Genomic DNA, 55574 nt, shown 5'->3' with positions numbered 1-55574 from the left:
AGCTTCGAATAGCGAAGGGACGGGCCGAAGCCGGAGAGCAGCACACCTGCCGCTGCCGTAGCACTCTCATCAGGCAGGTCGGCCGCATCGCCCGCGCCGTTGAGCGCGTAGATCACGCCCTCCCAAACGGTGCAGGCAGCGATCTCCTCGCCGGTCACATCGCCCTCCGGGCAATTGTACATGACCATGCCATTCGAGCGGGCGGGATCGCCCGGCATGACGATTCCATCCAGCACGGTGCGGCTTGAAAGGACCTTCAGCTTGAAATGGTGGCTTGTCGCCGCCGCGTCGGAGCCGGTGGGTTCGAAGGTCAGTTCATAGCCACCATCGCGATCCCCGTAGATCGCACGGTCCTGCCGGCACTCCGCCGCGAAGGCGGAGGTTGCGGCAGACAGGCTGGCAACGATGAGGACGACGCGCATTGCTCAGTGCGCCTTTTCCGTCGCGAGCTTGATGCCCAGCGCGATGAAGACGAGGCCGCTGGTGCGGTCGATCCACTGGCTGGCGCGCGAGAACGCAGCACGCATGCGCGGCGTCGTCATGAAGAGCGAGACGCCGACGAACCAGGCGATCAGGCAGGTTGCCATGACGAGGCCATAGCCGAACTTCACGGCAATCGGCGTATGCGCACTGACGACGGTGGAGAAGATCGACAGGAAGAAGAACACGGCCTTGGGATTGAGCGCATTGGCAAGGAAGCCGAGACCGAAGGCGCGTAACGCCGACTGGTCGCTCTTTTGTCCCTCGCGCCCCTCCACCGCCTCGAGCGAAAGATCGGCCTTTCCGGCGCGCAACGCCTTGATGCCGATATAGATCAAATAGGCCACGCCGCACCACTTCACGATGTTGAAGAGGTAGATCGACTGGGAAATGATCAGCCCGAGCCCGAGGATCGTATAGGTGACGTGGAACATCAGCGACGCGCCGACGCCGAAGGAGGTGATGATCGCCGCCCGGCGCCCGTGCACCAGCGACTGGCGCATGACCATGGCGAGATCGGCCCCCGGCGAAACGATCGCGAAGGAGAAGATGGCCATCAGCGAGGCGAGTTCGAGAAGATAGCTGCTCATCGTTCTCGTCCTCCTAGACGATGATGACGACCGCCATCACCGCCAAGCCCACCAGCGAGGCAAGCCAGACCAGCGAGCGGATATAGGGAATGCCCGTCAGATAGAGCGGGATATAGACAAGCCGGGCGACGAACCACAGCCATGCGCCGATGAGACCCCAGCCCGATGGGTCGCCCGCGATCGCAAGTGCCAAAGCGAGCGCGACAAAACCGGGATAGGTCTCGCGGAAATTCGCGGACGCGCGCGCGGCGCGTCCGGCGAGGATGCCTTGCGGTTCGCGTGCACCGTCACGCGGACCGGCATTCCACTCGGAGCCGAGTTCCTTCGTGGCGAACATGCCCTGCAGGAGGATATGGAAGACGAGCAGCGCCACGCTCAGGACGATGAGCACGAGGATGGGGTAAGCCGCCGTCGCTGCCGTCTCCATGAAACCCTCCTTAGAGATCGAGAACCAGACGCTCCGGATCTTCCAGGCTGTCCTTGACACGCACGAGGAAGGTCACGGCTTCCTTGCCGTCGACGATGCGGTGGTCATAGGACAGCGCGAGATACATCATCGGGCGGATGACGATCTGGCCACCGACGACGACCGGGCGCTCCTGGATCTTGTGCATGCCGAGGATACCCGACTGCGGCGCGTTCAGGATCGGCGAGGACATCAGCGAGCCGTAGACGCCGCCGTTGGAGATGGTGAACGTGCCGCCCTGCATGTCGGCCATGGACAGCGCGCCGTCACGCGCGGCCTTGCCGAGACGGCCGATTTCCTTCTCGATGGCGGCAATACCCATCTGGTCGGCATCGCGTACGACCGGCACCACCAGACCCTTGTCCGTGCCGACGGCGACGCCGACATGGCAATAGTTCTTGTAGATGATGTCGGTGCCGTCGATCTCGGCGTTGACGGCCGGCAGTTCCTTCAGCGCGTGCGTCACGGCCTTGGTGAAGAAGCCCATGAAGCCGAGCTTCACGCCGTGCTTCTTCTCGAAGAGATCCTTGTAACGGTTGCGCAGGTCCATCACGGCCGACATGTCCACCTCATTGTAGGTGGTCAGCATGGCTGCGGTGTTCTGGGCGTCCTTGAGGCGCTTGGCGATGGTCTGGCGCAGGCGCGTCATCTTCACGCGCTCTTCGCGCGGCGCATCGGCTTCGGAAGAGGCCGGACGGGCAGCAACCTTGGCAGGCTCGGCGGAAGCCGCCGACGATGCCGTGATACCCTTTGCAACGGCTGCAAGCACGTCGCCCTTCAGCACCTGACCGCGCTTGCCCGAACCGTCGACCTGATCGGCCGAAAGGTTGTTTTCGGCAAGCAGCTTGGCGGCGGCAGGAGCAGCCGGCATGGCGGACGCGCCGCCGGCAGCGGGCTTGGCTTCGGCGACCGGAGCGGCAGCAGGAGCCTTCTCGACCTTTTCGGCGGCGGCAGGAGCAGCCGCACCGGCGGAAGCACCTTCGGAGATCTGGCCGAGCAGGCCGCCCGGCTCGACGGTTTCGCCGGCGTTGGCGGTGATTTCGCCGAGCACGCCGGAGGCGGGTGCAGGCACTTCGATCGTCACCTTGTCGGTTTCGAGCTCACAGAGCGGCTCGTCGGCCTTGACGACATCGCCCACCTTCTTGAACCAGGTGCCGACGGTCGCTTCGCTGACAGATTCGCCCAGAGTGGGGACGCGGATTTCGGTAGCCATGACTGTGTTCCGTTCGTGATTCTTTTCGTGGTTACTGGATAGCCGGGCGGATCAACCGCCCAGCGCGTCCTCGAGGAATGCGGCAAGCTGTGCCAGGTGCTTCGACATGAGACCCGTCGCCGGCGATGCGGCGGCCGGACGGCCGGTGTAGCGCACGCGCTGATACTTGGCGTCGATATGGGCGAGCACCCATTCGAGATACGGATCGATAAACGCCCAGGCACCCATGTTCTTGGGCTCTTCCTGGCACCAGACCATCTCGGCATTGCGGAAGCGCGATAGTTCGTTGATCAGCGCCTTGGCAGGGAACGGATAAAGCTGTTCCAGACGCAGCAGGTAGACATCGTCGATGCCGCGCTTCTCGCGCTCTTCCAAGAGGTCGTAATAGACCTTGCCCGAGCACATCACGACACGGCGGATCTTGGCATCCTTCTGGAGCTTGATCGGGCCGTCCTTGATTACCTCGGCGTCGTCCCACAGCAGGCGGTGGAAAGAGGTTTCCCCGGCCATTTCCGACAGCGAGGACACGGCCCGCTTGTGGCGCAGCAGCGACTTCGGCGTCATCATGATGAGCGGCTTGCGGAAGTCGCGCTTCACCTGGCGGCGCAGGATATGGAAATAGTTCGCCGGCGTCGTGACGTTGGCGACCTGCATGTTGTCTTCCGCACAAAGCTGCAGGAAGCGCTCCAGACGGGCAGAGGAATGCTCCGGTCCCTGGCCCTCATAGCCATGCGGCAGAAGGCAGACGAGACCCGACATGCGAAGCCACTTGCGTTCGCCCGAGGAGACGAACTGGTCGAAGATCACCTGCGCGCCGTTGGCGAAGTCGCCGAACTGGGCTTCCCAGAGGGTCAGAGCGTTCGGACGGGCCAGCGAATAGCCATATTCGAAGCCGAGCACCGCTTCTTCCGAAAGCATCGAGTTGATGACCTCGTAGCGCGCCTGCGTGGGCGAGAGGTTGGAGAGCGGGATGTAGCGGTCTTCGGTTTCCTGATCGTAGAGAACCGAGTGACGCTGCGAGAACGTGCCGCGTTCGCAATCCTGACCGGAAAGGCGGATCTTGGTGCCTTCCACGCACAGCGTGCCGAAGGCGAGCGCTTCGCCCATCGCCCAATCGATGCCCTCGCCCGTCTCGACCATCTGCATGCGGTTGTCCATGAACCGCTGGATGGTCTTGTGGGCCTTGAAGCCTTCCGGGGTCGTCGCGATCTTGCGGCCGATTTCCTTGAGCTGCTTCATCGGCACCGAGGTCTTGCCGCGGCGCTGTTCGTCCTGGTTGTCGGCCGAGCGCAGGCCCGACCATGCACCGTCGAGCCAGTCGGCCTTGTTCGGCTTGTAGGACTGGCCGGCCTCGAACTCCTGTTCGAGATTGGCGCGCCAATCGGCCTTCATCTTCTCGAATTCGCCTTCGGAGATGACGCCCTCGGCGATGAGGCGCGCGCCGTAGAGGCTGACCACCGTCTTGTGGGCGCGGATCGCCTTGTACATCTTCGGCTGCGTGAACGCAGGCTCGTCGCCTTCGTTATGGCCGAAGCGGCGGTAGCAGAAGATATCCAGCACGACCGGCTTGTGGAACTTCATGCGGAATTCGGTCGCAACCTTGGCGGCGTAGGTCACCGCTTCCGGATCGTCACCGTTCACGTGGAAGATCGGCGCCTCGATCATCTTGGCCACATCCGACGGATAGGGCGAAGAGCGCGAGAAGGCCGGGTTCGTGGTGAAGCCGATCTGGTTGTTGATGATGACGTGGACCGTGCCGGCGACGCGGTGGCCGCGCAGGCCGGACAGGCCGAGGATTTCGGCCACGACGCCCTGGCCCGCAAAGGCCGCATCGCCGTGCAGCAGCAGCGGCATCACCTTGGCGCGCTCACGCAGCGGGATGATATCGCCTTCGAAGACCGTCGCCATCTGGTCCTGCTTGGCGCGGGCCTTGCCCATCACGACAGGGTTGACGATCTCCAGATGCGAGGGGTTGGCCGTCAGCGACAGGTGCACCTTGTTGCCGTCGAACTCGCGGTCCGAAGAGGCGCCGAGGTGGTACTTCACGTCACCGGAGCCTTCGACGTCGTCAGGCGCGTAGGAGCCGCCCTTGAACTCGTGGAACACGGCGCGGTGGGGCTTGGCCATCACGTTGGTGAGAACGTTCAGGCGGCCGCGATGGGCCATGCCAAGCACGATTTCCTTCAGGCCCATCTGGCCGCCGCGCTTGATGATCTGTTCCAGCGCCGGGATGAGCGCTTCGCCGCCGTCGAGGCCGAAGCGCTTGGTGCCCTTGTACTTGACATCGATGAACTGCTCGAAACCTTCCGCCTCGATCAACTTCTGCAGGATCGCCTTCTTGCCTTCGACGGTGAAGTCGACGCCCTTGTCGGGGCCTTCGATGCGCTCCTGAATCCAGCCCTTCTCTTCCGGGTTGGAGATATGCATGAATTCGACGCCGATCGTCGAGCAGTAGGTGCGCTCGAGGATTTCGACCATTTCGCGCACGGTGGCGTATTCCAGGCCGAGCACGTTGTCGATGAAGATCTTGCGGTCGAGATCCTTCTCCTCGAACCCGTAGTTCGAAGGCGAAAGCTCGTGATAGTCCTCGACCGGCGCGGCGATGGCGAGCGGGTCGAGCTTGGCATGCAGGTGGCCGCGGGCGCGGTAGGCGCGGATCATCATGATGGCGCGCACGCTGTCGCGCGTCGCCTGGTTGACGTCGGCCTGATTGACGGCCGCGCCCGTCTGGGCGGCGGCGGCTTCAGCCTTTGCCTGCACCTTCTTTTCCAGGACCTTCTCGACAACGCCCCAGTTGCCGTCGAGTGCGGAGACGAGTTCGCCATTGGCGGCGATCGGCCAGTTGGCGCGCTTCCACGACGCACCCTTGGCGGCCTTCACGACATCGGAGGGCTGGTCTTCCAAGGCCTTGAAGAAGGCCTGCCATTCCTCGCCGACGGAGGCGGGGTTCGCCTCGTACTGGGCATAGAGCTGCTCGATATAGGCCGCGTTTGCTCCGTCGAGGAAGGAGGTGGCCAGGAATTGTTCGTTGGCGTCTTGCCGTGCCATGGTCTTTCGCGGGCGCCGCGCCCGCCTCCCGAACGATCGTGTTGACCGGGCCTGCCCGGTTTGCCGCCCGTCGCCCGGCTTTTGGCCGGTGACGGGTGAGATGGGTCGGCCGGCGTCTTTCGCCGGCCCACCCGCTTTCGTTTGTCAGCCCTTCAGGACTTCCACCAGCGTCTTGCCGAGACGCGCCGGCGACGGCGAAACGCGAATGCCTGCCGCTTCCATGGCGGCGATCTTGGATTCCGCATCGCCCTTCCCGCCGGAAACGACTGCGCCGGCATGGCCCATGGTGCGGCCCTTCGGCGCCGTGCGGCCCGCGATGAAGCCGGCCATCGGCTTCTTGCGGCCCTTCTTGGCTTCGTCGATGAGGAACTGTGCCGCATCTTCTTCGGCCGAACCGCCGATTTCGCCGATCATGATGATGGAGGTCGTGGCTTCGTCGGCCAGGAACATCTCCAAGACGTCGATGAACTCGGTGCCCTTGACCGGGTCGCCGCCGATGCCGACGGCCGTGGTCTGGCCAAGGCCTTCGTTGGAGGTCTGGAACACTGCTTCATAGGTAAGCGTGCCGGAGCGCGAAACAATACCGACGGAACCCTTGCGGAAGATCGAGCCCGGCATGATGCCGATCTTGCATTCTTCCGGCGTCAGGATGCCGGGGCAGTTCGGGCCGAGCAGGCGGGACTTGGAGCGGTCGAGGCGAGCCTTGACGCGCACCATGTCGGCGACCGGGATGCCCTCGGTGATGCAGGTGATGAACGGGATTTCCGCTTCGATCGCCTCGATGATCGCGTCCGCGGCACCTGCCGGCGGAACGTAGATCACGGACGCATCCGCGCCGGTCTTTTCCTTGGCTTCGGCGACGGAGGCGAAGATCGGCAGGCTTTCGCCCTTGGAGCCGGTCCAGGTTTCGCCGCCCTTCTTCGGGTGGATGCCGCCGACCATCTGCGTACCGTAATAGGCGAGCGCCTGTTCGGTGTGGAAGGTGCCGGTCTTGCCGGTCAGGCCCTGAACGAGGACCTTGGTGTTCTTGTTGACGAGAATCGACATGAGGTCTGGTCCTTCCGTTAGCCGTTGATCGCGGCGACGATCTTCTTGGCGGCGTCGTCCAGATCGTCGGCGGCGGTGATCGCCAAGCCGGATTCGTTCAGGATCTTCTTGCCAAGCTCGACATTCGTGCCTTCGAGGCGAACGACCAGCGGGACCTTGAGGCCGACTTCCTGCACGGCAGCGACCACGCCCTCGGCGATGACGTCACACTTCATGATGCCGCCGAAGATGTTGACGAGGATGCCCTCGACCTTCGGGTCGGCGGTGATGATCTTGAAGGCAGCTGCCACCTTCTCCTTGCCGGCGCCGCCGCCGACGTCGCAGAAGTTCGCCGGCTCTTTGCCGTAGAGCTTGATGATGTCCATCGTCGCCATGGCGAGACCGGCACCATTGACCATGCAGCCGATATTGCCGTCGAGCGCCACATAGGCGAGATCCCACTTGGAGGCCTCGATTTCCTTGGCGTCCTCTTCGGTCTCATCGCGCAGCGCCTTGATGTCCTCGTGGCGGAACAGTGCGTTGCCGTCGAAGGAGACCTTGGCGTCGAGAACGCGCACGCGGCCGTTCTTCATGACGATCAGCGGGTTGATCTCCAGCAGGCTCATGTCCTTTTCGACAAAGGCCTTGTAGAGGATCGGGAACAGCTTCTCGCCGTCGGCCTTGGCTTCGCCTTCGAGCTTGAGGGCCGATGTCAGCTTCGCCAGATCGTCGGCGGTGACGCCGGCTTCCGGGTTGATCGCGACGGTGACGATCTTCTCCGGCGTGTCATGCGCGACGGCCTCGATGTCCATGCCGCCTTCTGTCGAGACGACGAAGGCGACTTCGCCAACGGAGCGGTCGACGAGCAGCGAAAGATAGAGTTCGCGGTCGATATCCGCGCCGTCCTCGATATAGAGGCGGTTCACCTGCTTGCCGGCCGGGCCGGTCTGGGCGGTGACGAGCGTGTTGCCGAGCATTTCCTTGGCATGGGCCTTGGCCTCCTCTATCGAGAAGGCGAGGCGCACACCACCCTTGGCGTCGGGGCCGAGTTCTTTGAACTTGCCCTTGCCGCGACCGCCGGCATGGATCTGGCTCTTGACCACGTAGAGCGGGCCGGGCAGCGACTTTGCAGCCGCCTCGGCCTCGTCGGCGGAGAAGATCGCCACGCCTTCGGCGACCGGCGCGCCATAGCTCTTCAGAAGAGCCTTGGCCTGATATTCATGAATGTTCATGGTGAAATCCTGTCTGGAGCATGTCCAGCAAAATGCCTTTGCCGGACATGCGTGAACAAAAGAACCGGAATTACTTCAGCGCGGGCGCGATGTTGATGCAGGCTTCGCAAAGGCCTGCGACGGCCGCGACCGACTTTTCGAAGGCTTCCTGCTCGGCCTTGTTGAACTCGACCTCGATGATGCGCTCGACGCCGCCTTCACCGATCACGGTGGGAACGCCGACGTACATGTCCTTCACGCCGTACTGGCCCGACAGGTAAGCCGCGCAGGGCAGAACGCGCTTCTTATCCTTCAGGTAGGACTCGGCCATTTCGATGGCGGATGCGGCCGGGGCATAATAGGCCGAACCGGTCTTGAGCAGGCCGACGATCTCGGCGCCGCCGTCACGGGTGCGCTGGATGATTTCTTCCAGGCGCTCCTTGGTGACCCAGCCCATCTTGACGAGGTCGGTCAGCGGAATGCCGGCAACGGTGGAGTAACGGGCGAGCGGCACCATCGTGTCGCCGTGGCCGCCGAGAACGAAGGCGGTGACGTCCTGGACGGAAACCTTGAATTCCTCGGAGAGGAACAGCCGGAAGCGGGCCGAGTCCAGCACGCCGGCCATGCCGACGACCTTGTTCTTCGGCAGGCCGGAGAACTTCTGCAGCGCCCAGACCATCGCATCGAGCGGGTTGGTGATGCAGATGACGAAAGCATCGGGGGCATATTTCTTGATGCCGGCGCCGACCTGTTCCATGACCTTGAGGTTGATGCCAAGCAGGTCGTCACGGCTCATGCCGGGCTTGCGGGCAACGCCTGCGGTGACGATGCAGACATCGGCACCCTCGATCGCGGCGTAGTCGCTGGCACCCGTCAGCGAGGCGTTGAAGCCTTCGACCGGCGAGGACTGGGCGATATCGAGGCCCTTGCCCTGCGGGACACCGTCGGCAATGTCGAAGAGGACGATGTCGCCCAGCTCCTTCAGGCCAGCGAGATGCGCCAGCGTGCCACCGATCATGCCTGAACCAATAAGTGCGATCTTCTTGCGGGCCATGAAAGCTTCCTTTGCTCCGATCAACAGGCCCCGGAATGTCGCAACCGCAGGACCCTTCGGCGCAAGGGCTTACGCTTCCTAGGTTAAAAATTCAATACATACTTTTGGATCGAAGTATTTCAATCGGTTAGATGCATATTTTCTTACGTAAACGTAAGAATTTCTGTCATGCTTTCGTCACGCCCGTACTGTATCTGGCGTTGTGGTCTGCCAGATACTCGGTGCTGCGGATCTCGATGAGGCGCGAAACCGTGCGATCGAATTCGAAGCCCTCGGTGCCTTTGCGGGTCACCAGAAGGTTCTCGGGCGCAGCGGCAGCGGACGCGAAAAGACGCGCGCGATGATCGTAGATCGTGTCCACGAGATTGATGAAGCGCTTGGTCTCGTTGCGCTTTTCCGCGCCGAGCAGAGGTATGTTGTCAACGAACAGCGTATCGTAGTGCGCAAGGATCTCGAGATAATCGGCGGCACCCAGTGGCCTGGCGCACAGATCGGCAAAGGAAAAGCGGGCAACACGCCCGGCCGCCTGCGGCACGGCGATGGTTCGCCCACGAAACGACAGGGTCGCCGGAGCAACGATCGTGCCGGCCGTCTCGCGACGCCAGGCGGCATCCATCGCGCCATCCGCCTCACTGCCCAGCGGATGGCGGAAGACGGGCAGGCCGCTGTCCTTTTCCATGCGATAGTCCGTCACGGAATCGAGCGGCACGATCTCGACATACTGCTTGAGAAGATCAACGAAGGGCAGGAAGAGATCGCGGTTCAGGCCCTCGCGATAGAGGTTGTCCGGCTCGACATTCGACGTCGCGACAAGAATGCAACCACGCTGGAAAAGCTCACCGAAGAGCCGCGACAGGATCATCGCATCCGCAATGTCGGTCACGGAGAATTCATCGAAGCAGAGCAGGCGCGCTTCCTCGATAAGGCTGGCGGCCACTGGCGGCACCGGGTCAGCCTGCTTGGTCTCGCCCGCCTTCAGCTTCTGCCGATGCTTGTGGATGCGGTCATGCACATCCGCCATGAATTCGTGGAAATGCGCCCGCCGCTTGCGTTTCAGCGGCGCAAGCTCGAAGAACATATCCATCAGCATGGTCTTGCCGCGGCCGACGCCGCCATGGATGTAGAGTCCCTTGGGGGCCGCGACGCTTTCGGGCTTGCGGGAGGCGAAGAGCCAACCGAGCGCGCTCGACTTGCGCGCCGGGCGCTGGACGTGGAGTTCGCTGAGCAATCTGTCGAAACGCAGCGACATCGCCTGCTGCGCCACATCCGGCTTCAGCGTTCCGCTGTCCACAAGGGCCTTCAGCCTGCCTGAAACGCCATGGTCCGGATGTGTCGAAACACTGTCCCAGTGCTTGCCCATGGGCGATGCTTATCCGCGTCTGAGGTCGGAAAAAGGAAGGGATCAGCGCGAAAGGCTAACCGGCTGGCCCGAATTGGTCGATCCGTCGAAGCGGGTATCGGCCGTCTTGTAGAGACGCGCGATGGGGTTGCCTTCGCGGTCCTTGAGAACGACCTGCTTGCCGGCGACTTCCCAGGAACCCATTGCCGTCAGCTCGCCTGCACAACCGCGCGTGCCGCCGCGCGACCCGCCACCGAGATTGGTGAGCGTCAGGAACATGTCGCAGGAGGACGGGCCGTTCGCCACCCGCCAGTTGCCGACCATGGATTCCTTTTTGACGTCGAGCGCGCTCGCTGCCGCGGCCGCGTTGCCAGTGCCGGTCGCCATGGCCGTATCGGTCGTGGGCTGAGCCGGGAACTGCGTGGTGCTCGTGGTCGGATCGGGCAGCTGGCTGGACGACACGCTACCGACAGGCTGGCCCTGGAGAGGTGTAATGTTCGGCTGCGTATTCACGCTGTCCATCGGCGCGGTCCGCTGGCACCCCGCAAGAGCAAGCGCCATCATCAGTCCGCCAGCCACATGATGAATCCGCATTTCGATACTCCCGATATCTGCCCGATACTGCTGCCATGCAGCAATTTCCGCCGAATTAACGTGAATCGCCCGCACGAATCAAGACGAAACGGCCCGAACGGTCAGGCCGCCTCGTCACATTTCGTGAACGCTGCTTATGTAGGTCAGAGACGGCGCTCGACCAGCATCTTTTTGATCTCGCCGATTGCCTTGGCCGGATTAAGGCCTTTCGGGCACGCCTGAGCACAATTCATGATCGTGTGGCAGCGGTAAAGACGGAAGGGATCTTCCAGATTATCGAGGCGCTCGCCGGTGGCTTCGTCGCGGCTGTCGATCAGCCAGCGGTAGGCCTGGAGCAGCACGGCCGGCCCGAGATAACGGTCGCCGTTCCACCAGTAGCTCGGACAGGATGTCGAGCAGCAGGCGCACAGGATGCACTCGTAGAGCCCGTCCAGCTTGAGGCGATCGTCATGGCTCTGCTTCCACTCCTTGGCCGGCGTCGGCGACACCGTCTTCAGCCAGGGCTCGATCGAGCGATGCTGGGCGTAGAAGTTGGTGAGGTCAGGGATGAGATCCTTGACCACAGGCATATGCGGCAGCGGATAGACCTTCACCGCGCCCTTCACCTCGTCCATGCCCTTGGTGCAGGCGAGCGTGTTGGTGCCGTCGATGTTCATGGCGCAGGAGCCGCAGATGCCTTCACGGCACGAGCGGCGCAGCGTCAGCGTCGGGTCGATCTTGTTCTTGATGTAGAGCAGCGCGTCCAGCACCATGGGACCGCAATCGTCGACATCGATGTAATAGGTGTCGATCGACGGGTTCTTGCCGTCGTCAGGGTTCCAGCGATAGACGCGCAGCTCGCGCGTGTTGGAGGCGCCGGCCGGCTTGGGCCAGACCTTGCCTTCGCTGATCTGCGAGTTTTTCGGGAGAGCGAGTTCAACCATGTCCTGTTCTCCTCGATATCAGTAGACGCGCGCCTTGGGCGCGATCTTCTGGGGATCGATCCCGTCGGCGATGAGGTCGGTGTGCACGGGGCGATAGTCGAGCTTCACATCGCCCGCCTCGTTGACCCATGCGAGCGTGTGCTTGCGCCAGTTGACGTCGTCGCGGCCGCCGAACGGACCGTCGACATAGTCCTCGCGGGCATGCGAACCGCGGCTTTCCTTGCGGGCCTCGGCGCCGTAGACCGTCGTGATGGCGTTGGCCATCAGGTTTTCCAGCTCCAGCGTTTCGACGAGGTCGGAATTCCAGATCATCGAACGGTCGGTGACCTTGATATCAGGCAGTTCCTTCCAGATTTCAGTGATGCGCTTGCAGCCGCTTTCCAGCGATTCCTGCGTGCGGAACACGGCGGCGTCTTCCTGCATGGTGCGCTGCATCTTGTCGCGCAGCACCGCCGTGGGCGTACCGCCATTGGCGTTGCGCAGCCGGTCGAAGCGATGCATGATCCTGTCGCAAGCAGCAATGTCGAGCCCCGGGACGGCCTCGTTGCGATCGATGACCTCGCCGGCGCGGATGGCGGCGGCGCGGCCGAAGACCACGAGGTCGATCAGCGAGTTGGAGCCGAGGCGGTTTGCACCGTGCACCGAAGCGCAGCCGGCTTCGCCCACCGCCATCAGGCCCGGCGCGATGCGCTCCGGGTTCTGGCTGTCGGCATTGAGCACTTCGCCCCAGTAGTTCGTGGGAATGCCGCCCATATTGTAGTGCACGGTCGGCAGGACCGGGATCGGCTCGCGCGTCACGTCGACGCCGGCGAAAATCTTCGCGCTCTCGGAAATGCCCGGCAGGCGCTCGTGCAGGACGGCCGGATCAAGATGGTCGAGATGAAGGAAGATGTGGTCCTTGTTCTTGCCGACGCCGCGGCCTTCGCGGATTTCCATCGTCATGCAGCGCGAAACGACGTCGCGCGAGGCGAGGTCCTTCGCGGACGGCGCATAGCGCTCCATGAAGCGTTCGCCTTCGGAGTTGACGAGATAGCCGCCCTCGCCGCGCGCACCTTCGGTGATGAGGCAGCCCGCGCCGTAGATGCCGGTCGGGTGGAACTGCACGAACTCCATGTCCTGTAGCGGCAGGCCGGCGCGCGCGATCATGCCGCCGCCGTCGCCCGTGCAGGTATGTGCCGAGGTGGCGGAGAAGTAGGCACGGCCGTAACCGCCCGTCGCCAGAACCACCATCTTGGCGGCGAAGCGATGGATCGTGCCGTCATCGAGGTTCCACGCGACGACGCCGGTGCAGCGGCCATCGGCCGACATGATCAGATCGAGCGCGAAATACTCGATGAAGAATTCGGCGTTGTTACGCAGCGACTGGCCGTACAGGGTGTGCAGGATGGCGTGGCCGGTACGGTCGGCGGCGGCACAGGTGCGCTGCACCGGCGGACCTTCGCCGTAGTTTTGCATGTGGCCGCCGAACGGGCGCTGGTAGATCTTGCCTTCGGCGTTGCGCGAGAAGGGCACGCCGTAATGCTCGAGCTCATAGACCGCCTTCGGCGCTTCCATGGCGAGATACTGCATGGCATCGACGTCACCGAGCCAGTCGGAGCCCTTGACGGTGTCGTAAAGGTGCCACTGCCAGCAATCGGGCGTCATATTGACGAGCGAGGCGGCAATGCCGCCCTGGGCGGCGACCGTGTGCGAACGCGTCGGGAAGACCTTGGTGATGCAGGCGGTCTTGAGACCCTGCTCGGCCATGCCGAGCGTGGCGCGTAGGCCGGCGCCGCCGGCCCCGACGACGATCACGTCGAAGGAGTGGTCCACATAGGTATAGGCCTTGCCGTTGGCCGCCGGGGAGGGGATCGCTGCCATGATGGATTATCCTGCGAAGGCGATTTTGAGGACGGCGAAAAGACAGAGCCCGCCGACCAGGATCGCGAAGAAGGTGTTGAGCATGAGAAGACCGATCTTGATGCCTTCCGCATGCACGTAGTCCTCGATGATGACCTGCATGCCAAGCTTCATGTGGATGAGGCCGGAGATCACGACGAGGCCCATGAGGACGGCGACGAGCGGGTTCGACAGCGCTGCCGTCACCTCTGCATAGGAGGCGCCGTTATAGCAGATGAGGAAGCCGACGAAGAACAACAGCAGCGGGACGTTGGCGACGGCCGTGAGACGCTGGCGCCAGAAGTGCTCCGTGCCGTCCTTTGCCGATCCGAGGCCGCGAACCTTGCCGAGGGGCGTGCGCATATCCATGGGGCTCTCCTCAGCGTGCCAGATAGCCGACGACCCAGATCAGCACCGTCAGGGCGACGGAGGCGATCGGGGTTGCGATGGCGAGTTTGGTATTGAAGTGCTTTTCGTAGCCGCGGCCCATGTCCCACATGAAATGGCGGAGCCCGCCGAGCATGTGGTGGACAAGCGCCCAGGTGTAGCTGAAGAGTACGAGGCGGCCGATCAGCGTGCCGAAGAACCAGTTGACCCAGTTGAAATAGGCCTCGCCCGAAGCGGCGGCGATCAGCCACCAGGCAACGAGTACCGTGCCGAAGTAAAGTGCCGCACCTGTGATGCGGTGCACGATGGACATGACCATCGTCGGGATCGGCTTGTAGACTTGGAGATGCGGCGAGAGCGGCCGGCTTCGAGTGACATTCGCCATCTGAACCTCACGGAACCCCGGAGAGCCATAAACTGGACAAATTTTCTCCGGAATTGCAGTATGTTGTGCACAATGCAGTGATTGCGACGTTTAATCACCGGAAAGCGGAACCACAAGCCTCATTGCAGTGCAAAATGAATTTAATCGATTAGAGATCGCCCGAGCGTCCGCCCCGTTTTGGTACATCCCGGCGCCGTTAACGATAACCGCAAATTCCTCAAGCGTGTCAGTGACTTTCAGCGCCTTGCGGTCCATTCTGCCTGTTAACGATTTGTTAACCACGCCACGGAAGGCAGGACAGAATGACTCTGTTATCGGCACTCCGCGCGACGAAAGTCTTCGTGCTTGCGGCCGCGCTCGTGACAGGCGGCATGACGGCCGCTCATGCCGGAGATGGCCTGCGCCATCGCCATCATCCCAATCATGGCGGCTTGCGGACGATTTCGCGGCTCGATACCGATGCCAGCCGCGGCGGCGTCAGCACCCAGCTGCGCTACCAGCGCCACAGGATCCGGCATGCCGATCCCGATTTCTATTCCGGCGGGATCGTCGCCTACCGTGATGGCGGCAGCGGCCTCTATTTCTATGTCGAGGACGACGGCGGCTATCGCTGGTCAGCCCGGCCGGCGGAGCGTCGCGCAAGCGGGCCGAAGATCATAACGCTGAGCCCTGATCGCAACGATTGTGCCTGGGAAGCGGGCGTCTGCGTTATCCGGCCAGGCCGGTGAAACGCCACACAGTGGTCTTCTTGACCTCGCTGTCCTCAAGCGCCCGCGTCACCGGCACGGTATAGGTGGCAAGCGCTTCCATGCGATCGCGCGGACAATAGGCGCGACCGGGATCGCCGACCAGCACCGTGGCGCCGCGCGCGGCAAGCGCGGTGAACCAGGGTATGAGCGCGTCGGCGAAGGCCCGGTCGTAAAACACGTCGCCGGCAAGAACGACGTCCCAGCCTTCGTCGCGTCCAAGCATGTCCTCGCTCGTGCTGTCGAGCGAAACGTCGTTCAGCGCCGCGTTCAGGCGGATCGCCGTTCCGCTCCAGGGATCGATATCCGCCGCCAGCACAGAGGCAGCGCCCGAAAGCAGCGCTGCGATGCCGACGAGGCCGGAGCCGCTGGCGAAATCCAGCACCGATTTGCCTGCTACCAGCGCCGGGTGATCCAGCACATGGCGCGCAAGCCCCTGACCGCCCGCCCAGGCAAAGGCCCAGAAGGGCGGCGGCAGGCCGATCTCCTCCAGCTCCGCCTCGGTCTTCAGCCACAGGTCATGCGCCTCCGAGGCGAGCCGAAGCTTCACCTCCGGCACGTGCGGCGGCGCCAGCACGTCCGTGTTGTCGACGATGAAGACCTGCGGGTCCGTCCTCACGGGCGGGTCAGCGCGGCGGGTTGTCGAGACCGCCCATGCGGCAGACCTCGATCCACTCCTCCTCCGTGACCGGCTGCACCGAAAGGCGCATGGAGGTAACGAGCGCCATCTTGGCAAGCTTCGGGTTGGCCTTCACATCCTTCAGCGAGACAGGCTTCGGCATGTCGCAAACCGCCCGGATGTCGACGCAGTCCCAGCGCGGATCGTCGCCCGCCGTGGAATCGGGATGCGACAGGGCGCAGACTTCGGTGATGCCGACGACTTCCAGGCCCTCGTTGGAGTGGTAGAAGAAGCCCTTGTCGCCGATCTTCATGGCCCGCATGTTGTTGCGTGCCAGGTAGTTGCGCACGCCGTCCCACTCCTCGCCTTCCTCGCCTTTCGACTTCAGCTTGTCCCAGGAGAACTTGAAGGGTTCGGATTTGTAGAGCCAGTACGCCATGGTTCTCAGGCCTCCGGGTTGTTGAAGACCCAGTTCCAGGCCTTCACCTCGACGGATGCGAACAGGCCGGCCTTGGCATAGGGATCGTTGGCGGCGATTTCCCGTGCGGCCTCGATCGTCTCTGCCTTGACCACGACGAGGCTGCCGGCGGGCTTGCCGTCGTCGCCAAGAAAAGGGCCGGCAAAGGCGAGCGTGCCCTCCGCGTTGAGCGTGTTCAGGTAGGCGACGTGTTCGGGACGCGTGTCGAGGCGCACCTGCAGTGCGCCGGGCTTGTCCTGGCAAACGAATGCAAAATGCATGGACGATCCTTCTCTGGCTCCTGGCCGTTCTGTCATTCCTGGGTGATGGGGCGCGTCATGAGCTGCCCGATGGCCGTCTTCACATCGAGCGTACCCTCGATGATGCGCGCCACCGCATCGGTGATCGGCATGTCGATACCCTTTTTGGCAGCGACGCCGGATGCGACGGAAGCGGCGAACGCCCCTTCGACGAGGTCGCCCGACCAGCCGGCGGCCGTGCCCTCGCGCCCGAGCGCGATGCCGAAGCGCAGGTTACGCGACTGGTGGCTGGTGCCGGTCAGCACGAGATCGCCCAGACCGGACAGGCCCATGACCGTCACGCCCTCGCCGCCATGGCCTTCGACAAAGCGCGACAGTTCCGCAAGCCCACGTGAAATGAGCGCCGCACGGGCTGAATCGCCAAGCTGCGCGCCCTCGATGATGCCACAGGCAATCGCCAGCACGTTCTTGAGTGCGCCGCCGAGCTGCACACCGATCCGGTCCGTCGACGGATAGAGCCTGAAGGTCGGCCCGGACAAGGCCTGCGCCAGCGTCGCACCGATCTCGATCGTCCGCGCAGCGATCACCATCGCCGTCGGCAGGCCCTTGGCGATATCAGCCGCAAAGCCGGGGCCGGACAGCACCGCGATCTCGCGACCCGGCAGTTCCTCTTCCAGCACGTCCGTCAGGAGGCGTCCCGTGCCCTTTTCCATGCCCTTGGCACAGATAACGACCGCCGTACCCGGCGCGAGCAGCGGCGCAAGCAAGCGCGCGGCTTCGCGCTGCGCCTGCGAGGGCATGGCGAAGAGCACGATGCCGGCCCCACGCACCGCCTCGATATCGGCGCTGTATGTCAGCGCATGCGGCAGGTCGATGCCCGGCAGCGCCTTTTCGTGACGGCGGGAAAGCCGCATCGTCTCGACAATATCGGCAGCGCGGCCGATGAGAACAACGTCTCCTCCGCTTGCCGCAGCAACGCTTGCAAGCGCGGTCCCGAAGGCGCCCGCGCCAACCACGGCAATCCTGCGCGAGACACTCATGCCTTGGCTCCCCGCTTGCCGGACCCCAGAACCGTCGCCGCCGCCTTGTCGAGCGGCCAGCGCGAGCGGGGCGCCACAGAAAGATCGTCCGCCGAAAGCCCCACGGCCATGCGCTCCAGTCCCGCCCAGGCGATCATTGCGGCATTGTCCGTGCAGAGCGCCATCGGCGGCGCGATGAACCGGAAGCGGTTCTTGTCACACAGCGCCTGAAGCGTCGCACGCAGCTCCGCATTGGCTGCAACACCGCCCGCAACGACGAGCGCCGGTTTCGCGACATCAGGGTAGAGCGTACGGAATCGTTCCAGCCCGCGGCCGATGCGATCCTTCAACGTGCGCGACACGGCGCGCTGGAAGGAGGCGCAGATATCAGCGATATCCTGCTCGGTAACAGGCTCGATCGACTGCGCGGCCTGCCGCACCGCCGTCTTCAACCCGGAGAAGGAGAAATCGAGCCGCGCTTCGCCGACGAGCGGGCGTGGGAAGGTGAAACGTTCGGCATTGCCGCTCTTCGCCATCCGCTCCACCGCCGGGCCGCCGGGATAGGGCAGGCCGAGCAGCTTGGCCGTCTTGTCGAAGGCCTCGCCGAGCGCGTCGTCGATGGTTGTGCCCCAGCGCTCGTAATCATCGACGCCGCGCACCAGCACAAGCTGGGTATGGCCGCCAGACACCAGCAGCATAAGATAGGGAAATGCGACGCCATCCGTCAGTCGGGCCGTCAGCGCATGGCCTTCGAGATGGTTGACGGCATAGAGCGGCTTGCCGGTCGCCCGCGCAATGGCCTTGCCGGTCATCAGCCCGACGATCAGGCCGCCGATCAGCCCCGGGCCGCTGGTCGCGGCAATGGCATCGACATCGGCAAGCGTGCGCCCGGACCGCAGGAGCGCCTCGGAAATCAGGCTGTCCAGCGCCTCGACATGGGCGCGCGCTGCAATCTCGGGCACCACACCGCCATAGGCGCTGTGCTCTTCAAGCTGGCTCAGCACCACCTCGCCCAGGATCTCGCCATGCCCGTCCGCCGCACGCGTGACGACGGCCGCGGCGGTCTCGTCGCAGCTCGTTTCAATGCCGAGAATGGTCAGTTGGGACGACATGAAGCACTTGGATTGATTGCGATGGGCGGTAAAGCCGTTTACGAGACATCCCGGTAACAATGGATCAATGCGGATGCAAACAAAACCTTTCCGGATCGGTACGCGCGGCAGCCCGCTGGCGCTCGCCCAGGCCCACGAAACCCGTTCGCGCCTGATGGCGGCCCATGGCTTGGCCGAGGACATGTTCGAGATCGTCGTGCTCTCCACGAAGGGCGACCGCATCACCGACCGCTCCCTGGCGCTGATTGGCGGCAAGGGCCTGTTCACCGAGGAGATCGAGGCGCAGCTGTCTTCCGGCGAGCTCGATTTCGCCGTGCACTCTTCCAAGGACATGCCGACGAAGCTGCCGGAAGGTCTGCATCTCTCCGCCTTCCTGCCGCGTGAGGACATCCGCGACGCCTTCATCGGCCGCACTGCAAAGCGCCTGCTCGACCTGCCTCAGGGCGCAACCGTCGGTTCGGCCTCGCTGCGCCGGCAGGCGCTGATCCGGCGCCTGCGCCCCGATCTCAACGTCATAGTCTTCCGTGGCCAGGTCGATACCCGCCTCGGCAAGCTCGCCGCCGGCGAGGCCGATGCCACGCTGCTCGCCTTTGCCGGCCTGAAGCGTCTTGGCAAGACGGACGTGCCGACCGAACTGCTCGATCCGGTTGCCTTCCCGCCGGCGCCGGCGCAGGGCGCGATCTGTATCGAAAGCCGCATCGGCGACGATCGCATCAGCGGTCTGCTTTCCGCCATAGACGACCGTGCGACCCACGCCGCCGTCGCCTGTGAGCGCGGCTTTCTCGCCACGCTCGACGGCTCCTGTCGTACGCCCATCGCCGGTTACGCGACCGTCGAGGGCGATCACATCCGGTTCCGCGGCATGATCCTGACGCCGGATGGCAGCCGTTTCCACGAAATCGAGACGAGCGGCCCGGCCAGCGACGCCGGCACGCTCGGCGCCGATGCCGGCGAGGCGATCCGCGCGAAGGCGGGAGCCGATTTCTTCGACAGCTGGGTCTGACCATGCGCGTGCTCGTGCTTCGCCCCGAGCCGGCCGCGGACCGCACCGCCCGAACCCTCGTCGCGCGTGGTCACGAGGCCGTACTGTTGCCGTTGTCGAAAGCCGAACACGACGTCGCGGCTGTCAGGGCGGCACTCGCGACCCCGCATACCGCCATCGCCGTGACCAGCGCCGAAATCGCACGCCTGTTTTCGACGATCGACCATGACCTTACCCCGCATCTGTCGACGTGCGTCTTCGCCGTCGGACAGGCCTCCGCCGATGCGATGAAGGCCGTCGGCTTCCATGAGGTTCACGCAGCCGGCGGTGACGGCGCCGCCTTGGCCGACAGCATCATCGCGCATTATCGCGCGGCCGGTGTGCCGGAGCACCCCATCCTCTATCTCGCCGGCAACCCGCGCGCGCCCGGCTTCGAAAACAGGCTGCACGAAGCGGGCATCCCGATCCGAGCGGTAGAAAGTTACCGCATGGCGGCGCTCATCCACCCGCCGGCCGTGATCACGACCGCGCTGCTGGAGCCGGTCCCCGATGCCGTACTTCTCTACTCGCCGGAAAGTGCGCGCGCCTTCTTCCGCCTCGCCCCGCTCGAGGAAAAGCCGGCTCGGTTTGCGGCACTACGCGTCCTCTGCATGAGCCCGAATGTCGCGTCCATGGTGCCCGAACGCTTTGCCGCGCAGGCGGAAACCGCAGCCGCGCCCGATGAGGCGAGCCTGCTCGCACTGCTCTGACGGCAGAACGCAGCGGATGAATTTGCCGGCAGGGTCTTTCCCTCCCCGCCATCCCTGTCTACCTTTAGTGCAGTGCACATGAATGCAAGGAGGTCGGCCATGGAACCGGAAAACCCGTCCCGTCGCAAGAAGAGCGGCGACGAACCCGTGACGATCGATCTCGAAGCCGTACCCGCAAACGGCGACGAGACCCGGCAGGCTGCTGAAGAACCCGTGGCGGAAGACACGGCGCCGGCAACGGAAACGGCCTCTGACGCGACCGCAGAACAGGAAGAACCGAAGGACGAGCCGGTCGAGCCCGCCCGCCCGACCTATGAGGAGCCCGTGCGCGTCGAGACGCCGCCGCCTCCGCAGCGCGGCAATGCCGGCACGCTGGCCGCCGGCATTCTCGGCGGCCTCATCGCCCTCCTCGGCGCCGGCAGCCTGCAATATGGCGGCTACCTCCCCGCCCCCGGCCCCGAACGCGCCGGCGACGATGCCGCCCTTTCGAGCCTGGCGAACGAGGTCGAGGCGCTGAAGGCCCGGTTGGCGGAAACCCCGTCGGCCGCCCCGGTCGATCTCCAGCCGCTCGAAACACGCATTGCGGCCCTGGAAAAATCCACCGCTGACGGTGGCGGCGCATCCGGCGAGACCCCGGAAAGCGTAACGAAGCTCGAAGGCGATGTGACGCGACTGAACAGCGAGCTTGCCAGCCTGCGTGACCAGATTACCCGCACCAGCGAGGCGGTGGGCACCACCGAAAGCCAGCTAACCGAACGCATCGCCGCCGCCGAACAGAAGCTCGATGCGCCGCGCAGCGATATCGAAATGGCCAAGGCCGTGGCGGCGAGTGCGCTCAAGACCGCCATCGATCGCGGCGGCCCCTATCTCGCCGAGCTGGAGGCCTTCGCCAGCGTCGCACCGGACGATCCGTCCATCGCGGGCCTGCGCGCGCATGCGGCCGTGGGCGTTGCGTCGCGCGCCGACCTCGCGACGGACTTCCAGAAGACGGCTGACACCATTCTCGACGCCGTGCACCAGCCGGACGGCGAGCAGGGTATCATGAGCCGCCTGATGGCGAGCGCCGCCTCGGCCATCCGCGTTCGCCCGGTCGGCAGCATCGAGGGTGACAGCCCAGAGGCCGTCGTGGCCCGCATCGAAAACAAGCTGCAGAACGGCGATTTCAAGGGCGCGCAGATTGAATGGCAGACACTGCCGGAAAAAGGCCAGGCTGCGGGCGCGGATTACAAGCGCAAGCTGGACGAGCGTGTCACGGTCGAGGAGCTGATCGGCAGCGTCGTCTCCGGCGCGCTCAACGCCACGGCGAAACAGGGCTGACGGGAGAAGCTTCATGATCCGCATACTCGTTTTCGCTCTCTTCGTCCTCGCGCTTGCCGCCGGTTTCGCCTGGCTCGCCGATCGTCCGGGCGAACTGTCCATCATCTGGCAGGGCCAGCGCGCCGATATGAGCCTGATGGTGGCGGCGACGCTTGTCGTCTCTTTGATCGCGGCCGTGATGTTCTGCTGGTGGCTGGTGCGGGTCGTCTGGACCTCGCCGCACTCCATCCAGCGCTACTTCCGTGCCCGCAAGCGCGACCGCGGCTACCAGGCGCTGTCGACCGGCCTGATCGCGGCCGGCACCGGCGATGCCGCCGGTGCCCGCAAGATGCTGTCGCGCACCAGGGGCCTGCTCAGTGCCGACCAGGAACCGCTCATCCACCTGCTCGAAGCGCAGGCCGCGATGATCGAGGGCCGCTACGACGACGCGCGCAAGAAGTTCGAACTCATGGCCGATGACCCGGAAACGCGTGAACTCGGCCTGCGCGGTCTCTATCTCGAAGCGCGCCGGCTTGGCGCCAACGAGGCGGCGCGGCAATATGCCGAACGTGCCGCCGAGAAGGCGCCGCAGCTGCCCTGGGCGACGGAGGCGGCGCTGGAATATCGCTCGGAAGCGGGCGATTGGGACGAGGCACTGAAATTGCTTGGCGATGGCCGCTCCGGCTCGGCGGAGGACAAGAAGACCTTCACCCGCCGCAAGGCCGTGCTGCTCACCGCACGCGCGGCCGACAAGCTCGACGCCGACCCGAAGGGCGCGCGCGAGGATGCCCATCAGGCGTTGAAGCTGGACGAGACCTTCGTTCCCGCCGGGCTCATCGAGGCGAAGGCCTATCTGCGCGAAGACAACCTGCGCAAGGCGGCCAGCATCCTCGAAAAGCTCTGGAAGGCGACGGCGCATGCGGATGTCGCCAAGCTCTACGTCCGCGCCCGCAGCGGCGATTCTGCCACCGACCGCCTGAAGCGGGCCGAAAAGCTGGAGGCGCTGCGGCCGAACAATGCCGAGGCGCTCTATGTCGTGGCCGAGGCAGCGCTGGAGACGCGCAATTTCGCGCTGGCCCGCGCAAAGGCCGAAGCTTCGGCCCGCCTTTCGCCACGCGAAAGCGCCTTCCTGCTTCTGGCCGATATCGAGGATGCCGAAACCGGCGATCAGGGCCGTATCCGTCACTGGATGAACCAGGCGCTCAAAGCACCGCGTGATCCGGCCTGGACCGCCGACGGCATCACATCGCCGGAATGGCGCGCCGTCTCCCCCGTCACGGGCCGCCTCGATGCCTTCGAATGGAAGACCCCCGTCAGCGAGCTGCAGGCGCCCGTCGAAGACGGTGCCGCCAACTCCGTCGAGGAAGCGATCCGCACCCTTCCTCCGCTCGCGATCGAGACCAAACCCGTCGCGGTCGTCGAGAATGTCGTCACCGTCGCCAAGGTCGAGCCGGAGAAACCGGCCGCAGTGGCCGAAACAGCAGTCGAGCCCGTCGCGTTGAAAAGCACCAAGTCCGAAGCCGTCCCTGAAAAGGCAAAGCCGGCACCGGTCGAACCAGAGGAACGCCCGTTCTATGGCCTGCCGGACGATCCGGGCGTCAAGGAAGGCGCGCTCAAGCGTGACGGCACGAGCGGCTTCAGGCTGTTCTAGAAGGCGAAAGTCTGCCCGTGCGGACAGCAGGACATAACAACAGAATGGGCGCCTGCCGCTGAAAGCGGACAGGGCCCTGCGACAACGGGGCTGATACCATATGTTCGAACGCCTGCAGCAATTCCTTGCGAGCCTTTCCGGCGGCGAGAACAAACCTGCCTTTGCCGCCGACGATCCGAGGGTCGCCGTCATGGCGCTCTGCATTCAGGTCATGGAAGCGGACGGCAAGGTGCTCGAGGTCGAAAAGCAGACCCTGCGCGCGCGCTTCAAAGACTATTACGGCATGGATGAGAAGGAGCTGGACGCCCTCTTCGCAGCCGGCACGAACGCCGAAAGCGAAGCCATCGATTTCTTCCACTTCACCTCGGAACTGAAACGCCAGCTCTCCGAAGACCAGCGTATCGGCCTGATCGGGCTGCTGTGGGAGATCGTCTATGCCGACGGCGAGCGCAATGAGATGGAGGACCACGCTATCTGGCGCATCGCCGATCTGCTCGGCGTGTCCGGCCGCGAGCGCATCATGAAGCGGCAGGAAGTGGCCCAGCGCACCGGCGCGCATGCCGTGCACGAGGAGACTGGCGAAACCTGAACCATGCCCGACCTGTCCAATTTCCCGCCGCGCAAGCGCCCGGTTCTCGTGGTGCTGCACCAGGAGAGATCGAGCCCCGGCCGCGTCGGGCAGATCCTGGAGAGCATGGGCCATGCGCTCGATATACGCCGCCCTGTGCTGGGAGATCCGCTGCCGCAAACGCTTGCCCGACACGCCGGCGCGGTTGTCTTTGGCGGCCCGATGAGCGCCAATGACGACGAGCCCTACATCCGCGAAGAGGTCGACTGGCTGGCTGTTCCGCTTCGTGAGAACCGCCCCTTCCTCGGTATCTGCCTCGGCGCGCAAATGCTCGTGCGCCAGCTCGGCGGCAAGGTTTTCGGCCATGATGAGGGTTGGACGGAAATCGGATGGTATCCGCTCACCGCCACGGAAGCCGGCGCCGCGCTGATGCCCTGGCCTGACATGGTCTACCAGTTCCACCGCGAAGGGTTCGACCTGCCCTCGGGCGCCACCCTGCTCGCCACCGGCCATCATTATGAGAACCAGGCCTTCCGCTACGCCGACAATGCCTGGGGCATCCAGTTCCACGGCGAACTGACGCTGGCCATGATGCATCGCTGGGTGGTTCACGGCGCGCATCGTTTCGAGTTGCCCGGCGCGCAGGTGGGCAGCCTTCATCTCCATGGCCGCCTGCTGCATGACGCAGCCCTGCGGCTCTGGATGACCGCCTTTCTCAAGCGGGTCTTTCACGAGGACTGAGGGGCCGCGTTAAACATGTTGCTGCCGCGTCCGGCGCTGGCCTTGCTGGCTGCGCCCGCAATGGCTACATGTCAGCACGAAACCATTTGGAGACATCAATGATAGCGGTCATCAATACCCTATTGTTCATCATCAATATCGCCTGGTTCCTGGTGATCGCGTCCGCGATCTTCTCCTGGCTCTATGCCTTCAACGTGATCAACACGAACAATCAGGTCATCGCCACCATCGGCCGCTCGCTCTACCAGCTGACCGAACCGATCTACCGGCCCATCCGCCGCGTGCTGCCCAATTTCGGCGGCGTGGATCTGTCGCCGCTCGTCGTGCTCGTCATCCTGTTCTTCCTGGAGCAGGTGATCCGCACGGTTCTCGCCCCGGCTCTCCTGTCCTGATCCCATGACCGTCGCGCCCGGCGCCGCGATCCGGCGCCATGACGACCATGTGCGCCTGTCGGTACGGCTGACGCCGAACGGCGGGCGCGATGCGGTCGACGGCTGGGAAACCGGCGCCGACGGCGAATGCTACCTCAAGGCGAGGGTGAGCGACCCGCCCGACAAGGGCAAGGCCAACAAGGCGCTGATCGCGCTTATTGCCAAGACGTCGGGCGTGGCGAAGTCCGCCGTAAACCTTCTGAGCGGCGATACCCAGAGAAAGAAAATCCTCCGGATCGAGGGCGACCCGGAGGATATCATTTCGAGGCTGGAGGCCGCCGTACGGGGCTGAGCCTTACTTCTGCGCGTTGTAGCGCTCGACGGCTTCGAGGATCAGCTTCTTGGCGACGGTCACGTCCTGCCAGCCACCGATCTTTACCCACTTGCCGGGCTCCAGATCCTTGTAGTGCTCGAAGAAATGCTCGATCTGCTTCAGCGTGATTTCCGGCAGGTCGGTGTAGTTCTCGACCTTGTCGTAGCGGCGCGTCAGCTTCGGCACCGGCACGGCGATGATCTTCTCGTCCTGGCCGCCATCGTCTTCCATGACCATGACGCCAATCGGGCGCACGTTGATGACGCAGCCCGGGATGAGCGGACGCGTGTTGCAGATGAGAACGTCGATGGGGTCGCCGTCTTCCGAAAGCGTGTGCGGTACGAAGCCGTAATTGCCCGGATATGTCATCGGCGTATAAAGGAAACGGTCGACGACAAGCGCGCCGGCATCCTTGTCCATCTCGTACTTGATCGGATGACCGCCGACCGGCACCTCGACAATCACGTTCACGTCATCAGGCGGGTTCTTGCCAACGGAAATCGCATCGATACGCATGGGGGGCTCCCTCGATTGGAAAAGCAATGATTTGCGGGCTTCCTAATGCGAATCCCGCTGCGGCGCAACATGACTTTCGCCGAAGCCGAATAGACCGGGTCCAAGCCCCGTCTTCCCCATGACCGGAGGATCCCCATGCGCCTGATGCCCTTTCTACTTTCCGCCGCCCTCGCCGCCGGCAGCACGGCTGTCGCAAGCGCCAATGAAAGCGCCTATACGGACCGCAATCTCGATGCCTGCAAGACGATTGCGCAGGAGGATGAAGGGCCGAGCGTCACGCTGCAATGCGCCGGCTACAAAGACCTCTCCGTCTATTTCAAGGAAGGGGACCTGCGGCAGAGCCAGGCCTATGGGCCAATCGGCAAGCCCTATCTCGACGAGGCCTTCGAGACCTTCGGACCATTCAACCATACGGGCGCAAAGATCGAGTGGCGGCTGGGTGCCGACGGCGCCCCTATCGCCGCCATCGCGCGCTGGTTCGTGGCCGACCCCGAACAGACCGATAGCACGGATACCCGCTACGGCCAGATCCTCGTCGTCTCCACGATTGCGACGACAAAGAACCCGACAAGCTGCGTCGTCGGTTATGTCGATGCGCTCGAAAACAACGATGCAAACATGCTTGCCCGCGAAATTGCGGACGAGAAAGCTGGCGGTTTCGTCTGCGGCACATCGCAGCCGGAGTGGCGGGGCAAACAGGGAAAGTTTTCAGAACAGCCGATGCGTTACCTGCCCGGCGCTGCGGAGTAGTCGAGGCCTAGGGCCAGACGAAGCCGACCTTCTTGAGGTCCTTCTCGCCGAAATTCTCCATGCCCTCGGCGATGTCTCGACCGCCGGACGACCGGAAGAACCGATAGGCGTGGTCGCTGTCTTCCAGGCACCAGACGATGAGGCCCTTGCAGCCCAGCGACTTGAGCAGCAGCTTCGCCTCGCCGAAAAGCTGCCGGCCGAGGCCGATGCCCTGATATTCCGGCCGCAGGTAGATTTCGTAGATTTCCCCTTCCTGGGGGAGCGCGCGAGCGCGGTTGAGGCCAAGCGTTGCATAGCCCGCGACCGTTCCCGCCACATCCAGCACCAGCAGCGTGGCCGGGCCACGGGTCGCCTTGCGCCACCATGTCTCGCCACGGCGGTCGACCATCTGGATCAGCGGCTTGTGCGGAATGAGGCCGGCATAGGCCTGCAGCCACGAGATCCGATGCGTTTCGGATATCGCGCGTGCGTCCTGCGGCTCGGCGCGCCGCACGTCGATCGACAGTGTCTTCATAACACCACTCATATTCCTGCGCCGACTCGACCGGAATCCGGCAAGACCTGAAGGCATGCATTGCCCACAGCCGAGTTCCGGACGGCGCAAGGAAAAGTTAACGCATTTTTAACAAACGTCACAAGCCGTAAAAGTATGGCACACACATGAAAAACCCCGGCGCGAAGGCCGGGGTTCAAAGTGTCTCGATACGGGAAGGAGCGATCAGGCCGCGCCGGACGCACGCTGCTTGTCGAATCGCTTGCGGTCGTTGGCATCGAGGAACATCTTGCGCAGACGGATGGACTTCGGCGTCACTTCCATCAACTCGTCGTCCTGGATCCACGACAGCGCGCGGTCGAGCGTCATGCGGATCGGCGGGGTCAGCTTCACGGCTTCATCCTTGCCGGCAGCGCGGATGTTCGTGAGCTGCTTGCCCTTCAACACGTTGACCTCGAGGTCGTTATCGCGGGTGTGGATGCCGATGATCATGCCCGCATAGACCTTTTCGCCCGGCTCGATGATCATCGGGCCGCGGTCTTCGAGGTTGAACATGGCATAGGCGACGGCTTCGCCCGAACCGTTCGACAGCAGCACGCCATTGACGCGGCCACCGATCGTGCCCTTGTAGGGCTGGTAGTCGTGGAACAGGCGGTTCATGACAGCCGTGCCGCGCGTATCGGTGAGAAGTTCCGACTGGTAGCCGATCAGACCGCGGGTCGGCGCCAGGAACTTCAGGCGAACGCGGTTGCCGCCCGACGGACGCAGTTCCGTCATCTCGGCCTTGCGCTCGGACATCTTCTGAACGACGACGCCGGAATGCTCCTCGTCGACGTCGATGACGACTTCCTCGATCGGCTCCAGTGTGTTGCCGTTCTCGTCCTTGTGCATGACGACGCGCGGACGCGACACGGCCAGTTCGAAACCTTCGCGGCGCATGGTCTCGATGAGAACGGCGAGTTGAAGTTCGCCGCGACCGGAAACGTAGAACGAATCCTTGCCCTCGGCTTCTTCGATCTTGAGCGCGACGTTACCTTCGGCTTCCTTGAACAGGCGGTCGCGGATGACGCGGCTCGTCACCTTGTCGCCTTCCGTGCCGGCAAGCGGACTGTCGTTGACGATGAAGGACATGGTGACGGTCGGCGGGTCGATCGGCTGCGCCGTCAGCGCTTCAGAGACCGACGGGTCGCAGAACGTGTCGGCGACCGTGCCCTTGGAGAGACCGGCAATGGCGACGATGTCGCCTGCATGAGCTTCGTCGATCGCGGTGCGCTCGATGCCGCGGAAAGCGAGGATCTTCGAGATACGGCCTGTTTCGATGAGCTTGCCGTCCTGGCCGAGAACCTTGACGGCCTGGTTCGGCTTGATCGAGCCGGAATGGACGCGGCCGGTGATGATGCGGCCCAGGAAGGGGCTGGCTTCGAGGATCGTGCCGATCATGCGGAACGGACCTTCGGCGACCGTCGGCTCGGGAACGTGCTTGAGCACGAGGTCGAGCAGCGGGGCCATGCCTTCGTCCTGCGGTCCCTCGGGGTTGACGTTCATCCAGCCGTTACGGCCCGAACCGTAGAGGATCGGGAAGTCGAGCTGCTCGTCGGTGGCGTCGAGATTGGCGAACAGGTCGAAGACCTCGTTCAGCACTTCCTCGTGACGGCCGTCCGGACGGTCGATCTTGTTGATCGCGACGATCGGCTTGAGACCGACCTTGAGGGCCTTGCCGACCACGAACTTGGTCTGCGGCATCGGGCCTTCCGACGAGTCGACGAGAACGATCGCGCCGTCCACCATCGAGAGGATGCGTTCGACTTCGCCGCCGAAGTCGGCGTGGCCGGGGGTGTCGACGATGTTGATGCGAACGCCCTTCCACTCGACCGACGTGGCCTTGGCGAGGATGGTGATGCCGCGTTCTTTTTCAATGTCGTTCGAGTCCATGACGCGTTCAGCGACGCGCTGGTTTTCACGGAACGTGCCGGACTGCTTCAGGAGCTCATCGACGAGCGTGGTCTTGCCATGGTCGACGTGCGCGATGATCGCGATATTGCGGATGGACATGGTTTAATCTCTGAGGTTAAGGGGCGCGCGCAAAACGAGGGCACCGTCTTCAATGGGCGGGCTCTTACATGTTTTTCCGCAATTGCGAAAGGGGCGGTCCGCAACTCCGTTGCATTTCCGGCATTCGCGCGCCTTCAGGAGGAGAGCACGGGCGGCAGCGTGATGCGCCAGAGCTCCTGATCCTCCCTGTCCATAAGGCGCACCGTCATCTCGCGGCTTGCACCATGAATGTCGACGAGGCCGAAGAACTGGAGGCCCGCGGATGGCGGCAGGTTGCTGTCGATCCCGCCTTTGGACGATTTGATGAAACGCACCTCCGGCCCGAAGGTCCGGTCGAGCGGCTTTGGCCCGTAGGTGCCGGAATGCAGCGGGCCCGAGACGAACTCCCAGAACGGAAGGAAGTCCTTGAAGACCGCGCGCGACGGGTCGTAGTGGTGGGCTGCGGTATAATGCACATCCGCGGTCAGCCACACGACATTATGGATCGCGTTGTCCCGCATGAAGGTGAGCAGATCGGCAATGTCGCGCTCGCGTCCGGCCGGCGGGCCGTTCAGCCCGTCCGCCACGCCCTCGAAGCCCAGGCTGTTGGTGTAGTCGTCCCAGATGACGAGGCCGAGCGGCATATCGCAGGCGATCACCTTCCACGTCGCGCGCGACGCTGCAAGTTCACGGCGCAACCAGGCCGCCTGTCGTGGGCCGAACAGATCATGATCCGCCGCCGAGCGGTTGGCGCTGCGATAGGAGCGCAGATCAACGAAGAACACGTCGAGCAGCGGACCATAGGCCACCTTGCGGAAGATGCGGCCGGGCTCCTCCGCGCAATAGCGGATCGTCGTCATTTCTTGGAAGGCCTGCCGCGCCCTCGCCTCGTAGACGTGGATGTCTTTGTCCGGATAGCGCCGGTCGCCGGTCAGATCGCTGGATGCCGACCAGTTGTTCAGAACCTCGTGGTCGTCCCACTGGAAGAAGGTCGGGCACTGGCTGTTGAAGGCGAGCAGGTGGTCGTCGAGCAGATTGTATTTCCACTGGCCACGGAATTCGTCCAGCGTGCGCGCGACATCGCGCTTCTCGTCGGTAACGATGCGGTTCTTCCAAACACCGCCGTCCCGCAGCGTGATTTCGTCGGGGATCGGCCCATCGGCATAGATCGTGTCGCCGGAATGGATGAAGAAATCCGGTTCGTGGCGCAGCATGGTCGAATAGGTCTTCATGCCGACATCGTCGATGCCCCAGCCCTGCCCCGCCGTATCGCCCGACCAGACGAAGCGCACCGAGCGGTCGCGCATCGGCGCGGTGCGGAAACGCCCGACAATCGGCTCCGACATGAGGTGGCTGGAATAAGGATCGCTCGCCGTGAACCGGTAGAAGATATCCTGATCCGGCAACAGATCCCGCAGCAGCGCCTTGACGGTGTGGTCGGAGGCACCGGTCGCGTCGAGCAGCGGCATGCGCGCGGCATCGGTGAAGCTCTCCGTGGTCGAATATTCCAGCAATACCTCAGACGGACGGTCCGTACGCGCCCAGACCACGCCGGACGCGCAATCGACGTCACCCGACTGGACGCCATGGGAAAAGGACGGGCTGCCATGCCGGCGCGTATAGAAGGGAACGGCAAGCGCCGATGAGGTTGCAAGCGCACCGGCGCCGGCAGTCAGAAGAAACGACCGCCGCGTCAGCGTTTCCGGAACAATCGCCATGCCACCTCCGGCCATACCCGCGAATCGACGGGCAGACCTTCGGTCCGGGGCATGTCAGCCCGGTAACGGCACGATGACGTTTCACCTAAGCTTTGGTGACGGGACGATGACGGCGGCGGTCTACGGTGTCACAGTCCCTCATCCCAAATTACAGCGCCCTCAAGCGGCGAGCCCCTTCTTCTCCAGCATGGCCTCGGGGCTCGGCAGTTTACCGCGGAAGGCCTTGTAGGCGTCTTCCGGGTCCACCGAACCGCCAACGGAGTAGATATAGGTCTTCAGCCGTTCCGCCATTTGCGGGTTGAAGGCATCGCCCGTCTCGGTGAAGGCGGAGAAGGCATCGGCATCCAGCACTTCCGACCACATGTAGGAATAGTAGCCGGCCGAATAGCCGTCGCCGGAGAAGACGTGCTGGAAGTGCGGCGTGGCATGGCGCATGACGATGGATTTCGGCAGGCCGATCTTGTCCAGCACCTCAGCCTGCACCGCCATCGGATCCTCGACCGGTCCCCGGGTATGGAAAGCCATATCCACCAGCGCCGAGGAGGTGAACTCCACCGTCGCGAAACCGGAATTGAAGGTGCGCGCGGCAAGAACCTTGTCGAGCAGGGCCTGCGGCATCGGCTCGCCGGTCTGGTAGTGCACCGCATAGCGCGTCAGGATTTCCGGCACCGTCAGCCAGTGTTCGTAAAGCTGCGAGGGCAGTTCCACGAAATCGCGCGAAACGCCGGTGCCGGAGACCGAGGGATAGGTGACATCGGATAACATGCCGTGCAACGCATGGCCGAATTCGTGGAACAGCGTGCGCGCATCGTCGAGCGACAAAAGCGCTGGCTTGCCCTCGGCAGGCTTCGCGAAATTGCAGACATTGTAGATGATCGGGATCTCGCCGACCGAACCGTTCGTCAACGGCAGGCGATGCTGGCTCTGGTAGGAGCTCATCCAGGCGCCTGACCGCTTCGAGGAGCGGGCGAAGTAGTCCCCAAGGAACATAGCGACCAGCCTGTCGTCCCGGTCGCGGATTTCGAAGACCCGCACATCGGGATGATAGACCGGCACACCCTTCTTTTCGATGGCGCGAATGCCGAACAGGCGTTCGGCGACGTCGAAACACGCCTCGATAATCTTCTCTAGCTGGAGATAGGGCTTCAGCTCGGCTTCGGAGAAGTTGAATTTCTTGGCGCGCAGCTTTTCGGCGTAGTAGCGCCAGTCCCAAGGCATGACCTCGTGGTTGCGTCCCTCCTCCGCGATAAGTTCGGCCAGTTCCGCCTCTTCCTCGCGCGCCCGGGCCACGGCCTTTTCCCACACCTGCATCAGCAGGCCGTTCACTGCTTCGGGTGTTTTGGCCATGGTGTTATCGAGCTTCAGGGCAGCAAAGTTTTCGTAGCCGAGCAACCCCGCCTTTTCGGAGCGAAGCGCCAGCGTGTCCTTCACGATGCCGCGATTGTCCGTCTCGCCGGCATTCTCGCCGCGCGCCACCCACGCCCGGAACGCCTGCTCGCGCAACTCCCGGCGGGCGGAAAAGGTCAGGAACGGCTCGATGATCGAGCGCGACAGCGTGACGGCATAGCGCCCCTCCTCGCCGCGTTCGCGGGCCGCCGCTGCCATCGCGTCCTTGAGGAAATCCGGCAGGCCGTCGAGTGCCTCGCCCTCGTCGAGGAAGAGCACCCAGTTCTTCTCGTCGGCAAGCACGTTCTGGCCGAATTTCGCGCCGAGCCCCGCCAGCGTCTCGTTGATCGCCGAAAGCCGGTCCTGATCGGCCTTCTCCAGCTTGGCGCCCGATTTCACGAAGCCTTTCCAGTGCCGCTCCAGCACGCGCAGCTGCTCGAGCGAGAGATTGAGGCCGGCGCGGCCTTCCCACAGCGCATCGATGCGCCGGAAGAGGGCGGCATTGGTGCCGATCTTCGAATAGTGGCGCGACATCTTCGGCGCGATCTCGCGTTCCAGGGCCTGGATCGTGTCGTTGGTGTTGGCGCCCGCACGGCTCCAGAACAGCGCGGAAACGCGCGAAAGCGCGTCGCCGGCGATCTCCAGCGCCACGACCGTGTTCTCGAAGGTCGGCACGTCGGGACTGTTGGCGATCGCGTCGATTTCCGCTTCATGGGCGACAAGGGCTGCATCGAAGCTTGCGGCGAAGGCCTCGTCCTTGACCAGATCGAACCGCGGCAAGCCGTTGAGGCCGGTCCACTCGACGAGGGCGGGATCGATCGACGTTTCGGTCATGGAAGTTCCTTTCTGGCAAATCAGCGTGCGGCGAATATAGGAATGGACGGGGGCGTTGGTACAGGGTGCCGATGCAAAATCGGGGAACGAAAGACGCAAAGGCGCGTTTGTTGGCCTGCGGCACGCTGCATCTTGACGCGGAGGGCAACTTCGGTGAAAACAGCCCTACCCGCGGTCCTTTGACATCGTTTGCCGCGGCGAACCCTGGTGCCGGGCCCCTCTGGCGAGAGTTTTTACGGCGCTCTCGTGATGTCGGTACCGCCAGCAATCAGCCGGCGGATTCATACGCACATGAATAATCTCACCATGCCTCACCCGCATGCCCGTCGTGGTATGCGCAACGTCACTTCGCTTACCTCCACGAAGATGGAGGCGCTGTCATGATCGGCACCGGCGAAGGCAAGACCACACTTTCCTATCTCAAATGGGCTCTGATCTCGACCGTCATCGGTCTCGCGCTCGGCGCGTGGCTGGGATGGCAGACCGAAGGCACGCTCGCCGGCATGGCGACCGTCTTCTTCATCTGCGCGGTCCTGGCGGTGCTTGAAATCTCGCTCTCCTTCGACAACGCCATCGTGAATGCCAACAAGCTCAAGGACATGACGCCGGTCTGGCAACGCCGGTTCCTGACCTGGGGCATTCTCATCGCCGTCTTCGGCATGCGCATCGTGTTCCCGCTCCTGATCGTCGTCATCGCCGCCGGTATCGGCCCGATCGATGCGCTCATCCTCGCTGCCCGCGAGCCTGCGGAATATGCCCGCATCATGAACGACGCGCACCTGCCGATCGCGGCTTTCGGCGGCACCTTCCTGATGATGGTCGGCCTTACCTACTTCTTCAACCATGAGAAGGACGTGCACTGGATCGGCTTTATCGAGAAGCACATGGCCCGCTCCGCGACCGTCAAGGGCATCGAGATCGCCTTCGTACTGCTGCTCATCGTGCTGTTCTCGCGGTTGCTTGACGGCGAGGATGCCAATACCTTCGTCTTTTCCGCCATCTACGGTCTCCTGACCTTCCTGGCGGTGGAAGTCATCGGCGGCCTGCTCGATGCTTCGCAGAAGGCAATGTCTGAAGCCGCCAAGGGCGGCCTGGGCGCGTTCATCTACCTGGAAGTGCTGGACGCCAGCTTCTCCTTCGACGGCGTCATCGGCGCCTTCGCGCTGACCCAGAACCTGTTCATCATCGCTATCGGTCTCGGCATCGGCGCCATGTATGTGCGCTCGATGACCATCATGCTGGTGGAGAAGGGCACGCTTGCGGAATACCGATATCTGGAGCACGGCGCGTTCTATGCGATCCTGATCCTGTCGGTGGTCATGTACTGCCAGACGCTGGTGCACATTCCCGAGGTGATCACGGGTCTGGGCGGCGCGACGCTCATCGGCATCTCGCTCTGGTCCTCGATCCGCTACAACAGGCGCGAACGGGCGCTGGGGCACCATGCCAATGCCTCCGCCTCCGACCGCGTGGCGACCCAGCTCGGCGAGAACGCCTGACGATGGCAGCCGGCCGTTCGGACGGCCGGCTTTCTCAAGTAGAGAAAAAGCAACACCAAATACAGAAGGCCCGCCGGTCTTGCGACCAGCGGGCCTTTTCGTTCGGGGATTATTTAAGCGTTAGACGCGGGGGAAGTCGATGGGATTGATGCCCAGCGTCTTCAGGTCGCGTTCCTTCGGGCGGCGGTGCCCTTCAACGGCCGCAGCGGCTGCGTTGGCAGCGCTCAGGACGGCGAAGGCCCGGCCGAAAAAGCCCTGGGCGAAGGAATTGCGGAGGGAAGTCATTGTATTGCTCGCTTTCTGTTTTAGCTTACGCGCTGTAGATGATGCTTTTCGCGTGAAAGTACAACAGCCGCTTTCTCAGCCCAGCCATGCAACGAGCGCAGGCCGGAAACACGGTCCCCGGCCTGCATTGTTTTCAACGACAGAAGAAAAACTTCAGTCTTCGTTTGCCGCAAACTGCGAGAGGACTTCGCCCTTGCCCCGCGCCCGCAGAACGAGCGGCACGACCACCGCAAGGACAGCGAGCCCGAACAGCACGGCCGCGATGGGCGACATGAAGAGCGACGTCACGTCGCCCTGGCTGATCGCCAGCGCGCGGCGCAGCTGCTGTTCGGCCATAGGCCCGAGGATCAGGCCGACGACGACAGGCGCGATCGGATAGCCGAACAGCCGCATGGCAAAGCCGAGCAGGCCGAACACGAGAAGCATGCCGAGTTCGAAGACCGAGGGATTGGCGCCGATGGTGCCAAGCGTCGCAAACAGCAGAATGCCGGCATAGAGCCACGGCTTGGGAATGGTCAGCAGCTTCACCCACAGGCCAATCAGCGGCAGGTTCAGCACCAGCAGCATGAAATTGGCAATGAGCAGGCTGGCGATCAGGCCCCAGACGAGCTGCGGATTGGTCGCAAACAAGAGCGGACCGGGCTGAAGGCCGTATTGCTGGAAGCCAGCGAGCATGATGGCCGCCGTCGCAGTCGTCGGCAGGCCGAGCGACAAGAGCGGCACGAGCGTTCCGGCGGCCGAGGCGTTGTTGGCCGCTTCCGGCCCCGCCACGCCCTCGATCGCCCCCTTGCCGAACTCGTCCTTGTGCTTGGAAAACTGCCGCTCCGTGGAATAGGACAGGAAGCTCGCAATATCCGCCCCGCCGGCCGGCATGGCGCCGATGGGAAAGCCGATGGCGGTACCGCGCAACCAGGGTTTCCAGGAGCGCGCCCAGTCCTGCGCATTCATCCAGACCGAGCCCTTCACCGCCTCCACCTTCTCGGGGATGCGGTTGCCCTGACAGGCGACGAAAAGTGTCTCGCCGATGGCGAACATCGCCACGGCCAGCGTCGTCACCTCGATACCGTCGAGCAGGTCGGGAACGCCGAAGGAGAGGCGTGCCTGCCCGGTCTGCTGGTCGATGCCGATCACGGCAAGGCCGAGCCCGACGAAGAGCGCCGTCAGCCCGCGCAGGGTGGAATCGCCGAACGCCGCCGACACCGTCACGAAGGCCAGCACCATCAGCGCAAAATACTCGCGCGGCCCGAAGGAGAGCGCGAACTTCACGACGAAGGGCGCGATGAAGGCAAGGCCGAGCGTGGCGATGAGGCCTGCGACGAAGGAGCCGATGGCGGCCGTGGCCAGCGCCGGCCCGCCGCGGCCGGCACGCGCCATCTTGTTGCCTTCGAGCGCGGTGACGACGGAAGCGCTTTCCCCCGGCGTGTTGAGCAGGATCGAAGTGGTCGAGCCGCCATACATGCCGCCGTAATAGATGCCGGCGAACATGATGAGTGATCCGGCCGGATCGAGCTTGTAGGTGACGGGCAGAAGCAGGGCGACCGTCAGCGCCGGGCCGATCCCGGGCAGTACGCCGACCGCAGTGCCGAGTGTTACGCCGATCAGCGCATAGAGCAGGTTCATCGGCTGGGCGGCGATGATCAGCCCCTGCAGGAGGAATTCGAATGTATTCATCGCCAGGCCCTCAGAAGAACAGGTGCTCGAGCGGCCCGGCGGGCAGCGAGAGTTGCAGGAAGCGGCCGAAGATCACGTAGATGACGAAGCTCAGCGCAATGCCGATCGGCAGGGAAATCCAAAGTTTGCGCCGGCCAAAACCGAAGGCCGTCAGCGCGAAGAGCACGCCCGTGGCGATGGAGAAGCCGGCAGTCTTCAGGAGCAGCATCTGCCCGGCAAGGCCCGCGACGATCATCACGACCGGCTGCACCTCGATGGGCTCGCGCTCGGGAAAATCCCCGCGCCAGGCCTCGAAGGCCGTCCAGACGGCGAGCAGCGCCAGCCCGATCGCGACGACATGCGGCACCGTGGCGGGGCCGATGCGCGAATAGTTGATCACTTCCGCAAGCCGGCCGGCATCCCACCAAATGACGCAGGCAAGCACGAACAGGACCGGGGCGATGAACAGCGCCGCCCGGTCGGGGCGGCGCTTTGCGTGAGAGGACGGAACCTCGCTCATTTGACGAGCCCGATGTCCTTGAGGATGCTTTCGGTTGCGGCCACGTCCTTGTCGAGCTGCTCCTTGAAAGCGTCGCCGGCCAGATACGTGTCCTGCCAGCCCTTGGTCTTCAGCGTGTCCTTCCAGGCGGCGGAGTTCACCAACTTTTCGATGTCGCCATTGATGGTCGCGACCTGCTCGTCCGAAAGGCCGGGGGCGGCCGCGATCATGCGCCAGTTCTCAACAACGACGTCGAGGCCACCTTCCTTGAGGGTCGGCCCGTCAATGCCCTCGATGCGATCGGCGCTGGAAATGGCGATCAGACGCAGCGTGCCGGCCTTCACCTGGGCTTCGAACTCGCCGTATCCGGAAATACCTGCTGTCACCTGGTTGCCGAGGATCGCGGCAAGCGCCTCGCCGCCGCCGGCATAAGCGACATAATTGATCTTGGTCGGATCGACGCCGGCCGCCTTGGCGATCAGGCCGGCCGTGATGTGGTCCGTACCGCCGGCCGAACCGCCGGCCCAGGACACCGCGCCCGGATCGGCCTTCAGCGCCTTGACGAGGTCTTCGAGATTCTGGATCGGCGAGGCGGCAGGAACGACGATCGCCTCATATTCGCCGGTCAGGCGGGCGATCGGCGTCACGTCCTTGAGCGTTACCGGCGACTGGTTGGTGAGGATCGCGCCGACCATGACGTAACCGCCGACAATGAGCGCGTTCGGGTTGCCGTTGTTCTGGCTGGCGAACTGGGCAAGGCCGATCGTGCCGCCGGCGCCCGGAACGTTCACCACCTGCACGCTGCCGGAAATCTTCTCGTCCTGCAGCACGGTCTGGATCGAGCGGGCCGTCTGGTCCCAGCCGCCGCCCGGACCGGCCGGCGCGATGATCGTGTAATCGGCGGCCGCGGCCGGAAGCGCCAGGGCGCCGGCGATAAGGGATGCCAGGAAGAAATGTTTCAAGGGTCTGTCCTCCGTCAGGCGCGGTTTACGCGCATATCGTTGCTTGGCGAGAGGACACGCGCAGCCACGAACGGCACACGCCCGCTGGCGGGCGCGTTGCGACAGAATTTTCCTCCCGGTCTTCCCTCCGCCTCCACGGATGGGAAGACCCCTAAGCCAACACAGGAAGCTGACATCTACCTGACATGGCCACGCGCTGCCTTTCAGCGACGCCCAAAAGCCTATTGCATGCGCAGCACGTCGTTCCAGCGGGCAATGAGGCGCGCCCGCTTCACCTGGTCTAGATAGACCATAAGACCGGGACTGACCGGCACGGGCTTCAGCTGCGCGCCGAGCAGGGCCCGCATGGTGCGCGCGGTATTGGAACCGGAGACCTCCGGGCTGACGGCCGCGATCTGCAATTCGCGCGACAGGATTTCCTGCCCCTGCTTCGACATGAAGAAGGCAAGGTAGCGCCGGCCGAGTTCCGGAGACGCCGCCGCCTGCGGCACGAGGCCGATGCGCGACATGACGACGGTATAGTCCTTCGGCAGCACGATGCCGACATTGGGATTGCGCGAGGCCCAGTCCGCCGCATAGGAGCCGAGAATGTTGTAGCCGAGCACGAACCGCCCGTCGGCCACGCGCTCGAGAATGGCCGAACTGGTGGAATAGAGTTTGACCCCGGCTGCCCCCATCGCCCGGATCACCGTCCAGATATCGCCGAACTGCTCCTGGTCGCGCGCCATGAAGAGAAAGCCCACGCCCGAGCGCTCGATGTCGTAGGTGCCGATCCGGCCGTAAACCGCTTCGCCTTCGCTCTTCAGGTATTCGACGAATTCGGCGCGCGAGGCCGGCGGTTTGCGGTCCTTGAAGCTCGGCTTGTGATAGACGAAGACGGCCGGCTCGAAGGTCAACGCGTAGGCGGTGTTGCGCCAGTTGGCCCATTGCGGCCAGTGTTCGCTCATCGGCAGGTCGCTGCGCTGGGCATAGCCGTCATTGCTCAGCTTCACCTGCAGGTCCATGGCCGAAGAGAAGGCGAAGTCGGCGGTCTTCTGGCCGGCATCCGTCTCATGCACGATCCGGTCATGCACCTCGCCGGTCAGCATTTCCTCATAGCGCACCGCCACATCCGGATTGGCCGCCTGGAAGCCCGCGATCATCGGACGCGCAAGCGGCTCGTCGAGCGAGGAATAGACGACGAGAACCGCCGCATCCGCTTTTCCGCCCCTGGCCGGAAACAGCGTTCCCTCCGCAAAGGCGCACGATATCACGGCGAGCAGCATCAGGAAGGCGAGGACAAGGCGCATCGCAAGACCTTGCCAAAGCGCAAGGCCGTTCACAAGTCCGCCGCCGCCCGCTACGTTGGCCTCGGGAGGACAAAACGTGCGCATTCTGCTGGTCGAGGACAACGAAGCCCTGGCGGACGGCCTGTCCGCGATCCTCAAGGGGACCGGTCATGCCGTGGATGTGGTGCGCGACGGTGCATCCGCCGATGCGGCCATCGCGACGGAAAACTTCGATCTCGTCGTGCTCGACCTGACCCTGCCGGAAATGGACGGGCTCGACGTTCTCCGCTCCATGCGCGCGCGCCAGAACAAGGCGGCCGTGATGATCCTCACCGCCCGCGGCGCGCCGGAGGAACGGGTGCGCGGGCTCGACCTCGGCGCCGACGACTACATGATCAAGCCTTTCGACATTTCGGAATTCGAGGCGCGTGTGCGCATGCTGCTGCGCCGTCAGGCCGGGCTGCGGTCTGCCGCCGTCACCTATGGCGGCGTGGCGTTCGACCTCAATTCCCGTACCTTTTCCGCTGATGGCGCGCCGCTCGATATTCCCGCCCGCGAACTCGGGCTGCTCGAAATCCTCTTCATGCGCGCCGGCAAGGTGGTCGCCAAGGAGGCGATCATGCAGTCCCTCGCCGCCTTCGACGACGATCTCTCCGCCAACGCCATCGAGCAATACGTTAGCCGGCTCAGGAAAAGGCTCGCGCCGCACGGCCTGACGGTGCGCACGGCTCGCGGCATCGGCTACTATCTCGACAAGGCGACCGTCGCTTGACCCTCTTGCCAGCCTCCTCGCTGCGCCGCCGCCTGCTGGCCTGGCTGCTGGTCTCGACAGCGGTCATCGGCGTCATCGCCCTCGTCGATACCTACCGGGAGGCCGTGAAGACGGCGAATTCCGTCTCAGACCGCGTGCTTGCCGGTTCTGCGCTCGCCATTGCCGAACGCGTCGTGGTGACGGAGAACGGCGCGCTGGAGGTGGATATTCCCTATGTCGCGCTGGAAATGCTGACCTCGGCGGCCCAGGACCGGGTCTTCTACCGCGTGGACGGTCCACCGGGCCACTTCATCACAGGCTACCAGAACCTGCCCACCATCGCCCAGGCGGAGGGCCAGTCGATGAGGTTCCAGGACGCCACCTTCCGCGGCGAGCCGATCCGCATCGCCGTGCTTCACCGCTCGGCGTCGACGGGCATCAACTCCGTACCCTTCGCGGTCACGGTCGCCGAAACAACCATCGCCCGCCGCCACTTGACGCAGGCCATCCTCATCCGCTCGGCACTGCGCCTCGCCATGATGATCGCGGGCGCCGCCGCCATCGTGTGGATCGCTGTCACTGTGTCGCTCCGGCCGCTCTATCGCCTGAGCGATGCCATCGCCGAGCGCAGCCCCGATGATCTCCACCCGATCGAGCAGCGCGCGCCAAGCGAGGTGCAGGGGCTGGTCGACACGGTCAACTCCTTCATGGTGCGCCTGCAATCCGCGCTCGATGCGCTGCGCCATTTTTCCGGCAATGCCAGCCATCAGCTGCGCACGCCGCTCGCCATCATCCGCACGCAGCTCGCGCTCGCCAGCCGTGCCACGACGCTGGAAGAAGCCCAGGAGGCCGCGCGCAAGGGCGATGCAGCCGTCGCCCATGCCGAACGCATCCTCGCCCAGCTTCTCCTGATGGCGAAGGTCGATGCCGCCGGGTCGAACGAGCCCCGGCGCCCCGCGCCGATCGACATTTCCGCCCTCGCCCAGCAACTGATCGCCGACCGCGTACCGTCAGCGGCGGATGCCGGCATCGACCTTGGCTATGAAGGGGATGGTCCCGTGCTTGCGCGCGCAGAGCCGCTGCTGTTCGGCGAACTGCTGCGCAACCTCGTGGAAAATGCCATCGCCTATGCCGGGCGCGGCGCGGAGGTCACGGTCAGCGTTCGGCAGGCGGAGAATACGGCCGTGCTTGCGGTGGAAGACAACGGACCCGGTATTCCACTCGAACGGCGTCCCCTCGCTCGCCAACGGTTTTCGCGAGGCGAACATCGCGATGCACCGGGCATGGGCCTCGGCCTGCCGATTGTCGAGGAGATCGCCGCACTGTTCGATGCGGCGGTTTCGCTGGAGAGCGGCGAAAACGATCGCGGGCTACGCGTAACGGTCCGCTTCCCGGTGGCGGCCGGCTAGGCCTTGCGCCAGCCGAGCAGCCCGGGCGCCGCGTGCCATACGGCCTGAACGGCAAAGCCCATGAAGAGCACGCCCGACAGGCGCACGATGGCGAGTTCATGGCGGCGATAGAAGCGCCGCACCAGGCCCGCGCCGATGATCCCGATCAGGATGACATCGGCCACGAGGAAGCCGAAGAAGGACACGCCCAGGAGCGCCGGCAGCGCGGAAAAATCGAGCGCGTTGGAGGACCCCGCCAGCAGCGCCGTGAAGGTCGCCAGTGCGACCGGATAACCCTTCGGATTGGTCAACCCGAAGACGAGGCCACGCCGCAGCGGCCGCTCCACCGTCATTACCGCGCTGCCGTCCTGCCGCGGTTTTGCCCGCAGCGCCGACCAGCCGATCCATGCCAGATAGAAACCGCACAGAAGACCGAGCACGTCGAAGACCGTCGTGCCGATCGTTCGCGCCCCGACGATGGCGACCAGCGCCAGCGCCGACCAGAGCAGGTCACCCGCCAGATGACCGCCCATGAAAAGCGCACCGGCCTTGCGCCCCTGCCCCGCCCCGATGCCGAGAAGCGCAAGGAAGGCCGGTCCGGGAATGAGCACGTAGAGAAGGGCGGCCATAAAGGCGCCGAAGAACATCGTGGCTGTCATGGTTTGCCCCCAGAAGATCGCTCAATCTCAGGGCTTTCAGGGGATTCGTCAAGATGGTGTCAGGCGCGGATCCGCGCGATGCAAGGCAGTCATGCAAAGGGCTGCGGGCTTGCCGGTTGCGACTGGCCACGGGAAATAGTAAGCAAGACTTAGAATAGCTGTCTGAAAGCCTCCATGTCGTCACGCCCCGATCCCGATGCGCTCGGCTTCGTCCTCACCGACGTCGCGCGCATGTTGAGAAGCGCCTTCGAACGGCGTATCGCCTCCGCCGGCCTTGGCCTCACCCCGGGCGAGGCCCGCACGCTCGTCCGCATCGCCTCGCTCGAAGGAAGCCGTCAGTTCGACATCGCCCAGCGCATGGGCATCGAACCGATGACGCTCTCCACCTATCTCGACCGCCTCCAGAGCCTCGGCCTTATCGAACGGCGGCCGGATCCGGCCGACCGCCGCGCCAAGCTGATCTTCACCACCCCCGCCGCCGGCACCCTGATAACAGGCATCCGCACGGAACAGCTCGACCTGATGCAACAGGTCACGAGCGGCATCGGCGCAGACGAGCTTGCGCAGATCCACGGCCGCCTGAAGCTGCTGCGCGCTAATCTTTCGGCACTCGAGGAAGACGACGCCGCCCTGACGCTTGCCCGGGAGACCGGACGATGACGCAGGCCCGCATGAGCGAGCGCCGCACCTCCATCATCAGCGCCTTTCTCGTTGCCATCGGCCCCGTTTCCATGGCGCTTTACACGCCCGCCATGCCCGAGCTGGTACACGCCTTCGCCTCGACGGAATCCGCAATCAAGCTGACGCTTTCCTTCTATTTCGCCGGCTTTGCGCTCTCGCAACTGGTATCCGGCACCATGTCCGACGTGCTCGGTCGACGAAAGACGACCCTGATCTTCATGTCCGTCTATCTCGTTGGCAGCATGATGGCGGCCTTCGCCCCGACCGTCGAGGTGCTGCTGGCCGGTCGCCTCGTGCAGGGCATCGGCGTTTCGGTCGGCACGACGGTGTCGCGCGCCATCGTGCGCGACCAGTTCACCGGCAGCGAGGCCGCCCGTATCATGAACATGGTCGGCATGATGCTGGCCATCGGTCCGGCCGTCTCGCCGACGCTCGGCGGCTTCGCGCTCGGCCTGTTCGGCTGGCAGTCGATCTTCTTCCTGATGGTGGGCTTTGCGCTCTCGGCCTGCGGCATCGTCTATTTCTGCATGGCCGAAACGACGACGCCGGATCCCGCCAAGGGCCATATCCGGCCGATCCTGAGCGCCTACCGCACCATCGCCAGCAGCCCGCGCTTCCTGTCGGCGACGCTGGTGATAGCCGGCGCGCTGGGCGCTCTCTATGGCCAGGCGACCATGCTGCCCTTCATCCTCATCGATCGCGTCGGGCTGACGCCCACCCAGTTCGGCGTCGGCATGCTCATGCAGTCCGGCTTCTTCTTCCTCGGCACCATCGCCGTGCGGCTCCTGATGCGGCGGCTCACGGCCAACGGGATCGTCATTGCCGGCCTCTGTTGCATCGGCACGGCCAGCATCCTCATCGTGCTGGCATCCCATGTGCTTGCGCAACCAACCTTTCTGAGCGTCATGGGCCCGGTCGGCCTCTACGCCTTCGGCATCGCTTTCATCATGCCCTATATGATGACCGCCGCCATGGAGCCCTTTCCGCATATCGCGGGCTCCGCCTCGGCGGCGATGGGCTTCATCCAGATGGGGGCCGGCTTCCTTGCCGGCGTGATCGCCGCTGCCATCGGCATGCCGCTCTTCGCCTTCGGCATCATCATCCCGTCCATGGGCCTCATGGCCGTGCTGGCCTATGCCTGGTATCGCGCGGTCTGCGGGCGCGAACCCGTCCTTGCCGGGGCAACCTCCACGGGCAAACCCTCGGAATGAAAAAACCCGCCGCCGTCTCCGGCAGCGGGCCATGTCTGCGATGCCTTGAGATCAGCCGCGCTTGTTGCGGGCGGCCAGCGTGCGCAGGCGCAACGCGTTCAGCTTGATGAAGCCTGCGGCGTCCTTCTGGTCATAGGCGCCCTGGTCGTCCTCGAAGGTGACCAGCTTGTCGGAATAGAGCGACTTGTCCGATTCACGGCCGATAACCATGACATTGCCCTTGTAGAGCTTCAGCGTCACTTCGCCCTCGACATGGGTCTGGCTCTTGTCGATCAGGGCCTGCAGCATCTCACGCTCCGGCGAGAACCAGAAGCCGTAATAGATCAGCTCCGCATAGCGCGGCATGATCTCGTCCTTGAGATGCGCGGCGCCGCGGTCGAGCGTGATCGATTCGATGGCGCGGTGCGCGGCAAGCAGGATCGTGCCGCCGGGCGTTTCGTAAACGCCGCGCGACTTCATGCCGACGAAGCGGTTCTCCACGAGGTCGAGACGGCCGATGCCGTTGTCGCGGCCATAGGTGTTGAGCGCCGCAAGCAGCGTCGCAGGCGACATGCGCACGCCGTTGATCGATACGGCGTCTCCGCGCTCGAAGCCGACCTTGATGATGGTCGCCTTGTCGGGTGCGGCTTCCGGCGAGATGGTGCGCATATGCACATATTCGGGGGCTTCGATGGCCGGATCTTCCAGAACCTTGCCCTCGGAAGAGGAGTGCAGCAGGTTGGCGTCCACCGAGAACGGCGCTTCGCCCTTCTTGTCCTTGGCGACCGGAATCTGGTGCTGCTCGGCGAATTCGAGCAGGTGCGTGCGGCTCTTGAACGACCAGTCGCGCCAGGGGGCGATGATCTTGATGTCGGGGTTCAGCGCATAGGCCGAAAGCTCGAAACGGACCTGGTCGTTGCCCTTGCCGGTGGCGCCATGCGCGATGGCGTCGGCGCCGGTCCTGGCGGCGATCTCGATGAGGTGCTTGGAGATCAGCGGGCGGGCGATCGACGTGCCGAGCAGGTAGACGCCTTCATAGACAGCATTGGCACGGAACATCGGGAAGACGAAATCGCGCACGAATTCCTCGCGCACGTCCTCGATGAAGATCTCCTTGATGCCGAGCATCTCGGCCTTCTTGCGCGCCGGCTCCAGCTCTTCGCCCTGGCCGAGGTCGGCCGTGAACGTCACGACTTCCGCGTTGAGTTCGGTTTGAAGCCACTTCAGGATGATCGAGGTATCGAGGCCGCCGGAATAGGCCAGCACGACTTTCTTTACGTCTTTATGTGATGCCATGATGATGAGGTCCGTTGCATGAAAGGGTCGCGGCAAGCCCGCAAGGCCCGGTGTCGCGGCACTTTTAGCGAGATTGGCGCGTGACGCAAGGGCGGTGCCCGCTGCATCCTGCCGCAAGCGGGGTTTGACGCCGCCGCAGGCGACCCCATATTGCGCAGGACTGGACCATGGAAGGGGATGAACCCATGACCGACCTCAAGGACATCATCAAGAAAGGCAATGTCGCCGTCATCACCGGCGGCGCATCCGGTATCGGCCTTGCCGCCGCGCGGCGCTTTGCCGAGGCCGGCATGTTCGTGACCATCGCCGACCGCAATACCGACCAGCTCGCCGAAGCGCGCGCCGAACTCGAAGCCATCGCCGGCGAAGCCAACATCATGGCGGTGGAAACCGACGTCGCCCATCGTCACGAGCTAGAGGCGCTGGAGCGCGCCGTCCAGCAGCGTTTCGCCCGCGTTCACGTGCTCATGAACAATGCCGGCATCCAGCCGGACACCTCGATCTTCAGCGCCGAGGCAAACTGGGACCACATCCTCGCCGTCAACCTCATGGGCGTCATCCACGGCACGCAGGTCTTCGGGCCTAACATGCTGGCCCATGGCGAGCCGGGGCTCATCATCAACACCGGCTCCAAGCAGGGCATCACCACGCCGCCCGGCAATCCGGCGTATAATGTCTCCAAATCCGGCGTGAAGGTCTTCACCGAGGCGCTCCAGCATGAGCTGCGCAACACGGAGGGTGCAAAACTTTCCGCCCACCTCCTCATCCCCGGTTTCGTCTATACCGCGCTCACCAAAGGCGAGCGCACGGAAAAGCCGGATGCCGCCTGGACACCGGCCGAGACTGTCGATTTCATGATCGAGAGCCTCGAACGCGGCGATTTCTACATCCTGTGCCCTGATAACGACGTGTCGCGTGCACTGGACGAGCGCCGCATGGCTTGGGCGATCGGCGACGTCATCGAAAACCGCCCCCCGCTGTCACGCTGGCACCCGGATTATGCGGAGAAATTTCGCGCCTTCGTGGAAGAGACGTAACGGGCCATAACAAGCTTTGATTGGTAATCGGCAGAAAGCCGGATAAGAGTTTTCGAACTTTCCGGCTTTCGAGACCCTTGCCATGGACTTCCTGCCCACGTTCCCGACACTGCTCGCCTTCTCTGCCGCAAGCCTTCTGCTCGCCGCCACCCCAGGCCCTGACATGACATTGTCGATCAGCCGGGCGCTGTCGCAGGGCCGCGGGGCCGCATTGTTCGTCGTGCTGGGCACCGGGCTCGGCATCTGCGTGCACACGCTGCTCGTCGCGTTCGGCATCGCGGCCCTCATCACCGCCTCGCCGACCGCCTTCATGATCCTCAAGACCGGCGGCGCCGCCTACCTGCTGTGGCTCGCCGTCCAGGCCATCCGCTACGGTTCGAACTTCACCGTGAAGGCCTCGACCGGCCCGCGCGGCAGCGCATTCGCCAACATCTCGACCGGCTTCTGGGTGAACCTGCTCAACCCGAAGGTCATCATCTTCTTCATGACCTTCCTGCCGCAGTTCGTCTCGGCGAGCGATCCGCACGTGACCGGCAAGCTCATCTTCTTCGGCATTTTCTTCATTCTCATCGGCATGCCGGTCAACGCCATCGTCGTGCTGGCCGCAGACAAGCTGGCCGCCTGGCTTCAGCAAAACCCGAAGGTGCTGCGCGGTATCGACTACACCTTCGCCGGCGTCTTCTCGGTCTTCGCGATGAAGATCTTCCTCACGCAGTCCCGGTAGGACAGATCACACCTTGTAGCGGTAGTGGCCAGTGATGGGATAGGCAAACAGCACGTCCTCCATCCGGGCGCCGGCGCCGATATTGTGCACAACCAGCGGCCGGCTTCTGTCGGGCGTGCGCTCATCCGCGACGATGCCGATATGCGGAAGGTTGCCGGGCAACATTTGCGAAACGATGTCGCCCGGACGGTAATCGGCAGCGTTATTGCTTATGGGCAGGGTCGCATCCGCCCGCCGGAAGAAGGCTTGCAGGTTGGGCACTCGCCGATGGTCGATATTGCGATCGGTCCGGCTCAGACCCCACAGAGCGGGATAGGCCGAAAAGGCGCGCCGCATGTCCTCGTGCACCAGCACCTGGAGGTCGACATCGAGAGCATCGCGATAGGCCCTGATGATGACATCCGTGCACACGCCGCGCTCGCGCGGCACATCGCCGCCGGGATAGCCGAGCTTCGTATAAGCGGCATCATAGGTGCGCGTAACACCGACCTGCCGCCGCGCGGCGGTCACGAGCTTTGCGGCGGCGTCATCGACGGGCTGCTGCGCGCGCAACGCCGTCGCCGCCGCTAGAACCAGACCTGACGACAGGCCACCGACAAGAAAATCACGACGAAACAATATGGATACCCCCGAATTCCGACCGCGCGACGCTGCAGACGGATTCGGGCGCTTTGGTGACACGCCTCAGCCGATCAGCAGGGCGTCGTCATCCAGCGTCTGGCCGCGCATCTTGCGGAACATCGCGATGAGATCCTCGACCTGCAGCGTCTTGCGGCTGTCGCCGGCAACATCCAGCACGATCTCGCCACCATGCAGCATCACGGTGCGGTGGCCGTAATCGAGCGCCTGGCGCATCGAATGCGTCACCATCAGCGTCGTCAGCTTGCGCTCGGAGACGATCTTCTGCGTGAGGGTCATGATGAACTCGGCCATGCCCGGATCGAGCGCCGCCGTATGTTCGTCGAGCAGCAGCACGTCGGAACCGGCAAGCGTGGCCATGACGAGCGAGACCGCCTGACGCTGGCCGCCGGAGAGCAGATCCATGCGGTCGCGCATGCGGTTCTCGAGCCCCAGATTGAGCTCGGCGATCCGGTCGCGGAAGAGCGCGCGCCGCTGCGGGCCAAGCGCCGAGGCAAGTCCGCGCCGTTCGCCGCGGCGGGCGGCGAGCGCCAGGTTCTCCTCGATCGACAGCGCCCCGCAGCTTCCCGTCAGCGGATCCTGAAAAACGCGCGCCACGCGCCCTGCACGGGCAGCCGTGCCCTGCCGCGTGACATCGGTCGTGCCGATCGTTACCTTGCCCTCGGTAGCGATCACGTCGCCGGCGAGAACGCCGAGCAGCGTCGACTTGCCGGCGCCGTTGGACCCGATGACCGTGACGAACTGCCCCTCCTCGATGGTGAGGCTCACGCCGTTCAGCGCCTGCTTCTGCAGCGGCGTGCCCTTGCCGAAGGTAACCTTGATATCGGAAACGGAAATCATCAGGCGGCTCCCCCGCGACGAAGGCGCGGCAGCACGAGCGCCACGGTGACGAGCAACGCCGTCACGAAGTTGAGGTCCGAGGCCTGGAGGCCGAGAATATCGGACGACAGCGCGAGCTGGATGGCGATGCGGTAGAGGATCGAGCCGACGACGCAGCCGATCAGCGCGATCAGGATGCCGCGCGCGCCAAACAGCGTCTCGCCGATGATGACGGCGGCAAGGCCGACGACGATGGTGCCCACGCCCGACGTCACGTCGGCAAAACCGTTGGTCTGCGCAAACAGCGCGCCGCCGAGCGCAACGAGCGCGTTGGAAAGCGCAATCCCGAGATAGATCTGCTTGTTGGTGTTGACGCCCTGCGCGCGCGCCATACGGGCATTGGCGCCGGTGGCACGCATTGAAAGGCCGGCATCGCTTTCAAGAAAGCGCCAGACCACGATGACTGCGATGACGACGAGAACGCCGACGAAAAGCGGGCGAACGTAGAAATCCCGCAGGCCATGGCCGAAGAACGGGCTGATCATCGTATCGGCATTGATCAGTGCCACATTCGGCTTGCCCATCACACGCAGGTTGACGGAGAAGAGCGCGATCATCGTCAGGATCGAGGCGAGCAGGTTGAGAATGCGGAAGCGCACGTTCAGCACGGCCGTCACCAGTCCGGCGAGAGCACCCGCCACCATGGCAACTGCCGCCGCCAGCCACGGATTGACACCCGCGATGATCAGGACGGCGGCAACGGCCGCGCCGAGCGGAAAGGATCCGTCCACCGTCAGATCGGGAAAATCCAGCACGCGGAAGGCAAGGTAAACACCGATGGCGACGAAGGCATAGACCAGCCCCAGTTCGACGGCACCCCAGAAGGCAATCAGGCTCACGGTTCTCGGCTTTCTCTCAGGTCACCCTCCCGCACATATGCGGGTCAGGTCCTCTTAACAGATCAACCGCTGCCGGGCGATCCGGCAGCGGTTGATTCCGATTGGCAATGCGCGGAAATCCCGCGTTTAGTCGATCACACGGGTCGCGCGGCCGACGACGGCTTCGGGAAGCGTGACGCCCATCTTGGTCGCCGCGCCCTTGTTGACGACGAGGTCCGTGCCGGCGGCAACCTTCACGGCGATATCGCCCGGCTTCTCGCCCTTAAGGATGCGCACGACGATGTCGCCCGTCTGCTTGCCCACGTCCTTGTAGTTGAAGCCGAGTGCCGCGATGGCGCCGCGCGAAACGGAATCCGTGTCGGCGGTGAAGAGCGGCAGCTTGGCTTCCTCGGCAACCGCGACCGCACCTTCAAGCGCGGAGATGATCGTGTTGTCCGTCGGGATGTAGATGGCATCGGCACGCCCGACGAGCGCGCGGGCGGCGCCCTGCACTTCGGCGGACTTGGTGGCGGCGGATTCGACGACCGTCAGACCGGCCTTTTCGGCTTCGGCCTTCAACACGGCAAGCAGCGAAACCGAGTTCGCTTCACCCGAATTGTAGAGGTAGCCGATGGTCTTCGCTTCCGGCAGGATTTCCTTGATGAGCGCGAGATGTTCGGCGACCGGCGACATGTCGGACAGGCCCGTCACGTTGCCGCCCGGCTTGTCCATGTCGGTGACGAGCTGTGCGCCGAGCGGATCGGACACGGCCGTGAAGACGACAGGGATATCCTTCGTCGCGGAAACGACGGCTTGGGCTGATGGCGTGGAAATCGGGACGATGACCGTCGGGTCCTCGCCGACGAACTGGCGGGCGATCTGCGCGGCCGTCGCGGGGTTGCCCTGTGCGGACTCGTAGAGGAACTTGAGGTTCTCGCCGTCCTTGTAGCCTGCCGCTTCCAGCGTTTCCTTCACGCCGTCACGCACCGCATCCAGTGCCGGGTGTTCGACGATGGCCGTCACGGCAACGGTGACGTTTTCGGCCTTTGCGGGCAGCGAAAGTGCAAGCGTTGCCGCACAGGCAAGCAGAAGATGGCGCATGAAGTCTCTCCCTTGAATAATTCTGGCCTTTCTAGGCAAATCGCGCAGCCAGATCAATTGTCAGACTTCGGTCGTTCAATCACATTTTCTGATGGAATCGGCGGACCGTCGCAAAACCTCAGGACGCCTTGCCCTCTTCCGCCTGATCGACGGAATAGCGCATGATCAGCGGCATCTGGGCCAGCGTGAAGACGATGGTGATGGGCATGGTGCCCCAGACCTTGAACGCCACCCAGAAATCGGTCGAGAACGAACGCCACACCACCTCGTTGAGAACCGCGAGGAACAGAAAGAACAGACCCCAGCGCAGCGTCAGCTTGCGCCAGCCCTCGTCGGTGAGCTTGAAGGCGGCATGGAAGACGTAGCCGAGCAGCGACTTGCCGAACAGCAATCCGCCGAGCAGGATGGCGCCGAACAGCGTGTTGACGATCGTGGGCTTCATCTTGATGAACGTGTCGTTCTGTAGCCATAGCGTCAGCGCGCCGAAGACGAAGACCACGATGCCCGAGATCAGCGGCATCATCGGCAGCGTGCGCGTCAGCACCCAGGAAACGATGAGCGCTATTGCCGTCGCGGCCATGAAAAGCCCCGTGGCAATGAAGATCGGGCCACCCATTTCGGCCAGCACGGGAAAGTGCGAGGCCAGCCATTCGCCGCGCGAATTGGCGAAGAAGAACACGACGAGCGGGCCGAGTTCCAGCACCATCTTGAGGAGCGGGCTGACCTTCTCCTCGGTCTTGGCCGGGGCGTCCATCGTTGCCTTGCTCATGCCTGTACTCCTGCAATCGCTTCCGCGAAATCCTTGGCCTCGAAGGGTTCGAGATCGTCGATCCCTTCGCCGACGCCGATGAAATAGACCGGCAGCTTTTGCTTGGCGGCAATGGCCACAAGAATGCCGCCACGGGCCGTACCGTCCAATTTTGTCATGATCAGGCCCGAAACGCCCGCGACGTTGCGGAAAATCTCGACCTGGTTCATGGCGTTCTGGCCGGTCGTGGCATCGAGCGTCTGGAGCACGGTGTGCGGCGCGTCCGGATCGAGCTTGCCGAGCACGCGCACGATCTTTTCCAGTTCCGCCATCAGCTCCGTCTTGTTCTGGAGGCGGCCGGCCGTGTCGATGATCAGCACGTCGCTCTTGCTTTCCTTCGCCCGCTCATAGGCTTCGTAGGCAAGGCCCGCTGCATCCGCGCCAAGCTTGGACGAGACGATTTGCGAGCCGGTGCGTTCGGCCCAGATCTTCAGCTGCTCGATGGCCGCCGCGCGGAACGTGTCGCCCGCCGCCATCATCACCTTGAGGCCGGCGCCGGAGAGTTTGGCGGCGAGCTTACCGATCGTCGTGGTCTTGCCCGTTCCATTGACGCCGACGACAAGAATGACGTGGGGCTTGTGATTGAGGTCGAGTTCCAGTGGCCTTGCGACCGGCGATAGCACCTTTGTGATCTCGCTTGCCATGATGCGCGAGACATCGGCGCCGGTCACGTCCTTGCCGTAGCGTTCGGATGCCAGCGTATCGGTGATGCGCAGCGCAGTCTCCACGCCGAGATCGGCCTGGATCAGCAGATCCTCCAGATCCTGCAGCGTGTCATCGTCAAGCTTGCGCTTGGTGAAGAGGCTGGTGATCTGCCCCGTGAGCTGCGAGGAGGTGCGCGAAAGCCCGTCGCGCAGACGCTGGAACCAGGTGCGCTTCGGCTCCGGTGCCGCGACCTCGACGACGGGTTTGCTTTCCGCCGTGGCAAAACCCTTGGGCAGCGCCTTCGGCTCGACGGTAACGGCCTCGTCGAGAACGGCATCGTCTGTTGCGGGCACCTCCTGCTCTTCGGCGGGTGCAACGCTTTCTTCCGGCTCGATGACATCTTCGGTAACAGCAACGGGCTCTTCCACAACGTCAATGTCTTCGGCCGGCGCTTCCGGTTCCGCCTCGACGATCGCGTCTTCCGCCACCACGTCCGGGCCGTCATCAGAAGGTCCGCCCGCCGTTTCCATCTCGGCCGGCGCCACCGGGTCTTTCGCGACCGGCAGGTTGGGTGCATGCGGCAGGGGATAGATATCCGGCTCCGGCTCGTCGGGAACGTGGCTGCCGGCTTCCGGATTGGCGGCCTCCGCTTCGTCGAGCAGCGCGTCGCGCTCTACGATCTCGACAGGCTCTTCCGCCACCAGGGCGGGCGCTACCGCGTCATCATCGGGCACGACGACGGGAACCTCCGCCTCCGACTTCTGCTCGGGAGCGTTGTCTTTTCCGAAGGTGAAAATCTTCTTGATGAAGCCGAGGGCCATGAAAGGTGTCCGCTAGTTATGCGAGAAGGCGGTTACGGGCCGCATGGTCAGGTGCTTTCCATTGTGGCCGGTGATCGTCACCGGCACAAGGTCGCGCGGTTTGAGACCCGCGGCATCGACCAGCGTGAAGTTTTCCGTGTGGGCAAGGCCGTTGTTCTCGACGAGGATCATTTCCTCTCTCCCTATCATGGAGACGAGATGGGCCTCGGCGAGCCGTTTTCCAGTCTCGCGCAGACGCCCCGCACGCTCCTTGACCAGCGTCCGGTCGAGCTGCGGCATGCGCGCGGCCGGCGTTCCCGGGCGCGGACTGTAGGGAAAGACATGCAGATGCGCGATGCCGCAATCTTCCGCGAGCCGCCCGGCATTGGCGAACATCTCCTCCGTCTCCGTCGGGAAACCGGCGATCATGTCGGCCCCGAAGCTCGCCTGCGGGCGGAGATCGCGCACGCGACCGCAGAAGGCACGTGCATCGGCGGCCGAATGGCGGCGCTTCATGCGCTTGAGGATCATGTCGTCGCCATGCTGCAAGGACAGATGCAGATGCGGCATGAAGCGCGGCTCGTCGGCAATCAGGTCCCAGAGATGATCGTCCGCCTCGATGCTGTCGATGGAGGAAAGCCGCAGGCGCCTGATCTCCGGCACCTGCTTCAAAAGGGTGTTGGCAAGCTGCCCGAGGCTCGGTTTTCCGGGCAGGTCGGCGCCGTAGCTGGTGGCGTCCACGCCGGTCAGTACGATCTCGCAGTAACCGCTCTCGACGAGTTTGCGCGCCTGCTCCACCACCGCGCCCATCGGCACCGAGCGGGAATTGCCACGACCATACGGGATGATGCAGAAGGTGCAGCGGTGGTCGCAGCCGTTCTGCACCTGCACGAAAGCGCGCACATGGCCGTCGATGAGCTTCACCATCTGCGGCGCGGTTTCCCGCACGCTCATGATGTCGTTGACGCGCAGTTTCTCTTCGGCCGAGACGCCGAAATCCGGCAAACGGCGATAGGAGGCGCTTTTCAGCTTTTCCTCGTTGCCGAGTACGGCGTCCACTTCCGGCATGCCGGCGAAAGCGGCACTTTCGGTCTGTGCGGCGCAGCCGGTCACGATGATGCGGGCATGCGGATTGTCGCGGCGCGCGCGGCGGATTGCCTGTCGCGCCTGGCGCACGGCCTCGCCGGTCACCGCACAGGTGTTCACCAGCACGGCATTGTTCAGCCCCGCCTTCTCGGCTTCCGCACGCATCACTTCCGATTCGTAGGTGTTGAGCCGACAGCCGAAGGTTATGACCTCGACCCCGCTCAAAGGGCGGCCGCCTCGGCGTCATCCCGGCGGAAGGCGCCGGTTGCGGGATCGAGCGTGCCGGACCACTCCCATTCGGCCGGCCCTGTCATGACGACGTGATCGTCCTCGCGCCATTCGATGGTGAGCCTGCCGCGGTTGGGGCTGCTGGCGACGGTGATCTCCACCTTGCGGCCCGTGCGGCCGGTGCGCGCGCCGGAAACGCCCGCCGAGCAGGCAGCCGATCCGCAGGCGAGCGTCAGCCCTGCGCCGCGCTCCCAGGTGCGCGTCGTCATTGAGGTCGGCGACGTCACCTGCGCCAGCGTGATATTGGCCTTTTCCGGAAACATCGGATGGTTTTCGAGCAGCGGGCCGAAACGGTCGAGATCGAAGGTCATCGGATCGCGGTCGACCCAGAAGATCGCATGCGGGTTGCCCATCGACATGACCGACGGCGAATGCAGCACGGGATCGTCGATCGGTCCGATCTGCAACTCGATCCGGCTCGTGTCGTAGAATTCCTCGGCAAGCGGAATGCGGTCCCATTCGAAGACCGGCTTGCCCATATCGACGGAAATCGTGCCGTCCTCGTGCTCGACGGCGTTCAGGATGCCGGCGACGGTTTGGAAGGTAAATGCCTTCTTGTCCGTCTCTGCGGCCAGCGCCTGCACCACGCAACGTGTGCCGTTGCCGCAGGCCTGCGCCCGCGTGCCGTCGCAATTCAGGATCTCGATGAAAGCGTCCGTGCCATCGACCTTCGGATCGTGGATCGCCATGATCTGGTCGAAGCGCGTGGCGGGATCGGCATTGAGCGCAATCGCCGCCGCCGGCGTGACGGCATCCGGACGCCCGCGCATGTCCACGACCAGGATCATGTTTCCCAGCCCGTTCATTCTCGCGAATTCGACCGTCTTTGTCATTGCGCCTGCCCGATTGGGCCAAAGGCGGCCCGTTGGGCCGTATATGGCGGAAAAGCCCGCGGATTTCCAGTACTTTGCTCAGGCCGCGGAACGAGGAACCTCGAACACCTCGCCGGGCCTCATGGCGCGAAAACGCTCGCGCCCGATGCCGGCGGCGTCCAGCGCGGTTTCCAACGCCGCCAAGGGCTCGTCCACGCCCTCGTTGGTCAGCCGGAACGTGCCCCAATGATGTCCGGCGACAAAGGCGGCACCGCTCGCCACCATGCCCTGCACGGCCTCGTCGGGATTCTGGTGCTGCGGGCGCATGAACCAGCGCGGCTCATAGGCGCCGAAAGGCAGGTTGGCGAGACGGATCGGCCCATGCTTTTCCCGGATCGCCCGGTAGTTGATGCCCCGGTGAAAGCCGGTATCGCCGATATGGTAGATCTTTCCGCCCGGAGTCTCGATAAGGAAAGCCGACCACAGCGCCATGCGGCGATCGGCCAGCCCGCGCGCCGACCAGTGGTGGCACGGTTCGCAATG

General features: G+C 64.1%; 57 protein-coding genes (2 of these 57 only partly in view). 17 read left to right on the top strand and 40 right to left on the bottom strand.

What is annotated here, in order from left to right:
* The 14 genes from MNR02_RS01610 to sdhC all read right to left on the bottom strand — a co-directional run.
* Positions 1-422, bottom strand: partial view of a hypothetical protein gene (locus MNR02_RS01610; protein ID WP_241947854.1) — the 5' portion only. 67 nt of this gene lie to the left of the window's left edge; the window shows 422 of its 489 coding nt (coding positions 1-422); it begins with the start codon at positions 420-422; the stop codon falls past the left edge of the window.
* A gap of 3 nt (positions 423-425) precedes the next feature.
* Positions 426-1070 (bottom strand): LysE family translocator, encoded by a 645-nt coding sequence (locus MNR02_RS01605; protein ID WP_241601083.1) that lies wholly within the window; start codon positions 1068-1070, stop codon positions 426-428.
* Positions 1071-1083: 13 nt separating this feature from the next.
* Positions 1084-1497 carry an MAPEG family protein gene (locus MNR02_RS01600; protein ID WP_241947853.1) on the bottom strand — a complete coding sequence of 138 codons (414 nt, stop codon included), beginning with the start codon at positions 1495-1497 and terminating at the stop codon, positions 1084-1086.
* Positions 1498-1507: 10 nt separating this feature from the next.
* A complete protein-coding gene (gene odhB / locus MNR02_RS01595) occupies positions 1508-2749 on the bottom strand; it encodes a 2-oxoglutarate dehydrogenase complex dihydrolipoyllysine-residue succinyltransferase (protein WP_241601081.1) in 1242 nt (413 codons plus the stop codon).
* Positions 2750-2800: 51 nt separating this feature from the next.
* Complete coding sequence (locus tag MNR02_RS01590; protein WP_241947852.1) at positions 2801-5797, bottom strand: 2-oxoglutarate dehydrogenase E1 component; 2997 nt, start codon at positions 5795-5797, stop codon at positions 2801-2803.
* A gap of 144 nt (positions 5798-5941) precedes the next feature.
* On the bottom strand, positions 5942-6844 hold the full coding sequence (gene sucD / locus MNR02_RS01585; RefSeq protein ID WP_241947851.1) for a succinate--CoA ligase subunit alpha: 903 nt from the start codon (positions 6842-6844) through the stop codon (positions 5942-5944).
* A 17-nt stretch (positions 6845-6861) separates the two neighbouring features.
* On the bottom strand, positions 6862-8055 hold the full coding sequence (gene sucC / locus MNR02_RS01580; protein ID WP_241947850.1) for an ADP-forming succinate--CoA ligase subunit beta: 1194 nt from the start codon (positions 8053-8055) through the stop codon (positions 6862-6864).
* Between the two features lie 70 nt (positions 8056-8125).
* Positions 8126-9088 (bottom strand): malate dehydrogenase, encoded by a 963-nt coding sequence (gene mdh / locus MNR02_RS01575; RefSeq protein ID WP_241947849.1) that lies wholly within the window; start codon positions 9086-9088, stop codon positions 8126-8128.
* A gap of 166 nt (positions 9089-9254) precedes the next feature.
* Positions 9255-10448, bottom strand: a complete 1194-nt coding sequence (gene zapE, locus MNR02_RS01570) for a cell division protein ZapE (protein ID WP_241947848.1) — start codon at positions 10446-10448, stop codon at positions 9255-9257.
* Positions 10449-10490: 42 nt separating this feature from the next.
* Positions 10491-11021: a protease inhibitor Inh/omp19 family protein gene (locus tag MNR02_RS01565; protein WP_241601076.1), complete on the bottom strand. Its 531-nt coding sequence runs from the start codon at positions 11019-11021 to the stop codon at positions 10491-10493.
* A 143-nt stretch (positions 11022-11164) separates the two neighbouring features.
* The gene (locus MNR02_RS01560) at positions 11165-11944 is read right to left on the bottom strand and encodes a succinate dehydrogenase iron-sulfur subunit (RefSeq protein WP_241601075.1); all 780 of its coding nucleotides are present in this window, start codon (positions 11942-11944) and stop codon (positions 11165-11167) included.
* A gap of 18 nt (positions 11945-11962) precedes the next feature.
* Positions 11963-13804, bottom strand: coding sequence for a succinate dehydrogenase flavoprotein subunit (gene sdhA, locus MNR02_RS01555; protein WP_241947847.1), 1842 nt, complete (start codon positions 13802-13804; stop codon positions 11963-11965).
* A gap of 6 nt (positions 13805-13810) precedes the next feature.
* On the bottom strand, positions 13811-14191 hold the full coding sequence (sdhD, locus tag MNR02_RS01550) for a succinate dehydrogenase, hydrophobic membrane anchor protein (RefSeq protein WP_241601073.1): 381 nt from the start codon (positions 14189-14191) through the stop codon (positions 13811-13813).
* Positions 14192-14201: 10 nt separating this feature from the next.
* Positions 14202-14594, bottom strand: coding sequence for a succinate dehydrogenase, cytochrome b556 subunit (sdhC, locus tag MNR02_RS01545; protein WP_241947846.1), 393 nt, complete (start codon positions 14592-14594; stop codon positions 14202-14204).
* Between the two features lie 302 nt (positions 14595-14896).
* Here sdhC and MNR02_RS01540 point away from each other — a divergent pair, with 302 nt between their 5' ends.
* A complete protein-coding gene (locus MNR02_RS01540; protein WP_241947845.1) occupies positions 14897-15322 on the top strand; it encodes a hypothetical protein in 426 nt (141 codons plus the stop codon).
* Here the strand turns inward: MNR02_RS01540 and MNR02_RS01535 are convergent.
* Genes MNR02_RS01535 through tsaD form a run of 5 tightly spaced genes read right to left on the bottom strand, consistent with a single transcriptional unit; the run spans position 15303 to position 18807 of the window.
* The gene (locus MNR02_RS01535; protein ID WP_241947844.1) at positions 15303-15959 is read right to left on the bottom strand and encodes a methyltransferase; all 657 of its coding nucleotides are present in this window, start codon (positions 15957-15959) and stop codon (positions 15303-15305) included. The genes MNR02_RS01540 and MNR02_RS01535 overlap by 20 nt on opposite strands.
* Before the next feature lie 7 nt (positions 15960-15966).
* Entirely contained in the window at positions 15967-16398 is a 432-nt protein-coding gene (locus tag MNR02_RS01530; protein WP_241601069.1) for an EVE domain-containing protein, read from the bottom strand.
* A gap of 5 nt (positions 16399-16403) precedes the next feature.
* A complete protein-coding gene (locus MNR02_RS01525) occupies positions 16404-16697 on the bottom strand; it encodes a YciI-like protein (protein WP_241947843.1) in 294 nt (97 codons plus the stop codon).
* Positions 16698-16729: 32 nt separating this feature from the next.
* Positions 16730-17716, bottom strand: coding sequence for an NAD(P)H-dependent glycerol-3-phosphate dehydrogenase (locus MNR02_RS01520; protein WP_241947842.1), 987 nt, complete (start codon positions 17714-17716; stop codon positions 16730-16732).
* Complete coding sequence (tsaD, locus tag MNR02_RS01515; protein ID WP_241947841.1) at positions 17713-18807, bottom strand: tRNA (adenosine(37)-N6)-threonylcarbamoyltransferase complex transferase subunit TsaD; 1095 nt, start codon at positions 18805-18807, stop codon at positions 17713-17715. Before tsaD ends, MNR02_RS01520 begins: the two co-directional genes overlap by 4 nt.
* Positions 18808-18880: 73 nt before the next feature.
* Here tsaD and hemC point away from each other — a divergent pair, with 73 nt between their 5' ends.
* The 8 genes from hemC (at position 18881) to MNR02_RS01475 (ending at position 25517) form a co-directional block, all read left to right on the top strand.
* A complete protein-coding gene (gene hemC / locus MNR02_RS01510; RefSeq protein ID WP_241947840.1) occupies positions 18881-19810 on the top strand; it encodes a hydroxymethylbilane synthase in 930 nt (309 codons plus the stop codon).
* Positions 19811-19812: 2 nt separating this feature from the next.
* On the top strand, positions 19813-20538 hold the full coding sequence (locus MNR02_RS01505; RefSeq protein ID WP_241947839.1) for a uroporphyrinogen-III synthase: 726 nt from the start codon (positions 19813-19815) through the stop codon (positions 20536-20538).
* A gap of 99 nt (positions 20539-20637) precedes the next feature.
* Positions 20638-21855 carry a COG4223 family protein gene (locus MNR02_RS01500; RefSeq protein ID WP_241947838.1) on the top strand — a complete coding sequence of 406 codons (1218 nt, stop codon included), beginning with the start codon at positions 20638-20640 and terminating at the stop codon, positions 21853-21855.
* Positions 21856-21868: 13 nt separating this feature from the next.
* A complete protein-coding gene (locus MNR02_RS01495; RefSeq protein WP_241947837.1) occupies positions 21869-23485 on the top strand; it encodes a heme biosynthesis protein HemY in 1617 nt (538 codons plus the stop codon).
* Between the two features lie 100 nt (positions 23486-23585).
* Positions 23586-24074, top strand: coding sequence for a TerB family tellurite resistance protein (locus tag MNR02_RS01490; RefSeq protein WP_241947836.1), 489 nt, complete (start codon positions 23586-23588; stop codon positions 24072-24074).
* 3 nt (positions 24075-24077) lie between these two features.
* Positions 24078-24794 (top strand): glutamine amidotransferase, encoded by a 717-nt coding sequence (locus MNR02_RS01485; RefSeq protein ID WP_241947835.1) that lies wholly within the window; start codon positions 24078-24080, stop codon positions 24792-24794.
* A 98-nt stretch (positions 24795-24892) separates the two neighbouring features.
* Entirely contained in the window at positions 24893-25186 is a 294-nt protein-coding gene (locus MNR02_RS01480; protein ID WP_134649308.1) for a YggT family protein, read from the top strand.
* A 4-nt stretch (positions 25187-25190) separates the two neighbouring features.
* Entirely contained in the window at positions 25191-25517 is a 327-nt protein-coding gene (locus MNR02_RS01475; protein ID WP_241947834.1) for a DUF167 domain-containing protein, read from the top strand.
* A 3-nt stretch (positions 25518-25520) separates the two neighbouring features.
* Here the strand turns inward: MNR02_RS01475 and ppa are convergent, their stop codons facing one another.
* Complete coding sequence (ppa, locus tag MNR02_RS01470; RefSeq protein ID WP_134649307.1) at positions 25521-26054, bottom strand: inorganic diphosphatase; 534 nt, start codon at positions 26052-26054, stop codon at positions 25521-25523.
* Positions 26055-26189: 135 nt separating this feature from the next.
* Between ppa and MNR02_RS01465 the strand changes: the two genes are divergently transcribed.
* Positions 26190-26804, top strand: a complete 615-nt coding sequence (locus MNR02_RS01465) for a hypothetical protein (RefSeq protein ID WP_241947833.1) — start codon at positions 26190-26192, stop codon at positions 26802-26804.
* A 7-nt stretch (positions 26805-26811) separates the two neighbouring features.
* On the opposite strand, the gene MNR02_RS01460 is transcribed toward MNR02_RS01465, so the two are convergent.
* From MNR02_RS01460 to MNR02_RS01445, 4 genes are all read right to left on the bottom strand, one after another.
* Positions 26812-27318, bottom strand: a complete 507-nt coding sequence (locus MNR02_RS01460) for a GNAT family N-acetyltransferase (RefSeq protein ID WP_241601057.1) — start codon at positions 27316-27318, stop codon at positions 26812-26814.
* A 204-nt stretch (positions 27319-27522) separates the two neighbouring features.
* Positions 27523-29349 carry a translational GTPase TypA gene (gene typA, locus MNR02_RS01455; protein WP_241601056.1) on the bottom strand — a complete coding sequence of 609 codons (1827 nt, stop codon included), beginning with the start codon at positions 29347-29349 and terminating at the stop codon, positions 27523-27525.
* 134 nt (positions 29350-29483) lie between these two features.
* Positions 29484-31046 carry an alkaline phosphatase gene (locus MNR02_RS01450; RefSeq protein WP_241947832.1) on the bottom strand — a complete coding sequence of 521 codons (1563 nt, stop codon included), beginning with the start codon at positions 31044-31046 and terminating at the stop codon, positions 29484-29486.
* Positions 31047-31205: 159 nt separating this feature from the next.
* Positions 31206-33266 carry a M3 family metallopeptidase gene (locus MNR02_RS01445; protein WP_241947831.1) on the bottom strand — a complete coding sequence of 687 codons (2061 nt, stop codon included), beginning with the start codon at positions 33264-33266 and terminating at the stop codon, positions 31206-31208.
* Between the two features lie 380 nt (positions 33267-33646).
* Between MNR02_RS01445 and MNR02_RS01440 the strand changes: the two genes are divergently transcribed.
* Positions 33647-34765: a DUF475 domain-containing protein gene (locus tag MNR02_RS01440; RefSeq protein WP_241947830.1), complete on the top strand. Its 1119-nt coding sequence runs from the start codon at positions 33647-33649 to the stop codon at positions 34763-34765.
* Positions 34766-34885: 120 nt separating this feature from the next.
* Here MNR02_RS01440 and MNR02_RS01435 read toward each other — a convergent pair whose 3' ends face one another.
* The 5 genes from MNR02_RS01435 to MNR02_RS01415 form a co-directional block, all read right to left on the bottom strand.
* Positions 34886-35050: a hypothetical protein gene (locus tag MNR02_RS01435; RefSeq protein WP_241601052.1), complete on the bottom strand. Its 165-nt coding sequence runs from the start codon at positions 35048-35050 to the stop codon at positions 34886-34888.
* A gap of 153 nt (positions 35051-35203) precedes the next feature.
* Positions 35204-36721, bottom strand: coding sequence for a tripartite tricarboxylate transporter permease (locus MNR02_RS01430; RefSeq protein ID WP_241601051.1), 1518 nt, complete (start codon positions 36719-36721; stop codon positions 35204-35206).
* Positions 36722-36731: 10 nt separating this feature from the next.
* Entirely contained in the window at positions 36732-37220 is a 489-nt protein-coding gene (locus MNR02_RS01425) for a tripartite tricarboxylate transporter TctB family protein (protein ID WP_241947829.1), read from the bottom strand.
* Positions 37217-38161, bottom strand: coding sequence for a tripartite tricarboxylate transporter substrate binding protein (locus MNR02_RS01420; protein ID WP_241947828.1), 945 nt, complete (start codon positions 38159-38161; stop codon positions 37217-37219). Before MNR02_RS01420 ends, MNR02_RS01425 begins: the two co-directional genes overlap by 4 nt.
* A gap of 221 nt (positions 38162-38382) precedes the next feature.
* On the bottom strand, positions 38383-39426 hold the full coding sequence (locus tag MNR02_RS01415) for an ABC transporter substrate-binding protein (protein ID WP_371746726.1): 1044 nt from the start codon (positions 39424-39426) through the stop codon (positions 38383-38385).
* Between the two features lie 100 nt (positions 39427-39526).
* On the opposite strand from MNR02_RS01415, the gene MNR02_RS01410 reads away from it, so the two are divergent.
* Together MNR02_RS01410 and MNR02_RS01405 are read left to right on the top strand one after the other, a co-directional pair.
* Positions 39527-40201: a response regulator transcription factor gene (locus MNR02_RS01410; RefSeq protein ID WP_241947826.1), complete on the top strand. Its 675-nt coding sequence runs from the start codon at positions 39527-39529 to the stop codon at positions 40199-40201.
* Positions 40198-41589 (top strand): sensor histidine kinase, encoded by a 1392-nt coding sequence (locus tag MNR02_RS01405; RefSeq protein WP_241947825.1) that lies wholly within the window; start codon positions 40198-40200, stop codon positions 41587-41589. The genes MNR02_RS01410 and MNR02_RS01405 overlap by 4 nt, the downstream gene beginning before the upstream one ends.
* Here MNR02_RS01405 and MNR02_RS01400 read toward each other — a convergent pair.
* Complete coding sequence (locus tag MNR02_RS01400) at positions 41586-42227, bottom strand: LysE family translocator (RefSeq protein ID WP_241947824.1); 642 nt, start codon at positions 42225-42227, stop codon at positions 41586-41588. The genes MNR02_RS01405 and MNR02_RS01400 overlap by 4 nt on opposite strands.
* A gap of 174 nt (positions 42228-42401) precedes the next feature.
* Between MNR02_RS01400 and MNR02_RS01395 the strand changes: the two genes are divergently transcribed.
* Positions 42402-42887, top strand: coding sequence for a MarR family winged helix-turn-helix transcriptional regulator (locus MNR02_RS01395; protein WP_241947823.1), 486 nt, complete (start codon positions 42402-42404; stop codon positions 42885-42887).
* Complete coding sequence (locus MNR02_RS01390; protein ID WP_241947822.1) at positions 42884-44119, top strand: multidrug effflux MFS transporter; 1236 nt, start codon at positions 42884-42886, stop codon at positions 44117-44119. The genes MNR02_RS01395 and MNR02_RS01390 overlap by 4 nt, the downstream gene beginning before the upstream one ends.
* A 51-nt stretch (positions 44120-44170) precedes the next feature.
* Here the strand turns inward: MNR02_RS01390 and MNR02_RS01385 are convergent, their stop codons facing one another.
* Complete coding sequence (locus MNR02_RS01385) at positions 44171-45394, bottom strand: argininosuccinate synthase (RefSeq protein WP_241601043.1); 1224 nt, start codon at positions 45392-45394, stop codon at positions 44171-44173.
* Positions 45395-45579: 185 nt separating this feature from the next.
* Here MNR02_RS01385 and MNR02_RS01380 point away from each other — a divergent pair, with 185 nt between their 5' ends.
* Together MNR02_RS01380 and MNR02_RS01375 are read left to right on the top strand one after the other, a co-directional pair.
* On the top strand, positions 45580-46431 hold the full coding sequence (locus MNR02_RS01380; RefSeq protein ID WP_241947821.1) for an SDR family NAD(P)-dependent oxidoreductase: 852 nt from the start codon (positions 45580-45582) through the stop codon (positions 46429-46431).
* An 82-nt stretch (positions 46432-46513) separates the two neighbouring features.
* On the top strand, positions 46514-47155 hold the full coding sequence (locus tag MNR02_RS01375) for a LysE family translocator (protein WP_241947820.1): 642 nt from the start codon (positions 46514-46516) through the stop codon (positions 47153-47155).
* A gap of 6 nt (positions 47156-47161) precedes the next feature.
* On the opposite strand, the gene MNR02_RS01370 is transcribed toward MNR02_RS01375, so the two are convergent.
* From MNR02_RS01370 to MNR02_RS01330, 9 genes are all read right to left on the bottom strand, one after another.
* A complete protein-coding gene (locus MNR02_RS01370) occupies positions 47162-47773 on the bottom strand; it encodes a DUF1287 domain-containing protein (RefSeq protein WP_241947819.1) in 612 nt (203 codons plus the stop codon).
* A 66-nt stretch (positions 47774-47839) separates the two neighbouring features.
* Positions 47840-48634, bottom strand: a complete 795-nt coding sequence (locus MNR02_RS01365; RefSeq protein ID WP_241947818.1) for an ABC transporter ATP-binding protein — start codon at positions 48632-48634, stop codon at positions 47840-47842.
* Positions 48634-49512 carry an ABC transporter permease gene (locus tag MNR02_RS01360; RefSeq protein ID WP_241947817.1) on the bottom strand — a complete coding sequence of 293 codons (879 nt, stop codon included), beginning with the start codon at positions 49510-49512 and terminating at the stop codon, positions 48634-48636. The genes MNR02_RS01365 and MNR02_RS01360 overlap by 1 nt, the downstream gene beginning before the upstream one ends.
* Positions 49513-49638: 126 nt before the next feature.
* Positions 49639-50592 (bottom strand): ABC transporter substrate-binding protein, encoded by a 954-nt coding sequence (locus MNR02_RS01355; protein ID WP_241947816.1) that lies wholly within the window; start codon positions 50590-50592, stop codon positions 49639-49641.
* A gap of 118 nt (positions 50593-50710) precedes the next feature.
* The gene (locus MNR02_RS01350; protein ID WP_370879953.1) at positions 50711-51361 is read right to left on the bottom strand and encodes a septation protein A; all 651 of its coding nucleotides are present in this window, start codon (positions 51359-51361) and stop codon (positions 50711-50713) included.
* A complete protein-coding gene (gene ftsY, locus MNR02_RS01345; RefSeq protein ID WP_241947815.1) occupies positions 51358-52866 on the bottom strand; it encodes a signal recognition particle-docking protein FtsY in 1509 nt (502 codons plus the stop codon). Before ftsY ends, MNR02_RS01350 begins: the two co-directional genes overlap by 4 nt.
* Positions 52867-52878: 12 nt before the next feature.
* Entirely contained in the window at positions 52879-54156 is a 1278-nt protein-coding gene (gene mtaB / locus MNR02_RS01340; protein WP_241947814.1) for a tRNA (N(6)-L-threonylcarbamoyladenosine(37)-C(2))-methylthiotransferase MtaB, read from the bottom strand.
* Positions 54153-55052: a diaminopimelate epimerase gene (gene dapF, locus MNR02_RS01335; protein WP_241947813.1), complete on the bottom strand. Its 900-nt coding sequence runs from the start codon at positions 55050-55052 to the stop codon at positions 54153-54155. Before dapF ends, mtaB begins: the two co-directional genes overlap by 4 nt.
* A 78-nt stretch (positions 55053-55130) precedes the next feature.
* Positions 55131-55574: the 3' end of an MBL fold metallo-hydrolase gene (locus tag MNR02_RS01330; protein WP_241947812.1), read on the bottom strand. Its footprint extends 639 nt past the window's final position; the window shows 444 of its 1083 coding nt (coding positions 640-1083); its start codon lies beyond the right edge, outside the window; its stop codon occupies positions 55131-55133.

It is taken from the genome of Shinella sp. H4-D48 (genome assembly GCF_022637395.1).
Taxonomy (GTDB): Bacteria; Pseudomonadota; Alphaproteobacteria; order Rhizobiales; family Rhizobiaceae; genus Shinella; species Shinella sedimenti.
Note: the sequence above shows the minus strand (reverse complement) of the source record. Positions and strands in the feature narration are given on the sequence as shown.

What these genes read in the sequence shown, in the direction of transcription:
- MNR02_RS01605 (WP_241601083.1), bottom strand. Translation starts at nt 1,070, where the DNA reads ATGAGCAGCTATCTTCTCGAACTCGCCTCGCTGATGGCCATCTTCTCC.
- MNR02_RS01600 (WP_241947853.1), bottom strand. Translation starts at nt 1,497, where the DNA reads ATGGAGACGGCAGCGACGGCGGCTTACCCCATCCTCGTGCTCATCGTC.
- odhB (WP_241601081.1), bottom strand. Translation starts at nt 2,749, where the DNA reads ATGGCTACCGAAATCCGCGTCCCCACTCTGGGCGAATCTGTCAGCGAA.
- MNR02_RS01590 (WP_241947852.1), bottom strand. Translation starts at nt 5,797, where the DNA reads ATGGCACGGCAAGACGCCAACGAACAATTCCTGGCCACCTCCTTCCTC.
- sucD (WP_241947851.1), bottom strand. Translation starts at nt 6,844, where the DNA reads ATGTCGATTCTCGTCAACAAGAACACCAAGGTCCTCGTTCAGGGCCTG.
- sucC (WP_241947850.1), bottom strand. Translation starts at nt 8,055, where the DNA reads ATGAACATTCATGAATATCAGGCCAAGGCTCTTCTGAAGAGCTATGGC.
- mdh (WP_241947849.1), bottom strand. Translation starts at nt 9,088, where the DNA reads ATGGCCCGCAAGAAGATCGCACTTATTGGTTCAGGCATGATCGGTGGC.
- zapE (WP_241947848.1), bottom strand. Translation starts at nt 10,448, where the DNA reads ATGGGCAAGCACTGGGACAGTGTTTCGACACATCCGGACCATGGCGTT.
- MNR02_RS01565 (WP_241601076.1), bottom strand. Translation starts at nt 11,021, where the DNA reads ATGCGGATTCATCATGTGGCTGGCGGACTGATGATGGCGCTTGCTCTT.
- MNR02_RS01560 (WP_241601075.1), bottom strand. Translation starts at nt 11,944, where the DNA reads ATGGTTGAACTCGCTCTCCCGAAAAACTCGCAGATCAGCGAAGGCAAG.
- sdhA (WP_241947847.1), bottom strand. Translation starts at nt 13,804, where the DNA reads ATGGCAGCGATCCCCTCCCCGGCGGCCAACGGCAAGGCCTATACCTAT.
- sdhD (WP_241601073.1), bottom strand. Translation starts at nt 14,191, where the DNA reads ATGGATATGCGCACGCCCCTCGGCAAGGTTCGCGGCCTCGGATCGGCA.
- sdhC (WP_241947846.1), bottom strand. Translation starts at nt 14,594, where the DNA reads ATGGCGAATGTCACTCGAAGCCGGCCGCTCTCGCCGCATCTCCAAGTC.
- MNR02_RS01540 (WP_241947845.1), top strand. Translation starts at nt 14,897, where the DNA reads ATGACTCTGTTATCGGCACTCCGCGCGACGAAAGTCTTCGTGCTTGCG.
- MNR02_RS01530 (WP_241601069.1), bottom strand. Translation starts at nt 16,398, where the DNA reads ATGGCGTACTGGCTCTACAAATCCGAACCCTTCAAGTTCTCCTGGGAC.
- MNR02_RS01525 (WP_241947843.1), bottom strand. Translation starts at nt 16,697, where the DNA reads ATGCATTTTGCATTCGTTTGCCAGGACAAGCCCGGCGCACTGCAGGTG.
- MNR02_RS01520 (WP_241947842.1), bottom strand. Translation starts at nt 17,716, where the DNA reads ATGAGTGTCTCGCGCAGGATTGCCGTGGTTGGCGCGGGCGCCTTCGGG.
- tsaD (WP_241947841.1), bottom strand. Translation starts at nt 18,807, where the DNA reads ATGTCGTCCCAACTGACCATTCTCGGCATTGAAACGAGCTGCGACGAG.
- hemC (WP_241947840.1), top strand. Translation starts at nt 18,881, where the DNA reads ATGCAAACAAAACCTTTCCGGATCGGTACGCGCGGCAGCCCGCTGGCG.
- MNR02_RS01505 (WP_241947839.1), top strand. Translation starts at nt 19,813, where the DNA reads ATGCGCGTGCTCGTGCTTCGCCCCGAGCCGGCCGCGGACCGCACCGCC.
- MNR02_RS01500 (WP_241947838.1), top strand. Translation starts at nt 20,638, where the DNA reads ATGGAACCGGAAAACCCGTCCCGTCGCAAGAAGAGCGGCGACGAACCC.
- MNR02_RS01495 (WP_241947837.1), top strand. Translation starts at nt 21,869, where the DNA reads ATGATCCGCATACTCGTTTTCGCTCTCTTCGTCCTCGCGCTTGCCGCC.
- MNR02_RS01490 (WP_241947836.1), top strand. Translation starts at nt 23,586, where the DNA reads ATGTTCGAACGCCTGCAGCAATTCCTTGCGAGCCTTTCCGGCGGCGAG.
- MNR02_RS01485 (WP_241947835.1), top strand. Translation starts at nt 24,078, where the DNA reads ATGCCCGACCTGTCCAATTTCCCGCCGCGCAAGCGCCCGGTTCTCGTG.
- MNR02_RS01480 (WP_134649308.1), top strand. Translation starts at nt 24,893, where the DNA reads ATGATAGCGGTCATCAATACCCTATTGTTCATCATCAATATCGCCTGG.
- MNR02_RS01475 (WP_241947834.1), top strand. Translation starts at nt 25,191, where the DNA reads ATGACCGTCGCGCCCGGCGCCGCGATCCGGCGCCATGACGACCATGTG.
- ppa (WP_134649307.1), bottom strand. Translation starts at nt 26,054, where the DNA reads ATGCGTATCGATGCGATTTCCGTTGGCAAGAACCCGCCTGATGACGTG.
- MNR02_RS01465 (WP_241947833.1), top strand. Translation starts at nt 26,190, where the DNA reads ATGCGCCTGATGCCCTTTCTACTTTCCGCCGCCCTCGCCGCCGGCAGC.
- MNR02_RS01460 (WP_241601057.1), bottom strand. Translation starts at nt 27,318, where the DNA reads ATGAAGACACTGTCGATCGACGTGCGGCGCGCCGAGCCGCAGGACGCA.
- typA (WP_241601056.1), bottom strand. Translation starts at nt 29,349, where the DNA reads ATGTCCATCCGCAATATCGCGATCATCGCGCACGTCGACCATGGCAAG.
- MNR02_RS01450 (WP_241947832.1), bottom strand. Translation starts at nt 31,046, where the DNA reads ATGGCGATTGTTCCGGAAACGCTGACGCGGCGGTCGTTTCTTCTGACT.
- MNR02_RS01445 (WP_241947831.1), bottom strand. Translation starts at nt 33,266, where the DNA reads ATGACCGAAACGTCGATCGATCCCGCCCTCGTCGAGTGGACCGGCCTC.
- MNR02_RS01440 (WP_241947830.1), top strand. Translation starts at nt 33,647, where the DNA reads ATGATCGGCACCGGCGAAGGCAAGACCACACTTTCCTATCTCAAATGG.
- MNR02_RS01435 (WP_241601052.1), bottom strand. Translation starts at nt 35,050, where the DNA reads ATGACTTCCCTCCGCAATTCCTTCGCCCAGGGCTTTTTCGGCCGGGCC.
- MNR02_RS01430 (WP_241601051.1), bottom strand. Translation starts at nt 36,721, where the DNA reads ATGAATACATTCGAATTCCTCCTGCAGGGGCTGATCATCGCCGCCCAG.
- MNR02_RS01425 (WP_241947829.1), bottom strand. Translation starts at nt 37,220, where the DNA reads ATGAGCGAGGTTCCGTCCTCTCACGCAAAGCGCCGCCCCGACCGGGCG.
- MNR02_RS01415 (WP_371746726.1), bottom strand. Translation starts at nt 39,426, where the DNA reads ATGCTGCTCGCCGTGATATCGTGCGCCTTTGCGGAGGGAACGCTGTTT.
- MNR02_RS01400 (WP_241947824.1), bottom strand. Translation starts at nt 42,227, where the DNA reads ATGACAGCCACGATGTTCTTCGGCGCCTTTATGGCCGCCCTTCTCTAC.
- MNR02_RS01395 (WP_241947823.1), top strand. Translation starts at nt 42,402, where the DNA reads ATGTCGTCACGCCCCGATCCCGATGCGCTCGGCTTCGTCCTCACCGAC.
- MNR02_RS01390 (WP_241947822.1), top strand. Translation starts at nt 42,884, where the DNA reads ATGACGCAGGCCCGCATGAGCGAGCGCCGCACCTCCATCATCAGCGCC.
- MNR02_RS01385 (WP_241601043.1), bottom strand. Translation starts at nt 45,394, where the DNA reads ATGGCATCACATAAAGACGTAAAGAAAGTCGTGCTGGCCTATTCCGGC.
- MNR02_RS01380 (WP_241947821.1), top strand. Translation starts at nt 45,580, where the DNA reads ATGACCGACCTCAAGGACATCATCAAGAAAGGCAATGTCGCCGTCATC.
- MNR02_RS01375 (WP_241947820.1), top strand. Translation starts at nt 46,514, where the DNA reads ATGGACTTCCTGCCCACGTTCCCGACACTGCTCGCCTTCTCTGCCGCA.
- MNR02_RS01365 (WP_241947818.1), bottom strand. Translation starts at nt 48,634, where the DNA reads ATGATTTCCGTTTCCGATATCAAGGTTACCTTCGGCAAGGGCACGCCG.
- MNR02_RS01355 (WP_241947816.1), bottom strand. Translation starts at nt 50,592, where the DNA reads ATGCGCCATCTTCTGCTTGCCTGTGCGGCAACGCTTGCACTTTCGCTG.
- MNR02_RS01350 (WP_370879953.1), bottom strand. Translation starts at nt 51,361, where the DNA reads ATGAGCAAGGCAACGATGGACGCCCCGGCCAAGACCGAGGAGAAGGTC.
- ftsY (WP_241947815.1), bottom strand. Translation starts at nt 52,866, where the DNA reads ATGGCCCTCGGCTTCATCAAGAAGATTTTCACCTTCGGAAAAGACAAC.
- dapF (WP_241947813.1), bottom strand. Translation starts at nt 55,052, where the DNA reads ATGACAAAGACGGTCGAATTCGCGAGAATGAACGGGCTGGGAAACATG.